Annotated in this window: 33 protein-coding genes, 1 other RNA gene and 1 riboswitch; of the genes, 5 read left to right on the plus strand and 29 right to left on the minus strand. The window is 40.2% G+C overall.

The features are described 5' to 3' along the window. Window positions 1-31 precede the first annotated feature (31 nt). The 10 genes from HMPREF1040_RS06015 to gap all read right to left on the minus strand — a co-directional run bounded on the left by HMPREF1040_RS06015 (window position 32) and on the right by gap (window position 13,793). The gene (locus HMPREF1040_RS06015) at window positions 32-2,050 is read right to left on the minus strand and encodes a TonB-dependent siderophore receptor (RefSeq protein WP_007393068.1); all 2,019 of its coding nucleotides are present in this window, start codon (window positions 2,048-2,050) and stop codon (window positions 32-34) included. A 270-nt stretch (window positions 2,051-2,320) separates the two neighbouring features. Then, window positions 2,321-3,076 carry a pyruvate formate-lyase-activating protein gene (gene pflA, locus HMPREF1040_RS06020; RefSeq protein ID WP_036257843.1) on the minus strand — a complete coding sequence of 252 codons (756 nt, stop codon included), beginning with the start codon at window positions 3,074-3,076 and terminating at the stop codon, window positions 2,321-2,323. A 96-nt stretch (window positions 3,077-3,172) separates the two neighbouring features. Further along, window positions 3,173-5,425 carry a formate C-acetyltransferase gene (gene pflB, locus HMPREF1040_RS06025; protein WP_007393075.1) on the minus strand — a complete coding sequence of 751 codons (2,253 nt, stop codon included), beginning with the start codon at window positions 5,423-5,425 and terminating at the stop codon, window positions 3,173-3,175. A gap of 885 nt (window positions 5,426-6,310) precedes the next feature. Next, window positions 6,311-7,420 carry an N-acetylmuramoyl-L-alanine amidase gene (locus tag HMPREF1040_RS06035; protein ID WP_007393042.1) on the minus strand — a complete coding sequence of 370 codons (1,110 nt, stop codon included), beginning with the start codon at window positions 7,418-7,420 and terminating at the stop codon, window positions 6,311-6,313. Beyond that, the gene (locus HMPREF1040_RS06040) at window positions 7,417-9,030 is read right to left on the minus strand and encodes a bifunctional ADP-dependent NAD(P)H-hydrate dehydratase/NAD(P)H-hydrate epimerase (RefSeq protein WP_007393065.1); all 1,614 of its coding nucleotides are present in this window, start codon (window positions 9,028-9,030) and stop codon (window positions 7,417-7,419) included. Before HMPREF1040_RS06040 ends, HMPREF1040_RS06035 begins: the two co-directional genes overlap by 4 nt. Further along, the gene (gene acpS / locus HMPREF1040_RS06045) at window positions 9,017-9,409 is read right to left on the minus strand and encodes a holo-ACP synthase (protein ID WP_007393050.1); all 393 of its coding nucleotides are present in this window, start codon (window positions 9,407-9,409) and stop codon (window positions 9,017-9,019) included. The genes HMPREF1040_RS06040 and acpS overlap by 14 nt, the downstream gene beginning before the upstream one ends. A gap of 49 nt (window positions 9,410-9,458) precedes the next feature. Beyond that, window positions 9,459-9,758, minus strand: coding sequence for a hypothetical protein (locus HMPREF1040_RS06050; RefSeq protein WP_007393071.1), 300 nt, complete (start codon window positions 9,756-9,758; stop codon window positions 9,459-9,461). 8 nt (window positions 9,759-9,766) lie between these two features. Next, window positions 9,767-10,990 (minus strand): aspartate kinase, encoded by a 1,224-nt coding sequence (locus HMPREF1040_RS06055; protein ID WP_007393061.1) that lies wholly within the window; start codon window positions 10,988-10,990, stop codon window positions 9,767-9,769. A gap of 136 nt (window positions 10,991-11,126) precedes the next feature. After that, window positions 11,127-12,662, minus strand: coding sequence for a 2,3-bisphosphoglycerate-independent phosphoglycerate mutase (gene gpmI / locus HMPREF1040_RS06060; RefSeq protein ID WP_141557806.1), 1,536 nt, complete (start codon window positions 12,660-12,662; stop codon window positions 11,127-11,129). Window positions 12,663-12,767: 105 nt separating this feature from the next. Beyond that, the gene (gene gap / locus HMPREF1040_RS06065) at window positions 12,768-13,793 is read right to left on the minus strand and encodes a type I glyceraldehyde-3-phosphate dehydrogenase (RefSeq protein ID WP_007393043.1); all 1,026 of its coding nucleotides are present in this window, start codon (window positions 13,791-13,793) and stop codon (window positions 12,768-12,770) included. A gap of 180 nt (window positions 13,794-13,973) precedes the next feature. Here gap and ssrA point away from each other — a divergent pair. Next, window positions 13,974-14,325: a transfer-messenger RNA gene (gene ssrA, locus HMPREF1040_RS07840) on the plus strand. Window positions 14,326-14,998: 673 nt separating this feature from the next. Here ssrA and HMPREF1040_RS06070 read toward each other — a convergent pair. Beyond that, complete coding sequence (locus HMPREF1040_RS06070) at window positions 14,999-16,720, minus strand: ABC transporter ATP-binding protein (protein ID WP_007393054.1); 1,722 nt, start codon at window positions 16,718-16,720, stop codon at window positions 14,999-15,001. Further along, the gene (locus tag HMPREF1040_RS06075) at window positions 16,704-18,458 is read right to left on the minus strand and encodes an ABC transporter ATP-binding protein (protein WP_007393058.1); all 1,755 of its coding nucleotides are present in this window, start codon (window positions 18,456-18,458) and stop codon (window positions 16,704-16,706) included. The genes HMPREF1040_RS06070 and HMPREF1040_RS06075 overlap by 17 nt, the downstream gene beginning before the upstream one ends. Before the next feature lie 157 nt (window positions 18,459-18,615). On the opposite strand from HMPREF1040_RS06075, the gene HMPREF1040_RS06080 reads away from it, so the two are divergent. Both HMPREF1040_RS06080 and HMPREF1040_RS08055 read left to right on the plus strand, forming a co-directional pair. After that, window positions 18,616-19,590, plus strand: a complete 975-nt coding sequence (locus HMPREF1040_RS06080) for an AraC family transcriptional regulator (protein ID WP_007393055.1) — start codon at window positions 18,616-18,618, stop codon at window positions 19,588-19,590. 279 nt (window positions 19,591-19,869) lie between these two features. Then, window positions 19,870-20,148: a hypothetical protein gene (locus tag HMPREF1040_RS08055; protein ID WP_141557805.1), complete on the plus strand. Its 279-nt coding sequence runs from the start codon at window positions 19,870-19,872 to the stop codon at window positions 20,146-20,148. Between the two features lie 142 nt (window positions 20,149-20,290). On the opposite strand, the gene HMPREF1040_RS06085 is transcribed toward HMPREF1040_RS08055, so the two are convergent. The 12 genes from HMPREF1040_RS06085 to def all read right to left on the minus strand — a co-directional run bounded on the left by HMPREF1040_RS06085 (window position 20,291) and on the right by def (window position 41,389). Further along, entirely contained in the window at window positions 20,291-29,992 is a 9,702-nt protein-coding gene (locus HMPREF1040_RS06085; RefSeq protein ID WP_007393072.1) for an ESPR-type extended signal peptide-containing protein, read from the minus strand. 787 nt (window positions 29,993-30,779) lie between these two features. Further along, complete coding sequence (gene ribE / locus HMPREF1040_RS06090; RefSeq protein WP_007393063.1) at window positions 30,780-31,244, minus strand: 6,7-dimethyl-8-ribityllumazine synthase; 465 nt, start codon at window positions 31,242-31,244, stop codon at window positions 30,780-30,782. A gap of 18 nt (window positions 31,245-31,262) precedes the next feature. Further along, on the minus strand, window positions 31,263-31,910 hold the full coding sequence (locus HMPREF1040_RS06095) for a riboflavin synthase (RefSeq protein WP_007393073.1): 648 nt from the start codon (window positions 31,908-31,910) through the stop codon (window positions 31,263-31,265). Beyond that, a complete protein-coding gene (gene ribD, locus HMPREF1040_RS06100; protein WP_007393069.1) occupies window positions 31,891-33,027 on the minus strand; it encodes a bifunctional diaminohydroxyphosphoribosylaminopyrimidine deaminase/5-amino-6-(5-phosphoribosylamino)uracil reductase RibD in 1,137 nt (378 codons plus the stop codon). The genes HMPREF1040_RS06095 and ribD overlap by 20 nt, the downstream gene beginning before the upstream one ends. An 85-nt stretch (window positions 33,028-33,112) precedes the next feature. Then, window positions 33,113-33,247: riboswitch (FMN riboswitch) on the minus strand. Between the two features lie 79 nt (window positions 33,248-33,326). Then, a complete protein-coding gene (gene rpe / locus HMPREF1040_RS06105; RefSeq protein WP_007393067.1) occupies window positions 33,327-33,980 on the minus strand; it encodes a ribulose-phosphate 3-epimerase in 654 nt (217 codons plus the stop codon). Continuing rightward, window positions 33,977-34,870: a ribosome small subunit-dependent GTPase A gene (gene rsgA / locus HMPREF1040_RS06110; RefSeq protein ID WP_235808623.1), complete on the minus strand. Its 894-nt coding sequence runs from the start codon at window positions 34,868-34,870 to the stop codon at window positions 33,977-33,979. Before rsgA ends, rpe begins: the two co-directional genes overlap by 4 nt. Further along, window positions 34,854-36,776, minus strand: a complete 1,923-nt coding sequence (pknB, locus tag HMPREF1040_RS06115) for a Stk1 family PASTA domain-containing Ser/Thr kinase (protein ID WP_007393053.1) — start codon at window positions 36,774-36,776, stop codon at window positions 34,854-34,856. Before pknB ends, rsgA begins: the two co-directional genes overlap by 17 nt. A gap of 10 nt (window positions 36,777-36,786) precedes the next feature. After that, the gene (locus HMPREF1040_RS06120; RefSeq protein ID WP_007393059.1) at window positions 36,787-37,494 is read right to left on the minus strand and encodes a Stp1/IreP family PP2C-type Ser/Thr phosphatase; all 708 of its coding nucleotides are present in this window, start codon (window positions 37,492-37,494) and stop codon (window positions 36,787-36,789) included. Between the two features lie 49 nt (window positions 37,495-37,543). Further along, the gene (gene rlmN, locus HMPREF1040_RS06125) at window positions 37,544-38,581 is read right to left on the minus strand and encodes a 23S rRNA (adenine(2503)-C(2))-methyltransferase RlmN (protein ID WP_007393057.1); all 1,038 of its coding nucleotides are present in this window, start codon (window positions 38,579-38,581) and stop codon (window positions 37,544-37,546) included. After that, window positions 38,574-39,923 carry a 16S rRNA (cytosine(967)-C(5))-methyltransferase RsmB gene (gene rsmB / locus HMPREF1040_RS06130; protein ID WP_255261337.1) on the minus strand — a complete coding sequence of 450 codons (1,350 nt, stop codon included), beginning with the start codon at window positions 39,921-39,923 and terminating at the stop codon, window positions 38,574-38,576. The genes rlmN and rsmB overlap by 8 nt, the downstream gene beginning before the upstream one ends. A 57-nt stretch (window positions 39,924-39,980) precedes the next feature. Further along, complete coding sequence (gene fmt / locus HMPREF1040_RS06135; RefSeq protein ID WP_007393046.1) at window positions 39,981-40,928, minus strand: methionyl-tRNA formyltransferase; 948 nt, start codon at window positions 40,926-40,928, stop codon at window positions 39,981-39,983. Beyond that, on the minus strand, window positions 40,928-41,389 hold the full coding sequence (gene def / locus HMPREF1040_RS06140; protein ID WP_007393044.1) for a peptide deformylase: 462 nt from the start codon (window positions 41,387-41,389) through the stop codon (window positions 40,928-40,930). The genes fmt and def overlap by 1 nt, the downstream gene beginning before the upstream one ends. 190 nt (window positions 41,390-41,579) lie before the next feature. On the opposite strand from def, the gene HMPREF1040_RS06145 reads away from it, so the two are divergent. Further along, a complete protein-coding gene (locus HMPREF1040_RS06145) occupies window positions 41,580-41,906 on the plus strand; it encodes a YnfA family protein (RefSeq protein ID WP_007393062.1) in 327 nt (108 codons plus the stop codon). Between the two features lie 51 nt (window positions 41,907-41,957). Here the strand turns inward: HMPREF1040_RS06145 and HMPREF1040_RS06150 are convergent, their stop codons facing one another. From HMPREF1040_RS06150 to HMPREF1040_RS06170, 5 genes are all read right to left on the minus strand, one after another. Beyond that, window positions 41,958-42,740: an enoyl-CoA hydratase-related protein gene (locus HMPREF1040_RS06150; protein WP_036257835.1), complete on the minus strand. Its 783-nt coding sequence runs from the start codon at window positions 42,738-42,740 to the stop codon at window positions 41,958-41,960. A gap of 57 nt (window positions 42,741-42,797) precedes the next feature. After that, complete coding sequence (locus tag HMPREF1040_RS06155) at window positions 42,798-43,658, minus strand: 3-hydroxybutyryl-CoA dehydrogenase (protein ID WP_007393045.1); 861 nt, start codon at window positions 43,656-43,658, stop codon at window positions 42,798-42,800. A gap of 358 nt (window positions 43,659-44,016) precedes the next feature. Next, a complete protein-coding gene (locus HMPREF1040_RS06160) occupies window positions 44,017-47,058 on the minus strand; it encodes an efflux RND transporter permease subunit (protein ID WP_007393056.1) in 3,042 nt (1,013 codons plus the stop codon). Next, window positions 47,055-48,146 (minus strand): efflux RND transporter periplasmic adaptor subunit, encoded by a 1,092-nt coding sequence (locus tag HMPREF1040_RS06165; RefSeq protein ID WP_007393066.1) that lies wholly within the window; start codon window positions 48,144-48,146, stop codon window positions 47,055-47,057. The genes HMPREF1040_RS06160 and HMPREF1040_RS06165 overlap by 4 nt, the downstream gene beginning before the upstream one ends. Further along, window positions 48,133-48,606, minus strand: coding sequence for a MarR family winged helix-turn-helix transcriptional regulator (locus HMPREF1040_RS06170; RefSeq protein WP_007393051.1), 474 nt, complete (start codon window positions 48,604-48,606; stop codon window positions 48,133-48,135). The genes HMPREF1040_RS06165 and HMPREF1040_RS06170 overlap by 14 nt, the downstream gene beginning before the upstream one ends. Before the next feature lie 191 nt (window positions 48,607-48,797). Here HMPREF1040_RS06170 and HMPREF1040_RS06175 point away from each other — a divergent pair, with 191 nt between their 5' ends. Next, complete coding sequence (locus HMPREF1040_RS06175) at window positions 48,798-49,673, plus strand: phosphoribosylaminoimidazolesuccinocarboxamide synthase (protein ID WP_036257839.1); 876 nt, start codon at window positions 48,798-48,800, stop codon at window positions 49,671-49,673. Window positions 49,674-49,771 lie beyond the last annotated feature (98 nt).

Here is a 49,771-nt window from a genome sequence, read left to right on the forward strand (position 1 = left end):
GACATCGTCTATGCTATTTTTTTAGTTACCCTTATAACTTCCAATCAACGGTCATTCGATAGGATCTACCACGAATGTACAAATCTTCCTCTTTCTTATTAAAGAGGTTATCTACACCCATATAAATCGACATTTGTTTATTCCATGTCTTATGAATCCCTAAATCAATCGTCGGATAGGAAAAAAATACGTCACCCTGGCGACCAGATACAATATAATTTTTTACATATTTTCCAGACAACGTGATTTGTAATGGATTAACGCCATGATCATCATACCGCAATTGCACACCCGTCTCTTCTTCTGCCCTACCAAGCAAACGCGTTTTGCTCTTTTTATCTGTCGCATCATTCCAATTATATTGCAAACGAGCCGTCAAATATTTAGAAAGGTGCGTGCCTAATTCTATTTCTATCCCATTAATTTGGGCCGATCCCACATTATGATACTGCAAAAGCCACCTAGGCGGATTCACCATATCAGCAGATGGCCGAATCTGCTTAAAGGAAATTAAATTCGATACATCATTATTAAAATAGGTGAATTTAGCGAACATCGAGCCATTATCACCTTCTAAGCTAACATCATAACTTCTTGAGTGTTCTGGCTTTAAATCAGGATTTCCAAGCAGTCCCATTCCATTAGATCCCCCATGAACCCAATTCATATATAATTCACTAATAGTCGGTGCTTTAAATCCTTTTCCGTAATTCGCTTTCAATTTCCAGATATTATTCACATCATAAGTAAGACCTAATTTAGGGGTAACTTCCGCCCCATACTGATAATCATATCCATATCGAAGTGAAGGCAAAAGGAATAATCGATCACTAACTTGCCACTGATCTTCAATATATAGAGCATATGATTTAGTTGAATGTTCTTTCAGTTCTTTGGTCAGTGAAGGTCCTTCAACTTTCTGCCTCATTAATCTTGTTCCAGCATATGATTGTTTTTTATGTTCAAAGCCGAAAGTTATATTGTGATCATCGTTAATAAACGAAGTATTTCTCACTTCAAATACAGTCGTCTTATATTTTGCAGCATCTATATCACCTGGAACTAATCCTAATTCAGGCTTATCCGCTAAAGTTCCGCGCGTTAGTTGATGTTTGGTTAATCTATTCGTATAAGCACGAATCATATATTCATTACTTGCCGTTTTACCAGTAAAACTGATACTACCGCCTTGTTCCTTATTCGTAAAACGATTATCCGACGTTACTTTGCCCGTATGCTCACTTTTTCTAGAATTAGGTTTCCTAAATAGATCCGTTTCTTCCACTAAATTACTGTCCATACGATGAAGTTCTATCTGCAATTGTTGCTTTGCGGCATTGTCAAAATCATAATTTCCTTTAAACCGATAATTATGCCGTGTGCCACCACGATCTTTAAATTCAACTTCCCGTAATACCTTTTCAAAATGGGCATCAAGAGAACCTGAAAAATGATCATGCTTACCAAAATCAACTCGAATAAAACCCGCATTCCGTTTTGTCCCATAACCAAGACCGAATTGAACCCCCGCCTTATGCGATTTTTTTGTGATAATATTGATAACGCCGCCCATCGCTTCCGAACCATACAAGGAACTACCTGGGCCACGGACAATTTCAATACGCTCAATTTCACTAACATTCAGTCTTTTTAACGCTTCCCCATTCATCGTATCACCCGTATCTTCTTGGGCAATCCGCTGGCCATCAATAAGAAATAATGTCTGATTACTAGCCATTCCCCGTATGGCTAAAGCATCCCCGTGAACAGCATGAATTATATTTAAACTCAAAGCATATTGCATCACATCGTCTACATTGGTTGCCCCTATCGCTTCAATATCCTTTGCCGTAATAATCTGTACTGCCTGTGGTACGAGTCGTACTTTCGCCTTCGTTTTTGTCGCTGTTACGACAACATCCTTAGTTAGTACTTCATCCGTCTTAGAATGCATGTTTGCAGCCATACTAGTAGTTGAAAAACCTGCTGTCAATGCTAACACTGCCCCTAAAACAAAACAGCGTGTTGCCGTCTTATTCGTCTTTTTCATAAGTTCCCCTCCTAAGTATATGAAAATAATTATCACTATTCATAGAATAACAAAAGGCATTTTTATTTTCCACTCCATTTAGACCAATAATAGCCCAATAAGACTAATAACAAATATTCTTTATCCATTCTATCTCAATTTTAACATTTTTATAACAATTATTAAAACGCTATATATATAAACAATGTTTAATAAATATTATTTCCTGCTATATTTATACAAAAAAAAGAAACACTAATATGCTTTTATCGCATATTAATGTTTCTTTACTTATGCCCGCACAAAAGCGCCCATCAACTTTTCCGCTCGTTTTACCTCTTCTGCTGTAGGTGGATTGACATTCCTTAAGGTATACGGAATATGTAGACGTTCCCATTCAGGTACGCCTAATACATGATAGGGCAACACTTCTACCCGATCGACGTTTTGCAACGTTTGAATAAATTCTCGCAGTGCAATTAACCCACTTTCTTCATCCGTAAGTCCCGGAACCAATACATGGCGGATCCACATATGTTTTCCTTGATCTGATAAATACGTTGCCATATCTAAAATATTTTTATTACTATAACCAGTCAATTTTTTGTGTTTTTCGTCATCCATTTCTTTTAAATCTAAAATAAATAAATCAGTCACATCACACAACTGCTTAAACTTAGAAAAAAATGGTTCTTCCCGTGTAAAAGGATTCCCTGCCGTGTCTAGCGTCGTATGTACCCCTTTTTTCTTCGCTAAAGAAAATACAGCTAACACAAAATCGAGTTGTAATAGAGCTTCACCACCACTAATGGTAATACCGCCGCCATTTTTCCAATACGTGCGATATCGCAAGGCTTCCTTAAAGACATCTTCGGCACTTCGCAACGTGTATTGCTCCTTCTGATTTCCCTGCCATGTTTCAGGATTATGACAATACCGACATCTCATCCGACAACCTTGTAAAAAGATAATAAAACGAACTCCTGGTCCATCAACAGCACCGAAAGTTTCAATTGAATGGACTTTACCTAATACGGATTCCGTCATCATGATTCCACTCCTTTGGCCTTCTTACGATATGGTTTTTAAAAAAGTAGTAAAAAACAGCTCCAGCTTTTGCCAGAGCTGTTTTTTTCTCCCTGCTTACATATTTTTATGGAAGGTACGATTAATAACATCCAATTGTTGTTCTTTCGTTAAGGAAATAAACTTAACAGCATAACCAGATACACGAATCGTGAAGTTAGCATATTCCGGTTTTTCTGGATGTTCCATAGCATCTATCAATTTTTCCTTACCAAACACGTTTACATTCAAATGATGTGCACCTTGATCGAAGTAGCCATCCATGATGCGAACTAAGTTTTCAGCCCGTTCACCATCACTATGTCCTAATGCTTCCGGCGTAATAGATTGCGTATTAGAAATACCATCTAAGGACCATTCATACGGCATCTTCGCAACAGAATTCAAAGATGCGAGCAAGCCATTTTGTTCTGCTCCATAGCTTGGGTTAGCACCCGGTGCAAACGGAGTCCATGCACGACGTCCATCTGGTAGGTTACCTGTGAATTTACCATATACGACATTCGAGGTAATCGTCAAGATAGATGTAGTCGGTTCAGAGTCACGATAAGTATGACGTTTTTCGATATCCGACATAAATTCACGCAATACCCATACACCAATATCATCAGCCCGATCATCATCATTACCATATTTCGGGAAATCTCCTTCAATTTGGAAATCTTCAGCTAAGCCTTTTTCATTACGAATAACTTTTACTTTTGCATATTTAATAGCTGATAAGGAGTCGATTACATGAGAGAAACCGGCGATACCAGTTGCAAAGGTACGACGAAGTTTCGTATCCAACAAGGCCATTTCTGCAGCTTCATAATAATATTTATCATGCATATAATGAATCGTATTTAATACATTGACATACAAACCAGCTAACCAATCCAGCATCAATTTATATTTATGAACTACTTCATCATAATCAAGATATTCGGACGTAATAGGAGCCAATTCTGGACCTGTCTGAATACCAAATTTTTCATCCACACCACCATTAATAGCATATAACAAAGCCTTTGCTAAGTTTGCACGTGCACCAAAGAACTGCATTTCTTTACCTGTCTGTGTAGCCGATACGCAGCAGCAAATGGAATAATCATCGCCCCATACAGGTTTCATGACATCATCATTTTCATATTGAATAGAACTCGTCATATCCGAAATATGTGCCGCATACTTTTTAAACGGCATCGGTAACTGGGAAGAATAAAGAACTGTCAAATTCGGTTCTGGTGCAGGTCCCATGTTTTCCAACGTATGTAAGAAACGATAATCCGTCTTCGTTACCATAGAACGTCCATCCATGCCAATACCGGCCATTTCCAATGTTGCCCAAACCGGGTCGCCCGAGAACAATTCATTGTACGAACGGATACGAGCAAATTTAACCATACGGAATTTCAATGTCAAGTGGTCAATTAATTCTTGTGCTTCTTCTTCTGTAAGTTTTCCTGCTTTTAAATCCCGGTCGATATAAATATCGAGGAACGTAGAAATACGACCAACGGACATAGCTGCACCATTTTGTGTTTTAATAGCGGCTAAATAACCAAAATATAACCATTGTACAGCTTCTCTAGCATTCGTAGCCGGTTTAGAAATATCATAGCCATAAATGTTAGCTAATTCTTTCATTTGTTTTAACGCTTTGATTTGTTCAGAAATTTCTTCCCGTAAGCGAATAACTTCTTCTGTCATAACGCCATCGTCATTGTATTGTTTATCGTATTCTTTCCACGCAATCAATTGATCGATACCATATAAAGCAACACGACGATAATCGCCAACAATACGTCCACGACCATACGCATCAGGCAAACCCGTTACAACATGAGTATGACGAGCACGAATCATTTCATCTGTATACGCATCAAATACAGCTTCATTATGCGTTTTATGATATTCCGTAAAAATCTTATGCAATTCTGGATTTAATTTGTAATTGTACATTTCCAGTGCTTCTTCTGCCATTTTAATACCACCATATGGCATAAATGCACGTTTTAACGGTTCATCGGTTTGCAACCCAACGACTTTTTCCAAATCTTTCATAGACGGATCAATATATCCTGGTCCGTATGCAGTAATGGAAGAAACCACTTCTGTTTCTTCTTTCAATACGCCACCGTTATCACGTTCTTGCTTTTGATATTCTTGTACTTTTCCCCAAAGCTTGTTCGTAGCGGCAGTCGGTCCTGTCAAAAAGGATTCGTCCCCATCATAAGGATGATAGTTTTTCTGAATGAAATCACGAACGTTGCATTCTTCTTTCCACAACCGTCCGTCAAAGCCTTCCCATGCCTTATTTTCTAACATGTGCATACACCGTCCTTTAGCAGTAAATGTATAATAATTGTTCCAAAAAGAATGACCATAACCGTAGATGTACTTTTTTCTTTTTTATATTGTATTCGAAATATTTTAAGAATTTTCCGTTTTATTTCATATTTGATAATATTAAAATTTAAAACGCAATTTTCTTTATATTTCATAAATCCATACAATTAGTTACAAAAAGAACAATTTGTTTTTCATCTACTAAGTCTTCTTTTTTCACTTTCATTGTATACATCTTTTATTTTAAAAGCAACTATTTTTGTGTACTTTTTTTTAAAAACAATTATCAATTTATTATGCTTTTAATGCGTTTTAGTCATATACAGGTAAATATATATAAAATTTTTATCCATAAAATCATCTGATTTATGCCTTAATATAAATTGGTGTGTATATATATACATCTTTTTTTCTTTTAATTTTCATGTATTTAATAATTTTTCTACAGTTAAAGCTACTTGTCATCATTTTTTCTAATGATAAATGCAGTCTTTTTATATTACTTTTATCATTTTTATTCTTTATTATCATTATATATCATTTTATTATCATTATTATAGTATGTGCTTATTTTTTTACCCCAAATAAGTGTATGCTATAAACATTCAAATTGATAATTACTATTTGTCATACATATTTTTATATTCCTTTACCTGCTCATTTTATAAAATCAACCATTTTTTCGTTCATCTTCCGTTTACTATCATATTTTATACTCTCATTAATATACGATTATATTGTCAAAAAATATATTATATATATACTTTTTATTTTATTTGTTATTTATTTCACTAATAATATATAAAAAATACGCTATAAGCAACTTAGCTTATAGCGTATACAATCCTTCTTGATACGTATATCTTACCTACCCTTATGAGCAAAATATTTACTCAATCCCGTCATCATACTTTTGGCAAATTGCTCTTGTTGCTCCTCTTGCAGCAATGTTGCTTCTTCCCGTGGATTAGAAATAAACCCTAATTCCACTAACACAGCAGGCATATTACTATGCAATAATAAATAAAAATTAGCTCCATGCAGTCCCCGATTAACAAAAGTAGTAGCCTTTACATTTTCTTGATGAATATAATTTGCCAAACTATAATCATATGGAGTTTTGCTGTTATAAAAGGTTTCAATTCCTCCAACCGCTTGCTTAATAGACGAATTAAGGTGAATGCTTACGAACACATCTGCCTTGGCGGTATTAGCAATATTACACCGTGCTTGCAATTCTTCCACGGCACCAGCATATGCCGAAAATACATCCGTATCTCTATCGCGAGTTAATACAACACGTGCCCCGGCCTGAGTCAATTGAGCCGCCAACCGCTTAGCAATCTGTAAGGTAAGATCTTTTTCTTTTACCTTTCTCCCTATTGCTCCACCATCGCTACCACCATGCCCCGGATCAATACAAATAATTTTGCCCCGTAGCACTTTCGTATCAATCGCAGCATGATAAGGTCGAACTGTTTCTGGTGCTGGTCCTATGTTTTCCGTTTTACTCCATATAGTGCTTTTTGTTGACGGTGAAATAGGTGCCACCGGATTTTTTATATCCAAAACCAGCCGTACTTTCGAAGCAGACCCTTTCCCAGCGGGTAAAGAGAAAAACTGCACCTCTTCTTTGGCTACATTTCGTTGTAATTGAAATGCTATCATTGTTGTTGCTGCTTTTTGTGTAACCGTAACTTGACGGACCGTTGGATTATCGTCTACCAAAGCTCGTTCTAACTTGCCAATCTTCGTATTAGACAAAGTCAACAATAGCACCTTGTCTTTATTCCGAATGACAAGTTTCGGTGTAACGGGATGATCCGTTTCTACAACGATACGCAAAAACGGAATAGTTTCATCTGTTCGCCACACCGCCCGCAAACCGTTAATAGTTGTAATCGTTTGTGCCTGTATCGTCAACGAACAAGCGAATACAAGTAAACCAACTAAACATACCAGTATTTTTTTCATCCTATCTCTCCATCATCTATTTTCGTTACGACCTGCCCCTGTTGTAAGATACATGGCACCTGCCGTGCTAACTCCAATGGCGTATATCCATAAGGCCCATAGTCTTTTGCACAAGCATCACCACTAGCTCCATGTAAATAAACAGCTGCACACGCCGCTTGCGTGGCCATTGGGTTATTTTCACGCCCCCAAATAGCAGCAACCATACCTGTTAAAACATCACCCATACCGCCACAAGCCATACCGGCATTTCCCGTTGTATTGATATACACTGCCTTACCTTCTGACGAAACAATATATGTAGGTGCCCCTTTTAAGACGATACACACCTGCCATTCTTGAGCAAAAACACGCAACAAGGGTACCGGATTAGTCTTAATTGCATCTATTGCATACCCCGAAAGACGACTAAATTCTGCTATATGCGGGGTAAAAATAAGTGGTTGCAAGCACCTACGTACCCTATCTTTCATTCCTTGTAAATGATATAACCCATCTGCATCGATCACCAAAGGGCAACTTGCCTTTTCTAAAATTTGAAGTACAAAGTCTTGCGTTTCTTTCGACCTACCCAAACCCGGTCCTAGTGCTATACTAGAGCAATCCCTTATTTGTTCCATAACCGCCTTGCTATCGGCACCGGTAAAATAAGGCGTTGTACCTATGGCTGCCACCATTATTTCCGGATACAAGCCCATGGCTTGCGTAGCCACAACAGACGGAATCATCGCCCGTACCTTCCCTGCACCAGCTCGCACAGCCCCTTGTGCCGCCATTAACGCAGCCCCAAGCATCGTTGCACTACCCGCAATAATACCGACAGTTCCATGAGTACCTTTATGGCTAGTAGGCGAACGTTTCGTCATAATCTCAGCTATATCAGCTAATTCAAGGGCATACATACAATCATTTTCCTCTTTTCTAAGTAACGGCATGGGCATACCGATCGTATCTAAGACCACTTTACCGACAAGTTCCTTGCCTGGATATATAAATTGTCCCCGCTTATGTACCCCAAATGTAACCGTCATCATTGCATGAATGGCATCTTTATCACTTGCTCCCGTATCAGCATCTACTCCCGTTGGCATATCAACGGCAATAACAGGAATCTTTGCCTCATGTGCTACCGCATTGATAATCTGTGCAAGTGCACGCATCTTAGGTCGCAACATGCCATGAAAACCCGTACCGATAAGTGCGTCAATAATCATATGACTATGTGCTATACGTCTACGCACAACCGGTTCCGCCAAGGAAGACAGATACTGTAAATGGCAAAGCGGCTCATCTTGCATCACCTGTAACGTCCGTAAATGAATGCGACTTTCTTCACTATACGCTGACTCCTCCCCCCCAATATACACGTACACCTTAGCCCCTTGTGCCATCAAATGACGAGCAATCACAAACCCATCGCCACCATTATTCCCTGCACCGCAAAAGATGCTGACCCGTTTCCCCTGCCACGGGCCCCATACCTGCATACCGTGAGTAACCACCGCATGTCCCGCATTTTCCATTAAAACAGTTGGCGGTATCTGATATCTTCCTTGCATCGCTTCCCGATCTATCGCTTTCATTTGTGCCGCTGTATTAAGCTTTTTCATCGCTTACTCCTCTTTCGTTTCTCCACCATACAACTTGTGCAATCGCATACGCCCCATCATGACTGATGGATACATACGGCGTACCGCCGTATAATTTTACTCGTTGTGCATACACGCCATAAAACACAAAATACGGTGCACCCAAGTCACTATGTTTTACTTCTACATCCGTCCACTGTCCTTCTCTAAAGCCCGTTCCTAAGGCCTTATAAAAAGCTTCTTTCGCTGCATATATACCAGCTAAAGTCGCTGCCCGTGTTTGTTTTCTCGCCGCACTATATGCTAATTCATAGGCCGTGAAAAATTTACCTAAGCGTTTTTCGTGATGCTGACACAGCCTTTCTATGCGTGTTATTTCTACGATATCAATTCCAACCATAACGCCTCCAAAAAAGCCGTAATTTCACTTGAAATTACGGCTTAATCCTTTACCATTTTTGCATGCGAATACATATTCCCAGACCTTCTAAAATCACTTTAAAAGAACGAAATGAAATGACCATATCCGCATAAATAGACGGCACTACTTTATAACACAAACACACTTCATTCGCCTGATAGTCATACCGTAATCCATGTATATTCGATTCAAATGTATAAGGCGAAGCAGGTACGGTAAACTTCGGTTTTTTAGGTACCTCTAACGCACGAAGTAATGTATTAATAAATACCGTTTTTGGCACTTCCGTCTGTAACATTTCATCAATAAAACTATCTAATACGGTCATAAGACACCTCAATTTTCTTTAAAAAAATGAGCATGAATAGCCTGTACAGCTTTTTCCATCGATTCTTCAGCAATTAAACAAGAAATACTAATCTCTGAAGTAGAAATGATTTCAATATTGATATGATGATCGCTAAAAATACCAAACATACCGGCTGCAATACCTGGATGTCCTGCCATTCCTGCTCCCACTAAGGATACTTTTGCCATACTTTCATCGACAAGAATATCTTCCACGGACAACTCTTTTTGTATATGTGCCAACACTTCCCGTGCCGCCGGTAATTCCGTTCGAGCAATCGTAAACGTAATGTCTGTAACCCCTTCTTTAGCGATACGCACACTTTGCACAATCATATCTACATCGACATTTTTTTCTGCTAATTCCGCAAATACTTGATATGCAAACCCTGGACGATTAGGAATTCCTAATACTGTAATTTTTGCCACATTTTTATCTTGTGCAACTCCCCGAATTAAATATTGCTTTACCTTCATTGCATAATCCTCCTGTATCATCGTCCCTGGTTCTTCTGAAAAAGTAGAACGAACGTGAATGGGTACATTAAAACGGCTTCCCATTTCAACTGCCCGTGGTTGCATCACGCCAGCTCCTAATTTGGCCATTTCCAACATTTCACCATAAGTAATAGACTCCATTTTCTGCGCCGCCGGTACTACTCGAGGATCGGATGTATAAATGCCATCAACGTCTGTAAAAATTTCACAAACATCTGCATGAATAGCCCCAGCAATAGCTACCGCTGTCGTATCCGAACCGCCCCGTCCTAACGTCGTAATATCCCCTCGTGAAGTTTGCCCTTGGAACCCTGCAACAATCACGATATTACCTTCCTGTAACGCCTTGAAAATACGTGCTGGTTGTAAATCTAAAATACGCCCCTTATTGAAGGCGGCACTCGTCATAATACCAGCCTGTCCACCTGTAAAAGATATCGCCTTTTCCCCGGCTTCTTCAAACGCCATCGCCATGAGGGCAATAGATATCTGTTCACCTGTCGCCAACAACATATCCATTTCACGACCATAGGGTTTAGACGTAATTTTATTTGCTAACGTTACTAACTCATCCGTTGTATCGCCCATCGCAGAAACAACGATCACGATCTGATCGCCTTCCTTTTTTTCTCGTATCACTCGCTGTACAATGGAACTAATCTTATCGGGCGTAGCAACGGAACTACCACCAAATTTTTTAACAATTAAAGCCAACGCAATTCCCTCTCTTTATCTTTAAAGTCTAGCCTATGGTAACCTATTATAAACCATATATTGAATAATATCATGGAGCTATGCAATTGTAAAGGATAGGACAAGATATTTTCATTTATCTTAATAAACGGTTATCCTATTTTTCTACACGCGTATCTACGAAAAGTGATTTTCCCGTCATCTCCACGGGAATAGCAATTCCCATTAACGTCAATATCGTAGGTGCTACATCCGCTAAAATCCCCTCACGCAACCTTGCCTTTTGATAACGCTTGCTCATGATGATACACGGCACATCGTTTGTCGTATGAGCGGTGTAGGGACTACCCGTCTTAGGATCACGCATTTTTTCGGCATTGCCATGGTCAGCAATAATAACCAATTCCCCCTCAACTTTCAGTAAGGCATCACGAATTTTCCCAATACATTGATCAACAACTTCCACCGCTTCTATCGTTGCCGCTAAATCACCCGTATGCCCTACCATATCCGGATTAGCAAAATTAAGCACAATCAAATCATATGTATCTTGTGCAATGGCCTGTACAACTTGCTCTGTTACTTCTATTGCACTCATGCGTGGTTGTAAGTCATACGTAGCCACCTTGGGAGATGGAATCAACACCCGATCTTCTCCCTCATTCGGCGTTTCCTCACCACCATTAAAGAAATACGTAACATGGGCATATTTTTCCGTTTCAGCAATCCGTAATTGCTTTTTACCGGCTTGTGCAACCACTTCACCTAACGTATGGGGAATGGTTTCCTTGTCATATACGACATGCACGGGCAACGTGTCTTCATAACGAGTCATCGTAGCAAAATACAAATCGTTATACCGCTTCCGAGAAAAAGCTGAAAAATCAGGATCAACAAACGCTGCTGTCAATTGCCGTGCTCTATCGGGGCGAAAATTAAAAAAGATTACGCTATCACCATCTTGCACTGGATGTGCTTTAATGACCGTCGGTACAACAAATTCATCAGCTATATCCGCTTGATAAGACTGTTGCAAACAAGCGTTATAGTCTCGTGCCACTTCACCTTTACCGTCAGCAATAGCTCGATAAGCCTTTTCCACGCGTTCCCACCGAGAATCTCGATCCATCGCATAATAACGCCCACTAATCGTGCTCAGCACGCCTACGCCCAACCGGGCACATGTGGCCTCTAATTCAGCTAAATAAGGACCCGCACTGCGAGGTAATACATCACGCCCGTCCAAAAAGGCATGAATATATACACGTGAAAGCTGATACCGCCGGGCCATCTCTAGCAATCCATACAAATGTTTTTCACTACTATGCACACCGCCAGGAGAAACCAACCCCATAATATGCAATGCCGTTCCCTTGCGTTGTACCTGTTCCATCGCCTGCACTAATACGGGACGTGAAAAAAATGTCTCGTCTTCAATATCGTGCGTAATCTTGGTTAATGCTTGATACACAATCCGACCAGCACCTATATTTAAATGGCCCACTTCAGAATTGCCAATTTGTCCAGCCGGTAAGCCTACAGATTCACCTGAAGCACCTAAATGCGTATGAGGATATGCACGCCATAAACCACGCAACGCATGTAATTGGCCCTGAGCGACCGCATTGTTTTCGACTTCCTCACTACATCCAAAACCATCCATAATAACCAACATAACCGGCTTTTTATTCATCATTGTTATACTCCTTTATTCCGTGGACAAAAAAGCAGGGATTATTCCCTGCTTTTAAATACTTATATTATTTATTGTACTGATGTGTTTCTCGTCCGTCAAGTATCAATGTCGCTGATAGCTATCCATAAGGGTAATTAGATCCAGAACCTTCGCTGAATAGCCAATTTCATTATCATACCAGGCGACAACTTTAACAAATGTATCGGTCAGTGCAATACCTGCTTTGGCATCAAAAACAGATGGCGTAGTACAACCTAAAAAGTCAGAGGATACAACATCCTCATCAGTATAGCCTAAAATTCCCTTTAAAGGCCCCTCAGCGGCTTTTTTCATCGCTTGGCATATGGAAGTATACGATGTGGGTTTTTGGAGGTTTACGGTCAAATCAACGACAGATACGTCTAACGTAGGAACACGCATCGCCATACCTGTCAACTTACCCGCTAAAGACGGGATAATTTTACCCACTGCTTTGGCAGCCCCTGTCGTAGAAGGAATGATATTACCACTCGCCGCTCTACCACCCCGCCAGTCTTTAACGGATACAGCATCAACCGTATTTTGCGTAGCTGTCATCGCATGAACCGTCGTCATTAACCCATCTTTGATGCCAAAATTATCGTGTAATACCTTTGCTAGCGGTGCTAAACAGTTTGTCGTACACGAAGCATTAGATACAATGCGTTGACCCCTATATTGATCCGTATTCACGCCAACCACAAACATATCCGCCTGCTTCCCCGTTTCATCAGCTTTCGATGGTGCTGTCAAAACGACATGACCTGCCCCAGCCTGAAAGTGTCGTTCTGCTAAAGGCAAGGTTAAAAAACGACCTGTCGCCTCTACGATATAATCGGCACCCACTTCATGCCACCGCAACTGAGCCGGATCTTTTTCTGCGGTCACGCGAATCTCCTTGCCATTAACGATCAATTGATTATGATCGACATCTGCTTCAACGTTTCCCTGAAACGGTCCATGTACAGTATCATATTTGAGCATATAAGCCATATAATCTACAGGTAACAAATCATTAATACCCACAACTTCTATATCAGGACGAGCTTGTGCTAACCGAAAAACAAAACGCCCAATCCGTCCAAATCCGTTAATACCTATTTTTATCATCGCGTCCACTCCTTTTTTCCTATATTCTTTATGCTTTTATTATGACATCAGCGGTACGATATTACAACCGCATGGACATTTCCAGTCCCATTTATATATATACTTCTCCATCTGCCAAAGAAAATATGTCCTCGTCTTTGCAAATATCCTCATATATGCTATACTAAGCGTACCATACATGGGGATGTAAAGGTTTCGACGTGGATGGTTGTATCATAAGTAGCGAGCCGGGATTTCATCTACCCGTAAAACGGTGAACCTTTAAAGTAAACGCAAAAGAACAAAATTTTGCTTTAGCTGCCTAAACGTAGCTAACGTCTTGGATATCTATTCCTGCGTGATATCTAAAGGCGTCACTCAGCAGGATACTTATCTATCTGTTGCCTAACAATAGATAGGGAATAAGATAGGCTGGAGTAATCTAGTTTGTCTTTGTACGACCGTTACTTAAGAACTCAAACAAAGACTGCGCTCGGAGAGATTTATGGGGCAGCATTTACGGACAGGAGTTCGACTCTCCTCATCTCCACCACAAAAAAGGGATGTTTCTTTTAGAACATCCCTTTTTTTATGTGCAATTCCTATGTTGTTTTATGCTAACAATATTAATTACTATTTTATTTTATTTTATTTTATTTTATTTTTCTATTTCTCTTCTTATCTTATTCTTATTCTTCTCTTATATAAGAGATGCAAAAAAAAAATCCCTTAACCATGCCGTTTTTAAGATTGCAAAATGCAATACTGTGGGACGCTGACACGATAACTACACGATAACCACACGATAACTACACGACAACTGCACATTATAAATTCAACTAAATATACTTATCCACTTGTTATCCACAAATTTACCCTCGTTTTATCCACAGATCAAGGAACTAAAAAAAGAATACCCTTATGCAAGAGTATTCTTCATCGAAATCTAAACTACCTGGACTGTATAAAATGTAGAAGAACTATGAGTCATATGATGAGAGAATTAGTGTAAAGCTTATACCCCTCATCAATTCTCTTTTTCCCATAGCCACTATGGTAAAATCCCCTTCTTATTTTCCCTTTCGAGCGTTTCAATTTAGCCAATGATATTCCCGACACTATTTACCAAATCATTATCCCCTCTACCAATATAATAATTCTAGTTTTTTAACTTTTTAAACCTAGTATAATAAACTATTTTCTCTTTAATTTTTCATTTTTATCTACTAATAAATAAATGCTTCAGCCATTTTTGTCTTTTCAATTAAATTCTTGTAAACTTTTGATTTTTGTAAAAGTGCTTCATGCTTACCTTCACTTTCCACTCTTCCGTTTTCAAGCACTACTATTTTGTCCGCATTTTCTATGGATTTCATTCTATGTGAAATGATGACAACTGTCTTATCTTTAATCAAATTGTTTAAAGACTCTTGAATTTTTTTCTCGTTGTCAACGTCAAGGCTTGCTGCTATCTCGTCTAATATCAATATTGGCGCATCTTTTAAGAAGGCCCTAGCTATTGATAACCGCTGTCTTTCTCCTCCTGATAACTCAGCACCGTTTTCACCAACAACTGTATCGAAACCCTTATCCATTTTTTCTATAAAGTCTGTGCAGTTTGCAAGCTCTGCTGCTCTTTTAACTTCTGCGTCGCTTGCATCTTGCTTACCAAGTCTAATATTTTCCATCACACTTTGATTAAAGAGAACTACATCTTGGAAAACTATAGACACCTTATCAAAAAGAGATTCTGTGGATATTTTTTTTATATCTTTGCCATCAATTAAAATTTGTCCCTTGTCATAATCATAAAGTCTTGATATAAGTTTCAAGATAGTTGTTTTACCGCAGCCGCTTGCACCTACTAATGCCGTAACCTCACCCTGCTTTGCTTTAAAGCTTACGCCATTTAAAATTTTTGCGTCTTTATTATAGGCAAATTCAACATCTTTTAGATCAATATCAAATTTTTTCAAATTATAGTCATCGCCCTCTTGAAGATTTTGATTTTGAATTTCTTTTAATCTTTCAATCTTTGGCGTTAAATAAAATATCTCCATCATGCCCTCTTTAGATGCATCTAAAGCGTCTTTTATCTTTATAGCCGCTAGTAAATATCCTATAAGGTAGAGAGGGCTTATCTCTTTACTAATAATTAAATTTACGCCAACAAATATTACAACAGCCAGAGATATAAAGCTAAATATTGAAGATATAGACATAGTTAAAAATGTATTTACTTCTGATTTTAAGTGCACTTTTTCACTTCTATCCATTTTTTCATATAGCTTTTCTTTCATTTCCTCTGCTAAGCCATAGGCTTTGATCTCCATTTGCATTTCGATGTTTTCTTGAAAGCTTTCCGAGTTTTCTCTTAAAACGTCATAATATTCCTTCTCTCCCTTAACCTGATGTTTTTTAGATAGTGGTATAAATATAAAGCTTAAAATTGTTGGAATAATTACAGCTAAACCCATCTTGACATTGCCAACTAGCATCATGATGGATATTAGCGGGAAGAAGAGTGCCATGCCGCCCACCTTTGGTATTGCGTGGCTCATTGCATGCTCTATACCTTCAATGTCAGCCATGATTGTTTGTGCTAAATCTGAAATATCATGCTTAGAAAAGTATGAAAGCGGTAATTGGGATAAATTTTCCGCTGTTCTCACCCTTAAATCCGCACTTTCTTGATAGGTTGTGCTGTATAATTTATCGTATTCGATAGAAAGTAAAATATACATGACTATCAAAGTCAAAACTGAAAATGCTATATAAAATCCCTTGCTTTTGTCAACATTTTCCAAAACTTCTTGAGCAAAAATCATTAGTAATATCGCCGGAAGCATGTTTATACAATAAACGAAAAATGAGGATAGGGTTGCTTTAGTTAAATTTTTCGCTCCGTTATCTGTAAGAGCAAATCTTTTTTTATAAAACGCCTTCATTTGAAACCCTCCATTCATTCGCACTGTTAAACATCTCTTGCAGTCTCTTATATCTTGTATCTCTTGACATTAATTCTTTGTCGGAACCTCTCTCTATAATTTTTCCATTGTCCATCACCATAATTTCATCGAGGTCTTTTATTGTCGACAGCCTATGAGCAATCATAATAACTGTTTTATCCTTCATAAGGTTTTTGAAAGCTTTTTGCAATTCAAACTCGTTATCCGGGTCAATAGACGCCGATGCCTCATCCATAATAATAATTTTGGAATCCTTTAAAATTGCTCTGGCAATTGCAATTCTTTGTTTTTCTCCACCGGATAAATAAACGCCTTTTGAGCCTATGATAGTATTTTCTCTTTCCGGGAACTTGTCTAATATCAAATCGCATCCTGCTAATTTTAAGGCTTTCATAACCTCATCTTTGCTCGCACCTTTATTTGCTAAGGCTACATTGTCATAAATACTTTTCTTGAATAATTTTGAATCTTGAAAAACAAAGGAAATGGCTTTTATTAAGGCTTCATCAGAATATTCACTTATTGGCACTCCGCCTATCTTTATCCTTCCTTCATTTACATTGTAGAAACCTGATATAAGTTTTGCTACTGTTGATTTGCCTGATCCGGAGGAACCGACTAGTGCATAGGACTTTCCTTCTTCTAATTCAAAGGATACATTTTCAATGACAGCTTTGTCGTTATAAGCAAAGCTTACATTGTCAAACTCTATATTATAATTTTTAAAATTATTGACATTACCATGAACCAATTTGTCTTTTTGCATATCCTTGTAAAGTGCCTCTAACGTATCTACTGCATAATTGCCTTGAGAAATGTACATGGCATACCACATCATTCTCATAAATGAAACAAACATGACCCCTGATAAAAACAAAATCATTATAAGTTCCAGCAAAATCATTTTGTCACTTCCTAAGCTCTCTATAAGATAGACAACAGGAATAATCAAGATGGCAATTAGTCCAAAAAAAAGCCACTGATACCAGACATAAGGCTTTTTACAAGACAGTGAATAATCATAAGCATATTTCGAGTAATCTTTTATCGCCTTATAAAAGCTTTTAAATGACTCGACATTGGCTCTAAATATTTTTACAACTTGCATTCCTCTAACGTATTCAACAGTTTCAGCACTTAGTTTAGATAGGGCTTCTTGATATATCTTCATAAATTCTTTCTCACCCATCATTGCCCCTAAAATTAAGGCTCCTATTATTGTTAGAGCAAGTAAAGTAATCCCAACCCTTATACTTACTATAAAGCCTAGTACAAGTACAAGCACGGGTGTAACTATTGCTTGAGAGCTATCGGGAATCATGTGAGCTACCACCTGATGTGTTAGTGCGGCATTATCATCTATGCTCTTTCTTATTTGACCAGATGGATTTAAGTCGAAGAACCTAAAACTGGCTTTCTCTAAGCCATCAATTCCCCTTTTCCTTAAATTTGTTTCAAGCCTAAAACCCAAAACGTGTGAAAATATTCCTGAAACAAAATAAACTATTGCTCCACTTGTTAGTGTGATGACAGATTTTAATGCTAAGCTCTCTGCCCCAGATAAATCTGAATTAATTATTAACTTATCTAGAAATTTATAAATTAAATAATATCCATATACCGTAAGAACAGCAGATATAACAGAAAAAACTATAGCCAAATATCCAAGATATTTTTTATCTGCCACATAAGCAAATAGTTTCTTATAAATCTTCATAATGATATCTCCTTTCTTTAATATCCCTTTTAGATTGAAATTTACTTGAGTAATAATAATTATTATTGCTTTTTTATTATATATTGGTTATTATTACTAATACAAGAGATTAGAATGAATAAAGCTAATCGGAATATTGTCTAAAAGGGATATGGTTATGATGACTTATTATGATTTTGTAAAAGAATATATGAACGTAAATGAATGTAAATGTAATCAGAAATATTCAAATGCAGGACATACATTTTGTTGGAGTAAAAATAACTCCACTTATGCAGAGGGCTTGTATTGGTTTTATGAAGGAAATGGATTTATTATTGATATCCATGATTTTTATGTCAGCGAAGAAATAATTCAACGTAGTACTTATAGTATGGCCGACTATGTTTCAATATATTCCAGCTATATTGTCAGTGCAAATGGTGAAAGATTTAGTCCTTATCAAACGCTTACTGCAAACTCATTATGTACGCTTGATTTTGACAACATAAAAGATGACTTTCTATTTTTATTACACGAGAACTGTTATTATCTTGCTGTTTCTATCGGTTTTAAAAGAACGCTTCTGGAAAAACACCTATCATCTATTAATATTGATCCGGAATCATTTTATAGGGCTTTACTTCAAACAAATCAACTAATACTTACAAAGGCATTAGAAAAGGTGGCAATGGAAATTTTAAATTGTAAGATGGGCACTCCTGCCGCTGAATTTTTCTTTAAAGCTAAAGCTAATGAATGGATAAGTATAGTAATAGATACGTACTTAAATAGAAAAAAACATAAAATCGAATCAGATGATAATAAATCCCTTGATGATGTAGCTAGATTTTTAGATGATCATTTCGCTATGAATATAAATCAGGATACACTTGAAAAAATATCGAGAATGAGTGGGACAAAATTAAAAAATTTGTTCAAAGAAAAATATGGTCAAAGCATTACAGAATACACCCAAAGAAAAAGAATGAATGTAGCTGAAACCCTTCTGTTAAACACCGAACTGCCTATAAAGGAAATAGCTAAATCTGTGGGCTACTCATCACATAGCAAATTTTCCCTCTATTACAAAAGATACAAAGGTAAACTTCCTAGCGAAATCCGTAATGTAACTTGCGAACATCACAATTAAAAATGTGATTACCGTGATTAAGGATTTTTTTATTTACACATCCCTATCTTATATTAGTTAAAATGCGTATATAGATATTTGCAGAGATCTGTATACAGGTAATAAAAAAATAAACAAAATTCATTCTTCCCTTCTTTCTTTGAACAAAAAAACGACAGAATTATTACGTTCTATCGTCTAAAATTTACATATTCAATTTTTATCACAAAATGAGATGCTTTTTAAAATATTTACTTTTATTGGTAGGGGATTTGCAATATCCATTTAGCTTATTCAGTAATGATATGTAGCAGTATCAAAGGCGTTTTTACTATTTCGTTATGTGTTGCGATGATTGCTTGTTTATCTTTACCTAACATGTTCACCGCCTTACCTACAAATTATGATGGCTTAGTTGAATTAGCGTTAAGAAAACCGTATCCTTTATACGCTTCATCATCGCACTCCCTATCCCCATCTCAAAAGGATAATTTAATATCGGCTTTCTTTGATTGCTTGCCACCAAACTTGCCGACACTTTCTTTAATCACCGTATCGATGGATTTATCGATACGGTGATTGTTTCTTTATCGTCTTTCAAAATTAACAGCGATACACGTTATTTCTCATATCCACATTTCACACAAAAAAAAGCGATACGGTTAACAACATGACTAATGTCGTCAACCGTATCGCTATGTTTCCTTGCTTTTACATTATTCTATTTTTTATTAGCCGCCATAGCCAGCACCATTTCTCGCAATTCCTGAATTTCACGTTTTTGTTGTTCATTTTCCGCTTTCAGTGCGCTGACTTCATCTTGCATCACATAAATAGAACTGATAGGTCCTGCCTTATACCGATCCGGAATTTCTTTTTCATCCTTTGTATGTCCGAATTTACGGGTATAGCCTACATTTACCATCGTATGGCCGGTGCCTAACGATACACCCGCATTCAGCATCGTGCTTTCATTGGTATAATGTGCAACACCCAAGGCAACTGCCGTTTTTTGTTGATAATTTCCTATGCCCGCCATAATCTGAGTCGGTTCCACCGGATCATATTGCAACGGTTTCAACGCTGCCAATGCGGCTGCGTCCGCACCGATTCCATGTGCTTCATCCTTAGTGTTGCCGATTGCCTTGGCCATACCGGCAATAGCCGTATCCATTTGGTCTTTATTCACCGCATCGGTCGGCAAATTACCTTGTCCAACGTTGTGCATAACCACGGGTTCTCCCGCTTTTCCCGGTTCGGCCGCCGGATTTACCAAGCTTACAGAGGGCGTTCCCTTACCGTCTTGTCCCAAGTCGGCAGGAGTAGCCGTCATATTACCGTCTTTATCGGTAACAAACCATTTTCCGTCTGTACCTTTAGCAATAGTATTCCCTGCATTGTCTGTATACGCCGTAGGAAGTCCTACAACATTTACTTTATAGCCGGTTTCAGTAGCCACAACTTTTGTATTCGTCCCGTCTGTAATATTTACCGTATCAAAGGCCTTGACAGCCTTAACTGCTTTTCCGTTAACCTGTAAATTCCACGGGCTATTCATAATATCGGCAATCGTTGCCGCATTATGCTGCATAGCAACCAACGGATTTGCAGCAGTAGGATCTACGGAGCCGTCCGGGTTCTTCTTGCTCTCCGGTGCTTTTGCTTCTTTCGCATCCGGTGCTACTGCATCAAAATTACTTTTTACATTAGTCACAGTAATCGGTTTATCTTTTTCACCGACCTGAATACCTGCCGGCATCTTTTCTCCGGCCGCTGTATCCGGCGTGCCGTCATCCTTAGCCTTGTAATACTTACCGTTTTCACCTTTTACGAGCGAATTGCCGTCTTTATCTACATATTTAGTAGGCGTGGAGCCGTTCTTCGCATTTTCCGCATTAACCGCTTTGGCAATCTCTTCTTTATTTACCTTAACGGTTACTTTGCTAACACCGTCTTTAGATTCGGTAATGACTTTTGCCAACCCGTCACCGGCAAATTCTACGGTGTTCGCATGTCTTACCTGTCCGCTAACAGCCTTACCGTTTTCATCCGTTCCTTTAATAACAAAGCCTAATTTCTTCAAATCATCTACGGTTGCTACGGTACCGTCTTTCGCATTCGCCAAATCTGCTAAACCTTTTGTCGGTCCGTCTGCGGTGATTTCTTTAGTTGCCGCCGCTACATTAGTAAGCTGCATAGGATGTCCTTTTTCACCGATTTGTACAACCGGGACAGCGTCCTTCGCTCCTGCTATAACATTTCCTTCATTATCCACTTTATCTGTCGGATAATACTTATTATCCTTTGCTTTAACAAGCGGATTACCTTCTTGATCGACATAGTGAATCGGTGCGTTTCCGGCTTTATCATTAATAGCCTTTACCGCTGCCGCCACTTTTTGTTCATCGACGGTCACCGTAATAACTCTCTTTTGACCTTCCGTCTGACCGCTTACTTCTGCCAAACCTGCACCTTTAAAGTTTACTTCTTGTGCATTTTGTACTTTGTCGGCATACGTATCTCCCACGCTGAGTATCCAACCCATACGGCGAAGGTCATCTACGGTTGCAGCTGTATGCTTACTAACGTTAGCCGCCGCTGCATCCGTCGGTATGCTTAAATCGGCGAGTCCGGCTTTTGCTTTATCTGCCTGACTTGCATTCGGATCGGTCGGCGTTGCAATGGAAGTGGTTCCCGGTGCTATATTCATAAGTTGTGTCGGTTTATCTTTTTCGCCGACCTGAATTCCTACCGGGTCAACTGCCTGTGCACCGGTTTGCGGTGTTCCGTCAACGCCTACTTTATCCTTCGGATAATATTTACCGTCTTTGGCTTTAACCAACGGATTTCCATCTTTATCTACATACTGTGTCGGTGCGGATCCCTTCTTGTCATTTGCGTCATTCACTACTTTAACAATATCTTCTTTATTTACCTTGACGGTTACTTTGCTTACACCGTCTTTAGATTCGGTAATAACTTTGGCCAAATCTTCACCGGCAAATTCTACCGTATCGGCATGTTTTACCTGTGCAACAACATCGGTTGTTCCATCTAACGCTTTACCTTTAATGACAAATCCCAACTTCTTCAAATCTGCCACTGTTACTACGGTACCGTCTTTCGCATTCGCCAAGTCTGCCAATCCTTTAGTCGGTCCTTCTGTGGTGATTTCTTTCGTTGCCGGTGCTACGTTCGTGAGCTGTGTAGGTTTATCTTTTTCACCGACCTGAATACCTGCCGGTTCCACTGCCTGTGCGCCCTGTGTAGGCTGTCCGTCATTGCCTACCTTATCCTTCGGATAGTATTTATCTCCTACTTTGACAAGCGGATTACCGTCTTTATCCACATACTGTGTCGGAGCGGATCCCTTCTTTTCATTTGCGTCATTCACTACTTTAACAATATCTTCTTTATTTACCTTGACAGTTACTTTGCTTACACCGTTTGCAGATTCGGTAATAACTTTCGCCAGATCTTCCCCGGCAAATTCTACGGTGTTGGCATGTTTCACTTGACCAGTTACATCTGTAGTACCATCTGCCGCTTTACCTTTAATAACAAATCCGAGTTTCTTCGCATCCGCTACGCTGAGGCCATTCGTATCTTTGGAATTAGCTAAATCGGCAAGTCCTTCCTTAGCTTTCCCGACGATATCTTTATCATCGGTCGGTGCAGCAATAGTCGCCGTGCCTACGCCTACATTGCGCAATACGGTTCCTTCCTGTGTATCCGCACTGCCGTTCGGATGAACCAGAGCTACGCCTAAATTCTCTACTTCTCCGGCTCTCTTCCCTTGCAACGGCTGTGCATCCGGTTTTAATGTACCAGCTTCATTAATAATATCGCTGGCTTTATATACAGCTTCTTCACCGGTCGGTGTCTTATGTTTTACCGGATTATCTGCGGCATTGTAGTACAATACTTCTTTTCCTTTTTGCAGCATAGGTATCATGCGGTTTCCTTGACCGTCCACATACTGAATGGCATTCTGCGTACCTGTTACCAAATTGTCCGCATTTACATCAATAGTAATAATACGTGTACCGTCATCTGCCGTCTTACCGCTGATCCACGCACCGCCGAGGCCGACAAATTTCACTTTATTGCCGTTCTTCACGACATCCTGATATGCTTTGTTACCGCCGTCCGCATTCACACTGGCGCCCAGAACAAAACCCATATCCTTCAAATCGCCTACGGTAGCTACTTTAGTATCCTTAGCAGCTTTCAAATCTGCCAACTGTACCGGTTTAGTATCGGTTCCCATCATGGGTTGTCCATCTTCTTTGTTAACCGGTTTTGATTCCGTGCCGCGAGCCACATTATCAAGCTGAATCGGTTTGTCTTTTTCACCCAAACGTATACCTGCCGGTGTCTTTTCTCCTGCGTCTGTATCCGGTGTACCGTCTGCTTTCGGTTTGTAATACTTACCATCATCACCTTTTACAAGCGGATCGCCGTTCTCATCTACATACGTTGTCGGTTCAGAGCCCTTCTTCGCATTTTCTGCATTGACCGCTTTGGCAATCTCTTCTTTATTTACCTTGACGGTTACTTTACTTACACCATTTGCAGATTCCGTAATGACTTTGGCCAAATCTTCACCGGCAAATTCTACCGTATCGGCATGTTTTACCTGTGCAACAACATCGGTTGTTCCATCTTCCGCTTTACCTTTAATGACAAATCCCAACTTCTTCAAATCTGCCACGGTCGCTACGGTACCGTCTTTCGCATTCGCCAAATCTGCCAAGCCGTTAGTCGGGTCATTTAGTTTATTAATAGCTTCCGTTGCCGGTGCTACATTGGTGAGCTGTGTCGGTTTATCTTTTTCACCGACCTGAATACCTGCCGGTTCCACTGCCTGTGCACCCGGTTTAAGTTGCCCATCATCGCCTACCTTGTCTTTCGGATAATATTTATCCCCTACTTTGACAAGCGGATTACCGTCTTTATCGACATACTGTGTCGGAGCGTTTCCGGCTTTATCGTTAATGCTCTTTACGGCATCTGCCACTTTCTTATCATCGACTTTCACCGTAAATGTACGTACATTATCTTCCGTCTTACCGCTTACTTCTGCCAAACCTTCGCCGACAAATTTAACGGTTTGTGCATTGGTCACGGTGGCATGATAATTTGCTCCGTCAGCTACTACAAAGCCTACCCGTTTCAAATCATCTACGGTTGCTACGGTACCAGATTTCGCATTTGCCAAATCTGCCAAGCCGTTGGTCGGATCATTTTCTTTATCAATGGCTTTGGTTGCCGGTGCTACATTGGTGAGCTGTGTCGTTTTACCTTTTTCGCCGACCTGAATACCTGCCGGTGTCTTTTCTCCAGCGTCTTTATCCGGTGTGCCGTCATCTTTTGCCTTGTAGTACTTATCGCCATCTTTTACAAGCGGATTTCCATCTTTATCGACATACTGTGTCGGTGCAGATCCCTTCTTGTCATTTGCGTCATTTACTACTTTGACAATATCTTCTTTATTTACCTTGACCGTTACTTTGCTTGCACCGTTTGCAGATTCAGTAATAACTTTGGCCAAATCTTCCCCGGCAAATTCTACCGTATTGGCATGTTTCACTTGACCAGTTACATCTGTAGTACCATCTGCCGCTTTACCTTTAATGACAAATCCTAAGTTCTTCAAATCTGCCACGGTCGCTACGGTACCGTCTTTCGCATTGGCTAAATCTGCCAATCCTTTTGTCGGACCTTCTGCCGTGATGTCATTTGTTCCCGGTTTAACATTCATAAGCTGTGTCGGTTTCCCTTTTTCACCGACCTGAATACCTGCCGGATCAACTGCCTGTGCGCCCTGTGTAGGCTGTCCGTCATTGCCTACCTTGTCTTTCGGATAATATTTATCTCCTACTTTGACAAGTGGATTACCCTTATCATCCACATACTGTATCGGCGCGTTTCCGGCTTTATCATTAATTTTCTTTACGGCATCAGCCACTTTCTTGTCATCGACTTTCACCGTAAATGTACGCACATTATCTTTCGTTTCACCGCTTACTTCTGCCAAGCCTTCGCCGACAAATTTCACGGTTTGTGCATTAGTCACGGTGGCATGATAATTACCGCCGTCAGCTACCACAAAGCCTACCCGTTTCAAATCATCTACGGTTGCTACGGTACCAGATTTCGCATTTGCCAAATCTGCCAAGCCGTTGGTCGGGTCATTTTCTTTATCAATGGCTTTTGTTGCCGGTGCTACATTGGTGAGCTGTGTCGTTTTACCTTTTTCACCGACCTGAATACCTGCCGGTGTCTGTTCTCCAGCGTCTTTATCCGGTGTGCCGTCAGCTTTTGCCTTGTAGTACTTATCGCCATCTTTGACAAGCGGATTGCCGTCTTTATCTACATACGTTGTCGGCGCGGATCCCTTCTTCGCATTTTCTGCGTTGACCGCTTTGGCAATATCTTCTTTATTTACCTTCACAGTTACTTTACTTACACCGTTTGCAGATTCAGTAATAACTTTGGCCAAATCTTCCCCGGCAAATTCTACCGTATTGGCATGTTTCACTTGACCAGTTACATCTGTAGTACCATCTGCCGCTTTACCTTTAATGACAAATCCTAAGTTCTTCAAATCTGCCACGGTCGCTACGGTGCCGTCTTTCGCCTTCGCCAAATCTGCCAAGCCGTTAGTCGGGTCATTTGCTTTATTAATAGTTTCCGTTGCCGGTGCTACATTCGTGAGCTGCATAGGCTTATCTTTTTCGCCCAAACGTACGCCTGCCGGATCGACCGGTCCCGCTGTTGTATTCGGAGTTCCGTCCGGATTCGGTTTGTAGTACTTATCGCCATCTTTTACAAGCGGATTGCCATCTTTATCTACATACGTTGTCGGAGCGGTTCCCTTCTTGGCACCGTCCGCATTAATGGCTTTTGCCACTTCGTCTTTATCAACTTTCACCGTAAATGTGCGGACATCACCCTTTGTTTCACCGGTAACCGTTGCCAAACCGTCACCGACAAATTTCACGGTTTGTGCATTTGCCACGGTGGCATGATAATTAGCTCCGTCAGCTACGACAAATCCCATTTTTTTCAAATCATCAACTGTAGCTACCGTTCCGGGTACGGCTTTCGCCAAATCTGCAAGTCCTTTGGTCGGGCCTTCTGCCGTGATTTCATTCGTTCCCGGTTTTACATTCGTGAGCTGTATCGGTTTATCTTTTTCACCCAAACGTACACCTGCCGGATCGGTCGTGTCGTTATCGAGTGTGCCGTCATCTTTTACTTTGTGATAATTACCGTCATCACCTTTTACAAGCGGATTACCGTCTTTATCTACATACGTTGTCGGAGCGGTTCCTTTTTGTGCATTGGCGGCATTCACGGCCTGTGCAACATCATCTTTATCTACCTTAACAGTCACTTTGTGCTTGCCGTCTTTAGATTCAGTAATAACTTTAGCCAAATCTTCTCCGGCAAATTCTACCGTATTGGCATGTTTTACCTGTCCGGTGACATCGCTGTCATTATCGGCTTTGCCCTTGATAACAAAGCCCAAATTGTGCAAATCTTCTACGGTCGCTACATTACTTTTCTGACCGGCTTTGCTCAAATCAGCCAATCCATCTGTCGGATCACCGGTTTTATTGATCACATCGGCGCCGTGTTTGACATTGGTCAAAACGGTCGGATGAGATTCCACATCCGCCACACGAGCTGCCGGCTCTACAGACGGTTTACTCGTATCCGGTGTATTATCTTTATCGCTGACAGGATAATAATATTTCCCGTCCTGAGCTCTAACCAACGGTTTATTATTCGCATCGACATAGCGAATCTGTGTGAATCCGTTATTGAGAAATTCCTGTTCAACCGCTTTCCCCGTTTCTTTACGGTCAACGGTTACCGTAATCATTCGCGGCTCTTCGCCTTTACCGGCAGCGGTGACTTTCGCCAAATCTTTACCGAAGAAGGAAACTTTGCGATTATGAGTAACCGCTGCGGAATACTTATCTCCCGGAACACTTAAAATCCAACCGATTTTACTGATATCATTGACATTTACACCGGTTTTTTCCGAAACAGTAGATAAATCGGCAAGACCGTCCGGCGTTAACTGTGTAACAGCACCATTCACATTGGCCAGTTGCAATCCCTGTCGTTTACTTGAAATAGCCGCCGGGGTTTCCTCCTTCGATTCATCCAAAGAACCGTCCTGCTTTACCTTAAAGAACTTACCGTCTTTTTGCCGTAATTTTTCCCCTTTCGCATTCAAATAAACAAGCTCGCCGATTTTCTTTTCCAGTTCATCGCGTTCCTGTTTAGCCGCATTCATGCGCTTAACCAATTCACCGGCCGTAATCAAGCCGTCTTCATTATTTTTCGTGGAAAAAGAACCGTCCGGATTGGCAATCAGTTCCGTGGTTTTCGCTTTGAGTGTAATACGTGGTCCTTCTTTATCTTGCGTCAGTTCCGTACTGAGGTAAGACTGTCCGGAAATTTTCAGGCGTGCATTGTCTAAAAGGAAGTCGCTAAAAGCCTTCGGAGTTCCTGCACCGGCGGAATCCGCTTCCACCATCATATTGACATTTCTGAGCTGTGCCACGTTGACCGCATCCGTATCATTCGTACCGGCGGCGACATTGACAATTTGCCGCGTAATTGCATCTGTTGCATCCGGAGTACTTCCCTTTTTACCGATAGACAACGCACCGGCATTGGCTTTTAACGCCGGCCCTTTTAAGCCTTCATAGACGTGTGTACGGAATCCTTTTTCAATATCCGTTTCCGTTGCCTTCGGTACTTCCCAAGCAGATGGAGTCACTTTTACTTCATAATTTTCAATCAAATCCGCCGCTCCGTCTTTCAGTTTTAGCTGTATAGACCCGGCTTCTTTGGACTTATCAATGGTTGCCGCCTTATAGCCGTAGAAATAGCCCGCCATATCGGATCCTCTGTCGGCTTCCGCCAAAGAACCCAAGGCAACGCTGTCTGCATTTTGGGCGACCGTACCGTAACCGACAGCCGTCATACGATGTATATCACCACCGGGATAGGCATTTGCACGACTCCCCAAAGCTACTGTACCGATACCTTTAGCGGCACTTCCCATACCGATAGCCACGGCTCCGTTACTGTCTTGACCGCCTCTCTGCGTTCCTACGGAAGCCCCGGCACCGAGTGCGACGGCACCGAAAGAATTCTGTTCAATACGAGCCAACACACCTACTGCCGTTCCCATTTGTGTCATTATATGCGCTTTCGTACCGATAGCCACACCGGCTTCACCGGCATATGTCATTCCTTCATTATAATTTCCAGGATTATTGTCCACAGGTCTATATCCGGACAACTTTCTGAAAATACCGTCATTGGTTAAATACATCGCATAAAAGGAGTCATTATCCTTATCATCTCCAAACGTATTACCGCCCATGACGATACTGTATCTACCCGCTATGGAATTGGAACCGATGGCAATGGCCTGATCGCCGATAGCACGACTTTGATGTCCGAGGGCCACCTGATCCGTGCCGCTGTCCCGTACAACATCATAAAGTTTAAAATTCCCATCGCCTTTTGCGGCGGCATTAATATCCCCTTCGCCATAAAAACGATCGGAAATATGTTTTTTATCTCCTGCCTTTATTTTTGTCATTTGTACACGGGAATATACACGACTGGCCCATATGTTCGCCGTACTGGCAAAGTCCAAATAAGTACCTTCACCCCCGGCAAGAAGATATGCTATGTTACTGGCCCCTGCCAAGGAGTTGGTACCGATCGCCACGGCGTTCTTATTGAATACGGGATTATTCGTATCCTCGCCGCCTAAAGGATACGTTACTTTTGCCCCGGGATTCCCTATATTTCCGGGACGACTATAGGCGGCACGCGCCATTCTGCCAATCGTAATGGAATTGAGTCCGGACTGCGTGTCACGACCGATGGCGATTCCGGCATAACCGCGAGCATACGAATCACGGCCGAAAGAAATACCGTCACGGTCAAATGTATTCCCCAAAATAGCTATCCCGCCGTCTATATTCGCATACGCCCCGGCACCGATAGCAACCGTACGATATTGCACGGCATGGGCATTTCTGCCTATCGCTACGGCACCGTATTGTTCCGCATTTGCTTTTACCGGATTTTCACCGGGTTTTACCATATCATTATCTACGGCCGTACCGTTGCCGGTTCCTTTTTTCACGTAGTTGGCTTCCACCTGCTTCATTACTTCCTCTACAATTTTTTGTGTAGCCGGATCTAACGTTGCGCGATCATTCGCCGCCCATACGGGAGCTTGTACAGCTGTCCCCATAATCACCGCCAATACGGCGGCAACAAGCTTGGTCTTCCCGCCGCGACTCTTCGCATATTCCGAAACGACAATATACGCCTGCCGCGATTTACTCCAAACAACTTTAAAAATTCGATTCATTCTTTTCTCCCCTTTCCTAAATACGTATATATGAAATTATGTTCTTGTACAATACATGTGTATTTATAACATTAAAATACTTCACAATATACAAATATTTCAGCTATAAACAACTAATTTTATAAAAAAACATTGAATCACACAAGAGAAATTTCAGTAATATTTAAGAATATAGTACCATATGAAACCATTTTCTGTAAACAAAGTATTACTATTACATATAGCGTTTATTTGTATATTTATTGTTTTTTTTTTTATGTATTCATTTTTATTTCTATCTTTATATGTTTTTCTAAAAAATATTTTTTTGTTTTGCACATTTATTCTACCATTCCGTTCCTATCCTTTTATTCCTTTTATATCTCCACTTTTTTGACACCATTCCGCATACCATAGGATATCTGACAAGCAACACACCGCAACGGTCAATTGGTCAGTATTTTTTATTTTTATAAATTTATACGGTTTTTATGCTCTTGTTTTTAATAAAAGTACGATGATAAAAAGTAATATAGTAATCACCGCCTAATACGTTAGCTTACGCATACTGATACTAGTATGCTCACCGTAAATACGTTATTTAATATCTCCCAATTCTACCTCTCTCTAAATGTAAATTGATACAAAGATCATTCGCACCGTTGTAGGCAAAATTCCTAGATACCGTTAATATTCTGCTCCATAAATAAAAATCGGCGCAATCAGTATCACTACCAATTACGCCGATAATTTTTAAGGAATTACATGCTTAACTGAAGTCACCTAAAAAGTAACCTCTGTTTCTTATTTATAAATTTTTTAATAAATTTACCATTTCAATAGCACCACAAGCGACATCAAATCCCTTGTTACCTGCCTTAGTGCCTGCCCGTTCTACCGCTTGTTCAATGCTTTCTGTCGTAACAATACCAAACATGATGGGAACACCTGTTTTTAAAGATGCTTGTGCAATCCCTTTAGCTGCTTCATTGCACACCAAATCATAATGACTCGTCGCACCGCGAATAACCGCACCTAAACAAATAATCGCATCATATTTTTTAGAAGCAGCCATCGTTTGTGCTACTAATGGAATTTCAAATGCACCTGGCACCCAAGCGGTCGTAATATCACTATCTTGAACCCCATGTCGTTGTAGCGCATCATAAGCACCACTTAGCAATTTACTGCTAATAAATTCGTTAAACCGTGCTACGACAATTCCATATTTTGATCCTTGCCCTAATAATTTACCTTCTTTAATTTGTACCAATGTACCCACTCCTTTTAATTAGAATCCCTGTTGTAATAATGTTTCTAACGACAAGGTATTCTTTTTTATCTCTTTCGGTTTATCTGTTAAAAAGCGATAAATATATTTACCAATCATATCGGTTTCGATATTTACCGTACTTCCTACCGGCTTTTGTAATAAGGTCGTATGCTCCATCGTATGTGGAATAATGGATACGGAAAATTGGTTTGTCCCCACAAAGGTGACCGTCAAACTAATGCCATCAATCGTAATAGATCCTTTTTCGATAATAAAACGAGCGGTTTCTGCTGGAATCGCAATAGTAATCACCTTTGCTATGCCATCTCGCTGTATCCGCATAATATGTCCAGTCGCATCAATATGACCACTGACGATATGCCCACCTAAACGCCCTCCTACGGGAACGGCTCGCTCTAAATTCACTAAGCTGCCCGTTGTAAGTTCTGCTAAAGAGGAACGACGCATCGTTTCATGCATAACATCCGCCCAAAAAGAACCTGGTGCTAATTCAGTCACGGTCAAGCAAACTCCATTTACAGCAATGCTATCCCCTAATTGAGTGCCTTCTAAGACGTTTTTTGCCTCAATTTTTAAAACAATCGAGTCTGGTTTTCGTACCATTGCACCTATTTTTCCCGTTTCCTCAACGATTCCAGTGAACATAGTCGGCCTCCCTTCGCTGATTATATGCTTGTATATAGACATTGTTGTCATGAATTTCTACAGATTGATATACAAGCGGCACACACTCCGATAAATTCATTACGCCTTCCCCTGCTACAGCATGTAAGGCCTGTGTACCGCCAATAACGGAATTTCCCAAAAAAACATGCACTTTATCAAAAAGTTGTGCATCAAAAAAGCTACCGTGTATCGTGCTGCCCCCTTCGACAAGCAAACTGCGAATACCTTCTTGATACAATAACGTCAATGCTTTTGCTAAATCTACCCGCTTGCCATCTTGCATCGGTGCAACCAATACGCGTACACCCGCTTTTTCGAGGGCTTCACGCCGTTCTTGTGCACAACGTTGGGTCGTCACAATGATCGTTTGTGCCGTCTTATCGGTCACTACTAAGCTCGTACAAGGTGTACGCCCTTGTGAATCGAGGATGATGCGAACGGGTTGATGCGGTGCTTTGCCACCTTCGCGTTTGATCCGACAAGTTAACAAGGGATTATCTGCTAAAACCGTATTAATCCCCACAACAATACCGTCATAAATAGATCGCAAATAATGACCTTGTTGACGGGACCATGTATTCGTAATCCATTGAGAATGCCCTGTTTTGGTCGCAATGCAGCCATCTAGACTTTGGGCCAACTTGATTGCAATAAACGGCATCTGTGTAAGCATATTTTTAATAAATACTTCATTTAAATAAGCCGCTTCCTGTGATAATAAGCCTACCTCTACGGCAATCCCCGCTTGACGTAGAATAGCAGCACCTTTACCAGCGACAAGTGGATTCGGATCAAGCATGGCAATAACTACTTTGCTTACCTTGTGCTTGACCAATGTTCTCGCACACGGAGGCGTTCTACCATAATGGGCACACGGTTCTAACGTAACATACACCGTTGCCCCTGCGGCAGCATCTCCAGCTTCTTCTAACGCCCATACTTCTGCATGCGGCGTACCGGCTTTTTGATGATAACCAGTACCAACAATCTTGCCATCTTTTACGATGACACACCCTACAACCGGATTAGGTGTCGTATAACCTCGGGCTAATGCTGCCAGTTGTAAGGCTTTTTTCATATATTCTACATCTTCCACTGCTTCATCCTCTCCTAATACGACTTTTAGGCATATAAAAAAGACCATGGATTACCTTCCACAGCCTTTTGAGTGCATACGAAAAACGGGTCTTTTTCCATCCAGACTATACTGTCGGTACCGAAATTACATCGGCTCAACCTCTAAAAAAAGGGTTGCGGACTATTACCGCCGGTCAGGAATTGAAAGCGAACTTTCGCACCTTGCCTCAAAGACTATTGTATATATTTATCTATGTATAATTTTAGCACATGCAAAAAAACATGACAAGACTTCTCTATAAGAAATATACGTATGGCTTATAGTTCTTCTTTCAACATATTAATCACTTCTGCTCGATTAAACGCATTAAAAATAGCACTACCAGCGACTAAAAAAGTAGCCCCTGCCTCTTTTACGGCACGAGCCGTTTTTGCATTTACCCCGCCGTCAACTTGTACTACCGCCTGTTCATTTCCCACCTGTTGTAATAAGCACTTGGCTTCCTTAATTTTATCTAAAGCATAGGGAATAAAGGATTGTCCGCCAAAACCTGGATTAACACTCATGATGAGGATTAAATCAAGCGAAGAAGCAACACAAGACAAGGACTGTACGGGAGTAGCCGGATTTAACGCCACCCCTGCTTTTGCACCTGCTTCATGAATATGTTGAATGACGCGATCCAAATGAACACATGCTTCTTGATGGACCGTAATATATCGAACACCCGCAGCAACCAATTCATCTATATAGGCTTCAGGATGCTCTACCATGAGATGAGCATCAAACGGCAAGGATGTTTCTTTACGGATGGCTTTTACGATAGGCACACCAAATGTTAAATTTGGTACAAAATGTCCATCCATGAGATCAAGGTGTAAACATCCTGCTCCTTTCTCTTCTACATCTTTAATTTCTTCGGCCAAGTGAGAAAAATCAGCCGATAAAATAGATGGGCAAACGGTAATCATACAAATGACTTCCTTTCTTTTATTTCATGTAATAATTTACAATATGTCATATAACGGGTTTCACTAATCTCACCGCGTTCTTTAGCCTCTTTGATAGCACAATCTGGTTCATGCACATGTACACAGGAGGGAAAGCGACATTGGCCGACATAAGGTTTAAATTCAGGAAACAAGAGTGCTAGTTTCGCTACTTTTAACGGTTCCAATTCAATGGCCGCAAAGCCAGGCGTGTCAACGACATACGTATGGGCGTCCATGCACAACATTTCTGCATGCCGTGTCGTATGGCGTCCACGGCGAATTTTTTCACTTACTGCACCCGTAGCCAGCTCTTTACCTAGAAGCAACGTAAGTAAGCTTGATTTACCAACACCAGAAGGGCCTGAAAAAGCGGTGATCTTTCCTTGTAAATACGAACGCAACAAGTCTATCCCTTCCCCCGTATGAGCTGATACGGCTAAGGTTTTATACCCACACTGCGTATAATGCTGACAGTATGCTTGTGCAACCTCACGTTGTAATTCGCTTTTATTCATACATAAAAGCGGGGAAATATGATGATATGCACAAGTCAACAGTAATTTATCCGTTAAAAAATAATCGGGATCAGGCGATTGGGCCGCCAACACCATGACGATCTGATCAATATTCGCTACGGCTGGACGACGTAATTCGTTTTGCCGTGGCAAAACCGCTTCAATTAATCCCTTTCCATGATCTGTCGCCATGACTTCCACCTCATCGCCTACGAGAATTTTATGTTTCACTTTACCTCGTCGACGACATTCACGTAAGGTCGGTTCACTTAAATCGACATAGTAATAACCATTATAATTTTTAATAACTCGTCCCGTTTGCTTTTCCGAACTACATTCATACATTTTGTTCATTAATAACCGCTCCGTTAACCAGTACTTTTACTCGCATTTTTCCTGTACCACTCACAGTCTTAGTAAAGGTATCGCCTGCATTATGCATCTTATCATATACCGTTCGTTGTCCTTTTTCATCACTCACCACGATTTGAACATGAGGTGTATCAATATTTTTGGGCAAATGAATATTTACACTCCCATAATGAATGGAACTGGCACTTTCTTCTTCTTCCCCGTCATCTCCTACATATTCCACTTGTAAATCTACCGTTTTTTTATCTTGACCTACCACATAAGAACGTACGATGGCTTGTTTTTGTGACGACGCTTCATTTAATTTCTCTATTTGTCCTACGGTAAAACCAGCATGTTTTAACAGATGAACTGCTGCATCAAGGGGCATCCCCGTAAGCGTTGGCAACAGAGTTTGTGCTTCATTTTTAACCAACCGACTAACCACCACATCTATCGTTGTATTCTTCGCTACTTTATCAGGAGAATTTGGCGTATGGCTAACAATTTTCCCATCCTCTTTATCCGAATCAACATATGTAACCGTGCCAATCGAAAGTCCTACGGCTTTTAACTTACGAGCCGCCTCATCAAGGGTCAATCCACATAAATTAGGCACCAACACGGTATCCCCTTGACTTCCCCGGCTAACAGTTAAATAAATCGTACGATTGGCTTTAACCACAGAACCTCCTGACGGATTTTGAGTGATGACTTCCCCGATAGGAACATCGCTACTATCAACCTCTTTAATAGATACAGATAAATTTTTATCCATTAACATAGTACGAGCAATTTCAATTTGTTTACCTGTCACATCAGGTACAACAATATCAGTGGGACTCCAAAAATTCCCAAAAGAAAAAAAAGCCCATGAAAATGCAATGATAAAAACACCAATCATTGCCAACACAATAGATTTTTTTGAATGTCTACTCAACGCATCTAAAAAATGATTAATCATACCTGTTGCAGGTTCTTCTGATACGTCTCGTTCAACCTGCAACTTCGGTGCTTCAAAATTTTTCTTAATAAGTGGCATCGCTCCTTTATTCGAGTTGACAAACCCTTGAGAAAGTCGCAATTCCGACATCATTTCAGCAACTGATTGAAAGCGATCGGCTGGATTTTTTGCCATCGCTTTCAGCATGCACCGTTCTACCAAGAGCGGAATACGGCGATTATATTTTGTCGGTAACGGAATATCGTCCTGTACATGTTGTAAGGCCACACTAATGGCCGTATCACCTTCAAAGGGAACGACACCTGTCATCATTTCGTACATAACTACGCCTAACGAATAGATATCCGTCCGTTCATCTAAAGTTCCCCCTGACGCTTGTTCAGGTGAAAAATAATGCACGGATCCTAACACTTGGCTATCTTCTTTCATGGTAGCACTCGAATTAATCGCACGAGCAATACCAAAATCGGCAACTTTGATTCGACCTGTTTCCGTCACTAAAATATTATGAGGTTTAATATCACAATGTACCAAACCATTATTATGTGCATTTTCTAACGCACCGCCAATATCAAAAGTGATTTGGATCGCTGTATTAATAGGTAAATGCCCATGTTTTTCAATATATTCTTTTAGCGTTTCACCACGCACAAATTCCATCACAATATAATGAATGCCTTCATCTTTGCCAACATCATAAATATTGACAATATTAGGATGAGATAATTTCGCTGCTGACTGTGCCTCTTGCCGAAATCGCACTACAAAATCATGGTCATTTCCATACTTTGCATGTAATATTTTTACCGCTACAATTCTATCTAATAATATATCGCGTGCCTTGTATACGACAGCCATACCACCCGTACCAACGGTTTCCAATATATGATATCTGTTTGCTAACGTATGACCTACCATTGTTTGCCCTTCCACCGCTTTCATCATAATATCCTCATTATATGGTCAGTACAATCGCTGTCACATTGTCTTCTGCACCATGTGCATACACACGTTCTAACAACGTTTGTACGATAGTTTGTTCATCCATTTCTGGTGTTCCTAATAAGGTGGCCATTTCTTCATCCGCAATATAAGCCGTTACACCATCAGTGCATAATAACATACGATCACCTGGTGTTACCAATATATCTCCCGTATCAGGGGTAATGTCTTCATCGACACCGATGGCCCGTGTCAATACATGTCGACGCGGATGTACCTTAGCTTCCGCTATAGTAATTTCCTTTTTTGCTAACAAGCATTGAATCCACGTGTGATCAGACGTTATTTGTATGAGCGCTCCGTCATGCCAATAGTATAACCGACTGTCTCCCATGTGTCCCCAATACACATGCTGTTTTTGCACACATACCATCGTTAATGTCGTTCCCATTCCTTTTAACGATGGATCGATTAAGGTTTTACTCCAAACACAGGCATTCGCATACTGCATAGCTCGCTGCAATGAAAGGGTGTCCGAATGCTTCATTTGGTCACAATAATATGCTACCGCATTTACGGCCGTACGACTGGCAATTTCGCCGCCAACATAGCCGCCCATACCATCCGCAACGACCATTACATCATGCTTCGAACTAATGTAATATGCGTCTTCATTCACGCTACGTACTAGCCCTATTTGAGATGCACCAAATGCTTTCAAGCTTTCACGTCCCTTCTACCAGCAATATAAATAATTCATATCACATTCTTTATATGCTGTCAACTTTTTCTCTTTGAATACGCAGTTGTCCACACGCAGCTTGAATTTCACTGCCCATTTCTCGCCGTAGCGTAATCGAAATGCCACCGTTCTTGACGATCCGCACGAATCTCTGCATCATTTTTGTAGTCGGTCGATATAACCCCACATCGTAGTTATCGTTAATAGGGATCGCATTAATCAAGACATTTTTACGAGCAAATAAACGAACTAACTCCGTTGCACAAGCGGTCGTACAATTAACGTCACGAATAAGAATATATTCAAATGTAACTTTCCGGTGGGTTTCCGAAAAATAATAGTCTGCTGCTTTCAATATATCCTCAAGGGGATACACATCGGCAATCGGCATAATCGTCCGGCGCAACACATCGTTTGGAGCATGTAATGAAATGGCTAAATTCAACGGTATATTTTCTTTCGCCAAATCGTACATTTTAGGCACAATTCCTGATGTAGAAAGAGTCATATTTCGATAGCCTAAATAAAACGTTTCTTTTTCGTGAATATGTCGCAAAAATGCAAGTACCGCATCATAATTTAGCAAAGGTTCACCCGTTCCCATCAAGACAATAGAATGCAACTCGGGTGTCACATAAGCACGAAAGACCAATAATTGTGCAGTCATTTCACCAACGGTCAAATTGCGAATGAACCCATTTTTAGCGGAAGCACAAAAGGAGCAATTAACGGCACACCCTACCTGCGTGGATAAACATATAGCATTTCCGTAATCATGTCGCATCAATACAGTTTCTACAGTATGACCGTCTTGCAAGGAAAGAAGCAATTTGATCGTTGTCCCATCCTCTGATGCTAACGTTGAAAGGACAGGAGGTATGAAAATACGCAACTTTTCCTGCAACACTATGCGATCTTTTTTTGGCAATAAGGTCATCTGATCCCACTGAAACACAAATTGTTGATAGACGTAATGAAAAATTTGTTTTGCCCGAAAGGCTGGCATACCATAAGATGCTAATACTTGTTGTAATTCTGCCAAGGTTAAGCTTAAAAGATCAATCATGCCCCTTGTCCTTTCTTAATTTCGCAATAAAAAAACCATCCATCCCATCATAGGGTGGTACTATTTCTACACATGGGCCTTTTTTCGTTAAACCCGCCGTAAGTGCAATCGGTTCAAGGGTAAATTCAGGATGACGTTGTAAAAAATATTGAACTACGTCTTGGTTTTCAGCGGGATTCATCGTACAGGTACTATATACTAAAAGACCGCCATCTTTGACACAAACCGAAGCCCCTTCTAAGATTTGTTTTTGCAAAGCCGGTAATATTCTTGTGTCTTTTTCTTCTTTACGCCACCGTAAATCTAATTTATGCCGTAAAATCCCCAAGCCCGAACAAGGTGCATCTACCAATACGCGATCAGCTTTAGCGAGAAATTGCTGTCCTAACTGCCGTGCATCTTGCTGAATGGTGCGAATATTCGCTAGTCCTAAACGAGAAGCATTTTCTTCGATTAATTTTAATTTATGCGTATATATATCACATCCATAGACGATAGCGGTTTTACCGCCTAAGGTAGCTAAATGTGTCGTTTTACCTCCAGGAGCAGCACAAGCATCAACGATTATCTCGCCTGGTTGGGGATCCACAATATGAGCTACCAACTGTGACGCCTCATCTTGTATGAGCGCTTTTCCTTCGCGTAATAAAGGAATGCTCTCAATAGCCTGTGAAGTCGTAATATAGATACATTCAGGAACAACTTTTCCCTTACGATACGAAATGCCTGCTTGATCGAGTATTTGCATGCCTTCGACAATACTAATACGATTTGTTTGCAAGCGTAAACAGAGTTCGGGAACCTTATCAAAATAAGCACATAAGTCCTCTGTTTCTTTCATGCCGAAACGTTCACAACACCACCGCACGAACCATTCTTGCTGATGATAAGATAGTGCTAAATATAAAATCGGGTCGTCTTCTTTCTTCGGCAAGGCAAAGACTTGTGGTTGTCGCAAAGCAGAGCGTAATATAGCATTAACAAACTTAGCCATACCTTCGTTGCCTAAGGAACGAGCCAATTTGACTGCTTCATTACAGGCAGCAGAAGGAGGCACCTTGTCCATATATTGTAATTGATACAGTCCCATACGCAGAATAACGCGACACAACGGATCTAATTTTTCTATGGGACGAGAACTAAGTTTCCTCATAGCTCGTTCTAGTATCATCATATGACGCAAGGTACCATATACTAAATCCGTATAAAATCGCCGATCTCGATCGGCAAGCTTATATTTTTTAATCGCCTGAGATACGACAATCGTACTATATCCTTTATCCTTAATAATCGTCAATAAACTGCGTAATGCTAATTCCCGTATATTCAATACTCTCTCCATCCTTTTCATCATACATAAAAGTAGGACAGCACCGACTACAGTCCTGCCCCACTTTATCTATACTGTCGGCACTGCCAAAGAATCACCGATGGTCATCTCATTCCCTTGTAAAAACTGTGCCGTCGTCATACGCTTACGACTTTCTGGTTGCACTACATCAATTTGCAATGCCCCCCTGCCCGTTTGTACGACAAATGCTGTTTTCGTAACAGCAATAATCGTGCCTGGCATAACATCTTGCCCCTCGACTACCGTGGCCGACCAAATTTTCAGGCGTTTTTGTTGCCATAACGTATAGGCTCCTGGATGCGGATCTAACGTACGTATCCACCGCTCTAATTGTACTGCATCTTCACGCCAATCCAGCATGGCTTGTTTCTTTTCAATTTTAGCGGTATACGATGCTTCTTTTTCGTCTTGCCGTATGGCCTGATGTTGATATGTTTCTATCTTTCCTAGTACTTCGAGTAAAGCTGACGCACCTAATTCTGATAATTTGTCAAACAAGGACCCCGTTGTTTCTTTAGGAGCTAGGGTATATCGCCTCTGTATTAAAATATCACCCGTATCCAAACCTTCGTCCATCTGCATAATCGTAACACCGCTTTGTGTGACACCATCTTTAATGGCATATTGAATCGGTGCCGCCCCTCGATAGGCCGGTAATAATGATGCATGAACATTCATACAGCCATAGGTAGGTATCGTCAAAACCGCTTTCGGTAATATTTTTCCATACGCAATTACGACAATTAAATCAGGCTTTAATGTGCTTAGCTCCTCTTGTACCGCTATCTCCCGCAATGTCGTAGGTTGATATACGGGAATACCAAGTTGCTGTGCTTGTGCTTTAACAGGAGAATAAGTAATTTGTTTACCTCTTCCTCTTTCTTTATCAGGCTGCGTATATACGGCAACCACATCATAGGTTGCCTGCACCAATGCTTGTAAAGCCGGTACTGCAAAATCAGGCGTTCCCATAAATACTATGCGTAAGGATTTCATTATTCTGTCACCTTCCGTATGTTTTCTGCTTTTTCAATAAATAACGTGCCTTTTAAATGATCAATTTCATGTTGAAAAATTCGTGCTAAAAAATGTTCCGGCTCGTAATAAACGACTTTGCCTTTACGATTTAATGATTTCACTTTAATTTTTGAATATCGTTTTACCGTACCATAATAACCCGGTACGCTCAGGCATCCTTCAATATCTTCTTCCATCTCCGTTGATGTTTCCAAAATTTCCGGATTGATTAATTCAATTAACCCATTGCCATCATCTAAGACCACGAGTTGTAACGATTCATTTATTTGTGGTGCCGCTAAGCCCACGCCATTGGCTGCATACATAGTTTCAGCCATATCATCTAATAATTTTTTTATATGTTTTGTAATTGTTGGAACTGGTTTTGCCTGTGCCTTTAATACAGGACTACCGGCTTCTATAATCGGTAATTTTGCCATAACACTTCCCCCCATTATCTACTTGCCTTTCTGTTATTTATCTTATCATACCATTAAAAGACCTTAAAGGGATAGTTTTTTTTATATCAAAACAACATTCATGTTATTCATTGAAAATTATAATTATTTTTACTAAAATATATTATAATGATTATTTACATATTGAATATTAGCACAAAAGGAATATAGTATGCTTATATCTATCCTCTATTTTATACTCGCCGGTATTTGTGAAATCGGTGGAGGCTATTGTATTTGGCTGTATCTACGCGATGAGAAAAGTATCTGGTACGCCCTAAGCGGTGCCATCATTCTAATCATATACGGAATTATTCCCACCTTACAACCACAGGGAAATTTTGGCAAAATCTATGCCGCCTATGGGGGTATATTTATTGTTCTTTCTTTATTATGGGGCTGGTTAATTGATGGTATTCGCCCTGATCTATTTGATATTATCGGTTCACTTATCGTCTTAATTGGCGTATTTATTATCATGTATGCACCACGCGGTTAAAAGAAAAAAGCTTCGGACTATATGTCCGAAGCTTTTTTATAGCTACTTCTATTATTTTCCCGTAAAAGTTGGTTTTCTTTTTTCAACAAACGCACCCATACCTTCTTTTTGATCGTCCGTTGAGAAGCAAAGACCAAATACTTCTGCTTCATAGGAAATACCCGTAATAACATCGCAATTAATGCCTCTATTTACGGCCGCTTTCGTCAACTGTACCGCAATCGGTGCATTCTTAGCAATTTTATTTGCTAATTTTAAAACTGCATCCATCAATTCTTCTTGCGGTAAAACTTTATTTACTAAGCCGAGTCTTAACGCTTCTTGTGCATCAATTAATTGACCTGTATACAAAATTTCTTTTGCCGGCCCCTTGGCAATAACCCGTGGCAAGCGTTGCGTGCCGCCAAAGCCTGGCGTAATCCCCAGGGTAACTTCAGGTTGACCGAATTTAGCATTATCAGAAGCATAACGAATATCGCAAGCACAAGCTAATTCGCATCCACCACCTAAGCAGAAGCCATTTACGGCAGCAATTACAGGTTGGGACATATTTTCAATAAACGTAAATGCATCTTGTCCAATTTGTCCAAATGCACGTCCTTCAACAGCATTTTTCGTTGACATTTCTTTAATGTCTGCACCAGCTACAAAGGATTTATCACCTTCACCTGTAATAACAACTACCTTTACTGTCTTATCGACCGAAATATCCTGCATCAGATTGTTTAATTCCCTCACCGTTTCCGCATTCAAGGCATTTAATGCTTTCGGACGATTAATCTTCACAATGGCAATCCCATTTTCTATCACATAAAGAATGTTCTTATATTCCATCATTCTTTCCTCCTTTATATCTCGCTTGTCAAACGAAAATATTTGATTGCATGCTGCTTATTTCTTATAATCGTAAAAACCTTTACCCGTTTTTTGTCCTAAATAACCAGCATTTACATATTTTCTCAATAATGGGCATGGACGATATTTCGGATCACCAAAACCTTCATACAATACTTCCATAATGTGAAGAACAACATCATTCCCAATTAAATCGCACAATGCGAGTGGTCCCATCGGATGATTAAATCCTAATTTGCATACCGCATCAATATCTTCTACGGAAGCAACGCTATCCATCAATGCTTGAATCGCTTCGTTTAACATTGGAATAACGATACGATTGCCTGCAAAGCCAGGGAAGTCCGATACTTTCACGGGTGTTTTCCCTAATTCGGTTGCACATGTTGCAATCTTGTCATATGTTTCAGCCGATGTAGCAATCCCGTTAATAATTTCTAATAACTTCATAACTGGTGCAGGGTTAAAGAAATGCATGCCAATTACCTTATCCGGGCGTTTTGTTGCCGCTCCTATTTGCGTAATAGCAAGGGAAGATGTATTACTAGCTAAAATAGCATGAGGTGGGCAAAATTCATCTAATTCCTTAAAGATTTCTGCCTTAATTTTCATATTTTCCACAGCTGCTTCCACTACTAGATCTACATCTTTCAAGTTTTCTGCCGTTCTTGTTACAATACCTTGAATCCGTCCCATAGCAGCATCTTTATCTTCTTGTGTCATCTTGCCTTTGACAACTAATTTTGTTAGCGATTTATCAATTTTAGCCTTACCGCCAGCAATAAATTCTTCTTTGATGTCATTCAAAATAACTTCGCATCCATGTGTAGCAAATACTTGTGCAATTCCCGATCCCATCGTACCTGCACCAATGACCATAACTTTTTTACAAAACATGATAGTTCCTCCTTTTGTGTAGCGTGATTTTTTTCACTTTATTTTATAAAAAAAATATCACGTCTTTTGTACTAATTTTTCTAAGATGCACTTCTTACATGTATAAGTATATCATCTTCCCTTAAAAAATCTACTAAAAAATACTTTTTTTTTATTTTTCTATGCTTTTTAGTGTTATTCGTTTATGTCAAGTTCATTTTTAGCATACTTCACTATTTTTGAATATCATATAGTTCTTATACTACGTTACATTATGAACTTTCGTTATATGTTATCGCCCCCCTCTTTTTTTGCATAATAAAACCATACCAAAAGAAATGTGCCTTTCTTCTAGTATGGTTTTTATTTATAACTACATTTATATAGTATCATCTGGTGGTGTTATCTTATGCCACACCACATACATAACCGGTAATACAACTAATGTCAAGATAGTAGCAACAAACAAACCTGACGCAATAGCAACTGCCATAGGGCCCCAAAAAATACTCCGCATAAGTGGTATCATGCCCAGAATAGCTGCTGCTGCCGTCAGCATAATCGGTCTAAAACGTAAAATCGCCGAATCAATGACAGCATGCCACGGATCTTCACCACGGGCAATATGCTGCTTAATTTGATCGATCAAAATAACGGAGTTCCGAATAATCATCCCTGACAACGCCAATATACCTAAATAAGCTACAAAGCCCATAGGCTTACCACTGATAAGCATTCCAAAACTAACACCGATGATTCCTAACGGAGCCGTCACAAGGGTTAAAATCATATCACCCACATTCCGTAATTGGAACATTAATAAGGTAATAATGATAATGATCATGAGTGGTATAGGACCTAGTAAGTAATGCAATGATTGTTGACTATTTTCTAAATCGCCAGCAACTTCTACATCATAGCCAAAGGGCATGCTGTTACGAATTCCTGCAATAGCATCATACGCTTTTTGCGTTGCATCATTCGCTGTGCCTTCTCGAATATCGCCTTGAATCGTAACCGTAGGCTTTAAGTTTCTCCGCCAAATTAATGGTTCTTCTGCTCCATATGATATCTTCGCTACCTGTCCTAAAGGAATATAGCCGACCTTAGTATAAATAGGAATTGTATCAATCGATTGCAAGGATTTTCTATCCTGTTCTTGCAAACGCATCTGAATGCCAATCGTTTTATCTTGATCATAATATTGAGCGATCGTTGCTCCCGAGAGTTCCGTATATAGCGTTTGCCCTACATCTTGAGCAGAAATACCAAGAGCACGTAATTTTTCATGGTCCAATTCAATATAAAGAATTTTACTTTTTTGTTCCCAATTTAAAAATACATTCGGAATATTAGGATTCATGCGAATACGTGCTGCCATTTGTTCCGCGTATTCCTTCACTTTTTGCGGATCATATCCAGAAACGCGTAGCATAACAGGGTATTCCGAAGGCGGTCCGATAGAAATATGTTTTACATGTCCTCGTACATCGGGAAAATGTTCTTGCAGTATCTGCCTACATCTTTCCGTTAACACCTCTCGGTCTTTAATATCCTTCGGTACAATAATAAATTGGGCGTAATTATCAGCCGGCAAAACAGGTTCCCATGTCAAAACAAAACGCGGAGCCCCTTCCCCCACATAATAGGAATAATTTTGAACGGTCTTTTCCTTTTGTATATCCGCCGCAAACTGTTGTGCTGCGTTCTTCGTTGCTTCAAGAGAAGAGCCTTCTGGTAAGGTCATTTCAACGATAACTTCTGGTCGTAAAGACGGCGGGAAAAATTCTTGTGGAATAAACCGCAATAACCCGATCGAAAATAAAAATAAACCAAGTGTCGCTACAATAACCACTTTACTCCGATGCAAGCACCATTGTAAAACTTGTCGAAAGAATACGTAAAATCGCGTTTGATACGATGGTTTCTTTTCTTCTTGTGGTTTCACCTTGATAAAGTAATATCCAAACAAAGGTGCTACCATAACCGAAACAATCCACGATATAATCAAGGCAGAAAAAATAACAGGAAATAAACTGCGACAAAATTCAGAAGCAGCTCCTTCCGCAAAGGCAACAGGTATAAATCCCGCACAAGTAACTAGTGTTCCCGTTAACATCGGTTTTGCCGTTGCCCGAAAAGCGAAACAAGCTGCTTCTATCCGGTTTTTACCTCGTTCTAATTGAACACTCATCATTTCTACGGCAATAATAGCATCATCGACTAACAACCCTAACGAAATAATCAATGACCCTAAAGAAACTTTATGTAAATCGATACCGCCAACTTTCATCACACAAAATACACCGGCAAGGACAAGCGGTATACAACATGCGACAACCATCCCTGTACGGATACCTAAACTCAAAAAACTAACTACCAAAACAATAATAATAGCTTCCCGTAAAGTACCGATAAAATCAGCAATAGACTCTTTTACCACTTGTGGCTGATCCGATACTTGATGTAATTCCATACCTACCGGTAATTCTTTCCGAATCGATTGGGAAAATTGTTTCAGCTGCGTGCCTAAAGTAAGAATATTGCCTCCATTTTTCATAGATAAGGCAATCCCAATCGCCGGTTTACCATTATAATACATTTGCGGTTGCAACGGATCAGGATATCCTCGTTTAACCGTAGCGATATCGCCTAAACGAAACGTACTTCCCTGTACATATAAGGGTACATTTCGAATTGCATCTACACTGTCAAAATTGCCCGATAATCGCAGATACACCGTTTGATCCGCTGTTGTAATACGACCTGCTGGTGTCATTTGATTTTGTGAATGAATCGCCTGTGCAACAAGCTGCGGCGGAATCCCCAGTGCAGCTAATTTATCATTTGCTAATTCAACGGCTATTTGCTCATCTTGAACCCCCAATAGCTTTACTTCACTCACATCGGGTATGGTGACCAAGTATCTCCGAATTTGTTCCCCTTTTTTACGCAAGTCCTCATACGTATACCCATCACCCGTAAGAGCATAAACCGATCCATACACATCATCAAATCGATCATTATAAAATGGTCCAACTACCCCTTCGGGCAATTGCCGTTTCATATTCTCCGTTGTATTTCGCACGTCATGCCACGTATTGCGAATATCTTTCGATGGCACCTTGTCATCGAGGGTAACATAAATAACCGCTTGCCCTGACTTAGAATAGCTTTTTAAATATGATAGTCCTTTCGTATCTTGCAATTGTCGTTCTAACTTATCCGTCACTTGTTCTTGCATTTGCGTTGCCGTTGCTCCTGGCCAAGCAACCGTAATGACCATTTGCCGTACCGTATATGCGGGATCTTCCATTCGCCCTAATTTCATATACGAAAATACGCCCGCAATCGCGACAAGAATAATAAAGTACCATACTAAAACCTTATTTTTCAACGCCAATTCTGAAAGATTTTTCATGCATGGTCACTCTCCGTTCGCACTTGTTCTCCTTGATGCAATTTTTGTACACCTGCTTTAACGATAACATCCCCTTTGGCAACACCTTGTATACGCACCGTATCATCTTCAAAAGAAACAATCGTAATGCGTTTTAATTGCACCGTTCCCGTTGCGGTGACACACCATACATAGGGCGTATTTCCTGTTTGATAAATGGCCCCTACTGGTACGTTATAGGTATTATTATCGCCTACATTCGCATGCGTATCAAATACCTGTGCGGTCATGCCCAACTTTAGTCCCTGTGGCGGCTTATCTAAGGAGATTCGCACCATATATGTTTTCGCAAGGGGATCCGCCATGGGTGCAATCGCACGAACATGACCAACTACACGCTGTTCTTGTAAAGCCCAAAACGAAACTGCTACTGGTTTACCTACAAAAAAGTCGCCAATTTTATTTTCCGGTACATTCATTTCAACTTCCATTTGTCCCGCATGAATCAATGTTAACACAGGCATACCTGCACCAATGACTTGCCCCGGTTCACCTGCAACCATAGCTACTACACCATCGGCACTCGCCGTCAATTGCGTATAGGCCAAACGATGTTGCTGTACTTGTCGTGCCGCCTTTGCTTGTGCATATTGTGCTTGTGCTTGTTTATATTCCGTTTTTGCTTGTTCCCATGCGAGCGTGCTAATCGCCGACTGCTGATACAACGCCTGAAAGCGAGAATACTTTTCTTTAGCTAATTGGCATTGTGAAGCGGCTGCTGTCACTTGTGCATTTGCCTGTTCAACCCCTTGTGCCATATCTTGGGGATCTAACGTCATTAATACTTGCCCTACACGTACCCTTGAACCAACTTGCACATATTGCCCCGTAATTTTTCCACCTACTTGAAAGGCCAATTTACTCTCATAGCGTCCACGTACAGTTCCCGTATAAGCCGATTGTGCCTCATCTTTATCTTCGCCGCCGACGGTTATCGTACTCACCAAAGGAACTACATCTGTTTCAGGTTTCTTTGTACCACATCCTACAAGTGTCATACCTAAAACACTAAAAACGACAATACGAAGCAGCCATTTACTGTGTATCATGAGGAATCTCCTTTCCTTGTAATACTAATTCTTCTATATGTACCTCCGATGCATGTTTTGCCACACTACTCATCGTTTCTAACGCATCCTCTAATTTCTTTTTGTCAACTCCTTGTAATAAATACGTTACCCACCGTTTTACAATATTTTCCATTTCCCTTTGCATATCCCATGCTTTTTGTGTTAAGTGAATATACTTAAAACGTAAATCCTCACAATCTTGTCGTCTATATATCAATTTCTTTTCTTCTAATAATTTAACATTTCTTGCCACTAAAGCTTTATCAGCAGTTAGCAATTTTCCTAATTCAATTTGTGTACAACCATCATGTGAATATAAAGTTAATAACATGACATGCTCAGAATATGAAATATGCCAAGGCTTGCATGCTAACGTTACATATGCCTGTGTCCGTCTATTAATCACGCCAAATTCATGACCAATTTCGAAATAGTTCATTTACATACCTCCGTTAAGTTGATTCAATCAACGTTAAGTTAATAAAAGTATACCAAAAAGGAGATATCTATGCAAGAAAATTTATCTTCGTTATACTCAATATATCCCTTACAACCCATATCGACCATTTTTAAAATTTATGCTATGATAAAGAGGTTCAAGGGGAATCCAATATAATGGAGGCAATAGGCATGCAAAAGTACAAACCATTTAAGTCAGGAAAAGTTCGAGAAGTATATGATGTAGACGATACTATTATCATGGTCGCCACAGATAGAATTTCTGCATTCGATCATATTCTAAAAAATAAGATCGCCGAAAAGGGTGCTATCTTAACACAGATGTCAAAATTTTGGTTCGATTTCACAAAGGATATTATTCCAAACCATATGTTAAGTATCGATCCTAAGGATATGCCGGAATTTTTCCAACAAGATATGTTTCGTGGAAATAGTATGAAGTGCCGTAAGTTAACGATGATTCCAATGGAATGTATCGTTCGTGGTTACATTACGGGTAGTGGCTGGGAAAGCTATCAAAAAGATCAAACTATTTGTGGTATTTCTTTACCTGCGGGATTACAAGAATCACAACAGTTATCTGAACCTATTTTTACACCTAGTACCAAAGCCGAATTAGGTGAACACGATGAAAATGTATCCATAGAAAAAGGTGCGGCTATATTAGAAAAAACCTTTCCTGGTAAAGGGCAGTTATATGCCGAAAAAATCCGCGATTATTCGTTAGCCTTATACAAAAAATGTGCAGCCTATGCGTTATCAAAGGGTATTATTATCGCCGATACAAAATTTGAATTCGGCTTAGATGAGCAGGGAAATATCATTTTAGGCGATGAAATGTTGACACCCGACAGTTCTCGTTTCTGGCCTTGCGATGGCTATGCACCGGGAAAATCACAACCGTCTTACGATAAACAATTTGTGCGAGATTGGCTAAAAGCGAATCCCCATAATGATTATCTATTACCAAAAGAAATTATTGATAAAACGATAGCTAAATATAAAGAAGCGTATGAACGTATTACTGGCACACCTTGGTCTTTATAAAGGCAAGTTCTTATAACCGATAAATAAAAAAAAGAAAGCACTATGTGCATTGCACATAGTGCTTTCTTTTTTATTTTATTTAGTAAAAGTACGTCGCG

The sequence above is a fragment of the Megasphaera sp. UPII 135-E genome (assembly GCF_000221545.1).
GTDB classification, from domain to species: Bacteria; Bacillota; Negativicutes; order Veillonellales; family Megasphaeraceae; genus Megasphaera; species Megasphaera hutchinsoni.

What these genes read in the sequence shown, in the direction of transcription:
- HMPREF1040_RS06015 (WP_007393068.1), bottom strand. Translation starts at nt 2,050, where the DNA reads ATGAAAAAGACGAATAAGACGGCAACACGCTGTTTTGTTTTAGGGGCA.
- pflA (WP_036257843.1), bottom strand. Translation starts at nt 3,076, where the DNA reads ATGACGGAATCCGTATTAGGTAAAGTCCATTCAATTGAAACTTTCGGT.
- pflB (WP_007393075.1), bottom strand. Translation starts at nt 5,425, where the DNA reads ATGTTAGAAAATAAGGCATGGGAAGGCTTTGACGGACGGTTGTGGAAA.
- HMPREF1040_RS06035 (WP_007393042.1), bottom strand. Translation starts at nt 7,420, where the DNA reads ATGAAAAAAATACTGGTATGTTTAGTTGGTTTACTTGTATTCGCTTGT.
- HMPREF1040_RS06040 (WP_007393065.1), bottom strand. Translation starts at nt 9,030, where the DNA reads ATGAAAAAGCTTAATACAGCGGCACAAATGAAAGCGATAGATCGGGAA.
- acpS (WP_007393050.1), bottom strand. Translation starts at nt 9,409, where the DNA reads ATGGTTGGAATTGATATCGTAGAAATAACACGCATAGAAAGGCTGTGT.
- HMPREF1040_RS06050 (WP_007393071.1), bottom strand. Translation starts at nt 9,758, where the DNA reads ATGACCGTATTAGATAGTTTTATTGATGAAATGTTACAGACGGAAGTG.
- gpmI (WP_141557806.1), bottom strand. Translation starts at nt 12,662, where the DNA reads ATGAATAAAAAGCCGGTTATGTTGGTTATTATGGATGGTTTTGGATGT.
- gap (WP_007393043.1), bottom strand. Translation starts at nt 13,793, where the DNA reads ATGATAAAAATAGGTATTAACGGATTTGGACGGATTGGGCGTTTTGTT.
- HMPREF1040_RS06070 (WP_007393054.1), bottom strand. Translation starts at nt 16,720, where the DNA reads ATGAAGGCGTTTTATAAAAAAAGATTTGCTCTTACAGATAACGGAGCG.
- HMPREF1040_RS06075 (WP_007393058.1), bottom strand. Translation starts at nt 18,458, where the DNA reads ATGAAGATTTATAAGAAACTATTTGCTTATGTGGCAGATAAAAAATAT.
- HMPREF1040_RS06080 (WP_007393055.1), top strand. Translation starts at nt 18,616, where the DNA reads ATGATGACTTATTATGATTTTGTAAAAGAATATATGAACGTAAATGAA.
- HMPREF1040_RS08055 (WP_141557805.1), top strand. Translation starts at nt 19,870, where the DNA reads ATGATATGTAGCAGTATCAAAGGCGTTTTTACTATTTCGTTATGTGTT.
- HMPREF1040_RS06085 (WP_007393072.1), bottom strand. Translation starts at nt 29,992, where the DNA reads ATGAATCGAATTTTTAAAGTTGTTTGGAGTAAATCGCGGCAGGCGTAT.
- HMPREF1040_RS06095 (WP_007393073.1), bottom strand. Translation starts at nt 31,910, where the DNA reads ATGTTCACTGGAATCGTTGAGGAAACGGGAAAAATAGGTGCAATGGTA.
- rpe (WP_007393067.1), bottom strand. Translation starts at nt 33,980, where the DNA reads ATGATTACCGTTTGCCCATCTATTTTATCGGCTGATTTTTCTCACTTG.
- rsgA (WP_235808623.1), bottom strand. Translation starts at nt 34,870, where the DNA reads ATGAACAAAATGTATGAATGTAGTTCGGAAAAGCAAACGGGACGAGTT.
- pknB (WP_007393053.1), bottom strand. Translation starts at nt 36,776, where the DNA reads ATGATGAAAGCGGTGGAAGGGCAAACAATGGTAGGTCATACGTTAGCA.
- rlmN (WP_007393057.1), bottom strand. Translation starts at nt 38,581, where the DNA reads ATGATTGATCTTTTAAGCTTAACCTTGGCAGAATTACAACAAGTATTA.
- rsmB (WP_255261337.1), bottom strand. Translation starts at nt 39,923, where the DNA reads ATGGAGAGAGTATTGAATATACGGGAATTAGCATTACGCAGTTTATTG.
- fmt (WP_007393046.1), bottom strand. Translation starts at nt 40,928, where the DNA reads ATGAAATCCTTACGCATAGTATTTATGGGAACGCCTGATTTTGCAGTA.
- def (WP_007393044.1), bottom strand. Translation starts at nt 41,389, where the DNA reads ATGGCAAAATTACCGATTATAGAAGCCGGTAGTCCTGTATTAAAGGCA.
- HMPREF1040_RS06145 (WP_007393062.1), top strand. Translation starts at nt 41,580, where the DNA reads ATGCTTATATCTATCCTCTATTTTATACTCGCCGGTATTTGTGAAATC.
- HMPREF1040_RS06150 (WP_036257835.1), bottom strand. Translation starts at nt 42,740, where the DNA reads ATGGAATATAAGAACATTCTTTATGTGATAGAAAATGGGATTGCCATT.
- HMPREF1040_RS06155 (WP_007393045.1), bottom strand. Translation starts at nt 43,658, where the DNA reads ATGTTTTGTAAAAAAGTTATGGTCATTGGTGCAGGTACGATGGGATCG.
- HMPREF1040_RS06160 (WP_007393056.1), bottom strand. Translation starts at nt 47,058, where the DNA reads ATGAAAAATCTTTCAGAATTGGCGTTGAAAAATAAGGTTTTAGTATGG.
- HMPREF1040_RS06165 (WP_007393066.1), bottom strand. Translation starts at nt 48,146, where the DNA reads ATGATACACAGTAAATGGCTGCTTCGTATTGTCGTTTTTAGTGTTTTA.
- HMPREF1040_RS06170 (WP_007393051.1), bottom strand. Translation starts at nt 48,606, where the DNA reads ATGAACTATTTCGAAATTGGTCATGAATTTGGCGTGATTAATAGACGG.
- HMPREF1040_RS06175 (WP_036257839.1), top strand. Translation starts at nt 48,798, where the DNA reads ATGCAAAAGTACAAACCATTTAAGTCAGGAAAAGTTCGAGAAGTATAT.